This is a genomic window from Hymenobacter sp. J193 (assembly GCF_024700075.1).
Classification (GTDB): Bacteria; Bacteroidota; Bacteroidia; order Cytophagales; family Hymenobacteraceae; genus Hymenobacter.
In genome coordinates this window covers 1,032,760-1,090,430 of record NZ_JAJONE010000001.1, presented here as the reverse complement: position 1 = coordinate 1,090,430, position 57,671 = coordinate 1,032,760, and the positions used below count along the sequence as shown (strand labels likewise).

Below are 57,671 nucleotides of genomic sequence, written 5' to 3'. Positions count from 1 at the left end.
TCAGCGTCGAAATGCAGGTCAGGCGTGGCGTAGTGGGCGTTTTCGCTGAGGCTGATGCGCTGCCAGTACGCCGCCGACACCAGCTTTTCCCAGGTCGTATCGGCGGGTTTGCCGGCGGCCAGCACCTGCTCGTTTTCAATTTGCAGGCCCTCGTAGTTCATCTTCAGCTCGGTGGCCGCGAGGCGTAGCAGCCGCTCCCGCAAAGCCAGACAGGCCAGCTGAGTGGCTTTGCCGTTGAGGTCGGCGGTGGCCGAGGCGGCACTGGGGGAAGTGTTGGCCACGCGGGTGGTGTTGGTGCTTTCCACCTTCACCCGGCTCATCGAAATGCCCAGGGTTTGGGCGGCCACCTGGGCAATCTTGATGTTGACGCCCTGGCCCATTTCCACCGCGCCGGTGCTCACGCCCACCGAGCCATCGGTGTAGATGTGCACCAAAGCCCGGGCCTGGTTCATGGCGGTTTTGGTAAAGGAAATGCCGAAGCAGATAGGCATCAGGGCCAGCCCTTTCTTCTGCAGCTTGTGCGCGGCATTGAATTCAGCCACTTCCCGACGCCGGACGGGCAGGTCGTACAGCTCCGCCGCGGTGTTCCAGGCCTGCTCGGCGTGGCAGCCTTCGGTGGGCTGGCGGTAGGGAAACAGGTCGCCCTCGCGCAACAGGTTGCGCTGCTGAATGTCGGCCGGCGTCACGCCCAGCTTTTCGGCCGCGCAGGCTATAGCCGACTCTATCACGAACATGCCCTGTGGGCCGCCAAAGCCCCGAAAAGCCGTGTTGGGCGGCAGGTTGGTGCGGCAGCTGTAGGCCGTGGCCGTCACGTTGGGGATGAAGTAGGCATTGGTGGCGTGAAACAGCGTCCGCTCCAGCACGGCCGGCGAGAGGTCGGCGGCGGCCCCGGCATTCTGGTAGAACGTCACCTCGTAGGCCACAATCTTGAGGTCCGCATCCAGCCCGATTTTGAAGTCGGAGGAGTAGGGGTGGCGCTTGCCGGTCATGCGCATATCGGCCATGCGGTCGAGCACCAGCTTCACCGGGCGGCGCACCACGAAAGCGCCCAGCGCGGCCAGGGCGCCCCAGGTGGTGGCCTGGTCTTCCTTGCCGCCAAAACCACCGCCAAGGCGCGTCACGTCCACTTCCACCTGGTGCATGCCCACGCCCAGCACCCGCGCCGTGTGGCGCTGCACGGCCGTAGGCCCCTGGGTGGAGGAAACGATGCGCACCCCGCCCATTTCGGTGGGGAAGGCATAGGCGCCCTGGGTTTCGATGTACAGATGCTCCTGCCCGCCCGATTCGGCCACGCCCTCAAACACGTGCGCGCACCCCGCCCAGGCTTCCTCCACCGCCCCGATGCGGAAGGTGCGGGGCGGCACAATCAGCTCGCCCTGGGCGGCGGCTTCCCGTGGATCCACGATGATGGGCAGCGGGCTGACTTCTACCCGCACGTGGCGCAGGGCCGCGTGGGCCGCGTGCTCCGAGTCGGCCAGCACCAGGGCCACCGGCTGCCCGCGGAAATGGACATGGCCCTCGGCCAGCAGGGGCTCGTCGGGCACGATGCCGCCAATCTGGTTTTCACCGGGAATGTCCTCGGCCGTGAGGACGCGCACCACGCCCGGTAGCTGCAGGGCCGCCGTGGCATCGATGCTCAGCAGCTTGCCGTGCGCCACCGGCGACTCCACCACAGCCGCGTACAGGGTGCCGTGCTGCACCGGAATATCATCGAGGTACTGAGACTCGCCGCGCACGTGGCGGGCCGGATCGAGGTGGTTCATAAGGTGAGATGGTGAAATAGTGAAATAGTGAGATGGTGAAGTGGTGAGTCTGACGTTGAGCTGGCGCTGTTTGCGCAGATGGCGCGTTTTGAATATCAACTCACCATTTCACTATTTCACCATCTCACCAAAGTGAGCCGTGAGCAGCTGGTGCAGCAAAAGCCGCTTGTAGTGCTCGGTGCCGCGCACATCCGAAATCGGGCTGATTTCCTGCTGGGCCAGGGTGAGGGCGTGCTGCACCGTTTCGGCGGCAACCGGCTGGCCCACCAGCCACGCCGAGGTGCGGCGCAGCAGCAGGGGAATCGGCCCCACGCCCCCGGCCGCAAGGCGGGCTGCCTGAATTACGCCAGAGTCGATGCGCAGCCACGCAGCCGAGTTCACGCTGGCAATATCCAGGTGGGTGCGCTTGGATACTTTCTCGAAGTTGAAAAGGTCGTTTGGTTGCGGAGCCGGAAAGCGGATTTCCGTTACCTGCTCATCGGCGGTTTTTGCCAGCTTCTTATAATCCAGGTACAGCTCCGCAAGCGGCAGCGTGCGGCGCTGACCGACGGCACTTTCCAGCTCGACTTCCGCGCCCAGGGCCAGAAACAAAATGGTCAGGTCGCCAATGGGAGAGGCGTTGATGAAGTTGCCGGCCACGGTGCCCATCTGCCGGATGGGCGTGCTGCTCACCAGCTTCAGAAACCGGGGCAGCTCGGGCAGCACCGCCAGCATCACCTCCGATTCCAGAAGCTGCTGCGCCGTAGTGGCTGCTCCCAGGATGATCGTGTCGCCTTCCCGCCGGATGCCGCGCAGGCTATGTTGGTCGTAGACCAGTTCTACCGGTACGGCGCGTACCTGCTCGGGGCGCTGTACCAGCAAGTCGGTGCCGCCGCCCAGAATCTGAGCACGGGCCGCGGCTTCCGCATCGATACCTGGGCCGGGCTGGAGGGTACCGGAAGCCTCTGCTCCCCCGTGGCCGCGCTGCGCAGGGCCGTGAGCTTGGCGGGCATATCAGCAAAATAGCGCGGCACAAAACCTTCCTCGGCCAGCCAGGAGAGCGGGGAAGAAGCTGGGCGCTGCTCTAACTGCTGCTGCAAGTGCTGGGTGGCCCGCTCCAGGCTTTTGTAGCCCGTGCAGCGGCAGATGTTGCCGTCGATGGAGGCCATAGCGGTTTCCGGGGTGCTGGGCTTGGGACTAAGCGCGTGGCCGGTGAGCGACATCACGAAGCCTACCGTGCAGAAACCACACTGAGAGCCGCCTTCCTGCACAATGGCCTGCTGCACCGGCGTGAGCTTCCCCCGCGCCGCGTTAATACCTTCCACCGTGACCACATGTTTGCCCTGCGCGTTGCCCAGGGGCGTGAGGCAGGACGTCATCGACTGATACTGCACCGTGGTGCCATCCGGGGCCAGCTCGCCTACCAGCACGGTGCAGGCGCCACAGTCGCCCTCACGGCAACCGATTTTGGTGCCCGTCAGGTGCTGGTGGTAGCGCACGAAGTCGAGCAGGGCGCTGCCGGCTGGCTGGTCGGTACGGATGAGCTGGTTGTTGAGGTAAAACGGTAGCATAGCAAAGCAAAAAGGCCGGGAACGAAAGGGAAAGTTACGGCTTTCCGGGCAGCGTCCGAAACGCCTACCAGCGGCCGGGAAAAAGAATAAGCCGGCCCCACAGACGGCCGGCCAGCAGCAATGCCAAAATTATATTAGGCTGTTCGGCTATATAAGCTAAAAATCAGGGAATAACCTTACGTATATCAGTTACCTTAAACCCCCTGATTTTCTGCTTTTCCCGCTGCCTATGAAACCCGCAACCGTTACCCTGCTGGCCCTTGCTCTTGGTTTAAGCGGCTGCTTTGCCGCCCGCGAAGCCCGAATTGAGTCCGACTACAGCTACAGCGGCAACTTTCGCCGTTACCGCACCTACGACTTCGTGACGGGCAATGATCTGGCTACTGATACCAGCGCCCTGGGCGAAGTGCTGCGCGACGCCATTCGCACCCGGCTTCGCTCCCAGGGCTACAAGCCGGCCAAGAACCGCCCGGACCTGCTCGTGAGCTTTCGGATCTACGATGGCGACCTGCGCTTTCGGGGGTTTGCGCAGGAAGAGCTGACGGCGTGGCTGGCCTCGGGGCAGGCCGAAACCGATGAAACGCCCAAGGACTCGCGCAAAGGCTACCAGCCGCAACGGCTGCTGCTGCGGGAGGGCACTCTGCTGGTCACGCTCATTGACTATCGCACCAACCGGGCCGTGTGGAATGGCTATGCCTCAGGCGTATCGGTGCCGCAGGGCGTGCGGGGCGAGGTCGTGGTGCGCCGCAACGTCCGGTCCATCTTCGACCAGTACCGCGTCTTCACCGAAGGCTACCTCGACGCCAATAGATAACCCACCCGCAGCTGCCTGCCGGGGGTGGGTTATCCACTCAGGTCAAAAAGGCTACCGGCCGGAGCCCGTTGGAATACGAAACTGCACGCCCAGCGAGGGAATAATGGTGACGCCCTTGAGTTTGGTGCTGGTGTTGTTCAGGAGCTGGTACGTGCCGTAGTTCTGGTAGTACAGCGCCAGAGCCGGCAGAATATACGCGTAGCGGAAGCCAAACTTGCCGTTGACGAAGGCCCCGAACGAAGCAAAGTTGTTTTTAGCCGTCAGCCCGCTGACTTTATCGTTAGTGCCCGGCAGATATACTTTAGTGGGCTCGAAGCCATACTTGATAAACGTGTGGTTGTATACCACCCCGTAGGATACGGCCCCGATTTCCTCTTCTCTTCCCAGGGAAGTACTGAAGATGAGCGGCACCATCAGGTCGCGGCGGGTAGCGCGGAAGTTGAGCAGGTCCGACACGTTGTCGAGAAATGGGATGCTGGGCAGCTTGGCCCGCTGGGTGGCAAACTGCAGCCCGATGCTGCCGTAGGTTTCGCCGGCCTGGCCCTGCGGGTTTTCTGGGGTACCGGTAGAGCCCAGAAACTGGTACATGGCATCGAAGGCGTGGGCCCCAAAGGCATACTTATAGCCGACATCCACCCGGGGCAGGGCGCCGTAACGCACGTACAGCGCGGTGCTGGGCTGCAGCGGGTCGAGGACGTAGGCAATGGCCGCCGTCTGAATGCGGGTGAAGCGCTGGCTGTAGTTGACGGTATCCTTCCCGGCGGCGGCGGCAACCTCGTCTTTCACGGCTCCGGTCAGCTCGCCCAGCGTGCGGGTACCAATGTTGAACACCATGTCGCCACCTACTTTAAACTGGCCATGGGGCGTGACTTTGCCCGAGTTGGTGACGGCGCGCGGGGCCGTGCAGGCCGAAGCAAACAGCAAAGCAGCAGCCGGCAACAGCAGGCGGAGGGAGAAAGCAGGCATAAGGCAAAGAATAAGGTACGGGGCAAAGGTCAGGGTTTTTGGGCCGGTGCCAAAACCAGGCCGGAACCCGACCGTAGCGGCCCCTCCCCGGATTTTGGCTATTTTGGCCCGATATGCATTGTCTCCCGATTTCCCGCGTTGGGCTGCCGCTGGCCCTGAGCATCCTGCTGGCGGCCACCGGCTGCGCCACCCGGCCGGTGGCCACCACCGCTGTTACGCCCGTCGCCAGCGCCCCCAATAAGTTTGCCGACGCCACGCTGCGCCAGATTGCCACGGCCCAGGATGAGCGCAATACCACGGCCTTGCTGCCTTACCTGAGCCGCCCCGAGCCCCGGTACCGCCGCGAGGCTGCCCTGGCCTTTGCCTCGGTGCAGGACCGCGCGGCCGTGGCTGCCCTCACGCGCCTGCTTGCCTCCGATGCCGAGGCCGACGTACGCCGCGCCGCCGCGTTTGCCCTGGGTCAGACAGCCGACACCGCCGCCGCTACCCAACAGGCGCTGCTAACCCAGCTCACCGCTGAGCCCGACCGGGCCGTGCGCCGCTACGTGCTGGAAGCTATGGGCCGCTGCGCCACCCGCGCCTCCCTGGCCGATCTGGTACGGCTGCCCGCCGCGCTGGCCACCGACACCAGTGCCCAGGTAGGGCAGGCCTGGGGCCTGTACCGCGCCGCCCTGCGCGGTATCACCTCCGAAGCGGCGGTGGCGCGGGCAGTGCAGTTGTTGCCACTGCCGGTGCCCTACCGCGCCCGGCTGGCGGCGGCCAGCACCTTGTCGCGCATCCGCAACCTCAACCTGACGCCCTACACGCCCCAGCTTACCCGCGCCGCTCAAACCGACCCGGACTACGCCGTGCGGGCTGCCTGTGCCGTAGCCCTGGGCAAATCGGCCGACGCTGCCGTGCCCGCCACGCTGGCCGGCCTCGCCCGCCGCGACACTGATTACCGGGTGCGCCTGAGTGCCATCCGGGCCATGAGTGCGGGGATGTACGCGCCGGTAAAGGAAGCTGCCTGGGCTGCTCTCACCGATGCCAATGCGCAGGTTGCCCTCACGGCCGCCGAGTTTTTCCTCAACCATGCCAGCAAGGAGCCCGGGGAGCTGTTTCTGACGAAAGCCAACAAGCTCACGGAATGGCGCGCCCGGGCTACGCTGTTGGGGGCCGCGCTCAAAAACGGCGGCCCGGCCCGCGACACCATCCGGCAGGCCATTATGCAGCGCTACGCCACGGCAACGAGCCCCTACGAAAAGGGCTACCTGCTGAAGGCTTTGAGCGAAGACCCTAAGGCCTATAAATGGGTGGAAGAGGCCACGTTTGCGTCCAACCAGCCGGTCGTAATCGGGACGTACGGTATGGAAGCGTTGGTGGCAATGCGGCAGCAAAAGGACTTCCCGAGCGCCCAGCACGCCGCCTTTGCGCGCACCCTGCAACGCGGGGTGAGTAGCGGCGACCTGGCCATCATGGGTACGGCCGCTGAAGCCATCCGGGACCCGAAGCTGGGCTTACGTTCCCAGTTTCCGTCCGTGGAGTTTCTGACCCAGGCCCGCAGCCGCCTCACCCTGCCCCGCGACCTGGAAGCCTGGCAGTCGTTACAGCTGACCATTGACTATCTGCAAAACAAGCCCGCCACGCCTCAGCCCGTAGCCGCTGCCGCCACGCACCCTATCAACTGGGACGTGGTGCAGCGTATTCCAATTGGGCAGAAAGCTATTGTGCATACCGGGCGCGGCCCCATCACCTTCACGCTGCTGGTGGAGCAGGCACCCGGCTCGGTGGCCAGCTTTGTGGAGCTGGTGCGGCAGGGCTTCTACGAAAAGAAAAACTTTCACCGCGTGGTGCCCAACTTCGTGGCCCAGGGTGGCTGCCCGCGCGGCGACGGGTGGGGCAGCTCCGACTACAACCTGCGCTCCGAGTTTGCCGATCTGCGCTACGTGGAAGGCGCAGTAGGTCTGGCCTCGGCCGGCAAGGATACGGAAAGCTGCCAGTGGTTTATCACCCACGCGCCTACGCCCCACTTGGATGGGCGCTATACCATCTTCGCGCAGGTAGAGCAGGGGATGGACGTGCTGAGCCAGCTGGAAATCGGGGACCGGATAGACCGGATTGAATTACTGCCTTAACGAGCTTTACAGATGCTTTTTCGTCAACGGCCCGCGTGGCTCCTATTTCTGTGGCTGACGTTTGCCGGTGCCTCGCCCGTGCTGGCGCAGTCGGCTCCTGCTGTGCCAGCCGATACAGCCCATAAGTACGAAGCCCCGGCTCCGGTCCGGCCGCGCTGGTACCAGCACAAGCTGGTCAAGGCCACCGCCATTCCGGTGCTGCTTATCGGCTACGGGGCGTCCACCATCAACGGCAATGGCCTGTATAGCAGTTACGATGCCCGGCGCGACATCCAGCGCGCTTTCCCCAATTTTCACACCAAGGCCGATGACTACCTGATTCTGGCGCCTTACGCGGAACTGGCCATAGCCACATTGGCCGGTGTAGAGTCGCGCAACGACCGGCTGAACATAGCGCTGGTGATTGTAAAGTCGGAACTGATATTTGCGGGGGCCGTGATGGCACTGAAGTACACCACCGGCGTGCAGCGCCCTGATGGCTCCAACCGCCAGTCGTTTCCATCGGGCCACACGGCGCAGGCCTTTCTGGCGGCCAGTATCGTGCACACCGAGTTTCGCGACAAAAGCCAGTGGTATGGGGTAGGAGCCTATACTATTGCCACAAGCGTAGCCGCCTTACGGATGCTCAACAACCGCCATTGGCAAAGCGACGTGGTGGCCGGGGCTGGCCTGGGCATTCTGTCGGCGCACCTAGGCTACCTTACCCACCGCAACCGCTGGGGGCGCCAGCCCAACTTGGGCAAGCGTATCGGCCACGTTTCGGCCTCGCCCTGGCAATACCAGGATGCTACGGGGGTGCGGCTGGTAGTGCAGCTTCGATAAGATACTTGGTGGCTCGTTTCTAGTTGTTCATTGTTAGGTCTTTTGTGCTAGAAACCTGACAATGAACAACTAGAACCGAACCACTAAAAACGAATAATTACTCTTCGTCGCGGCCGTGAACCTGGGCGGGCGGAGAGGTAGCTTCTACGGCGGTAAAGGCTTCCAGAATGCGGTAGGTGTGCGACGAGCCTTTGGGCACAACCCAGGAGTTGCCGGGCTCCAGCAGTACCATCTGACCTTCAATGTGCAGCTCCGCGCGGCCCTTAATCACGTAGCCCACGGTTTCGTAGGGACGGGCGCTGGGCTCTTTGGCGTCGGCAGGCTGCTCGTTTTCCCAGAGGCGCATAGCCACGTGAATTCCCGAAGCCAGGTACTTTTCGCCCTCAGCCCCGCGCGGCGAGTGTTTCGAATCAATCTTGGTGATGGTGGTATCAGCCATGGCAGAAGCAAGTAAAAAAGAGAAATCAATAAACCTCTGAGGGCTAACGCAGGCCGCCGTCCCGCGGTTGTGCCCCGGGAGCCGGGTTTGGTTTCGGAGAAACCTTCGGATGGGGTGCTGGTTGATGTCAAATGGCTGCGTATGTTTAGCCTTTCGCATCTTCGGTTCTGCTTGTGTCATCTTCTTCGCCCGTTGCCGCCTTCGTCCATACCCTCACGCATGCGCATCAGCACGCCACCGCGCCACTACCGGGAGCTGCCTGGTACCGGCTGAGCGAGCAGCTGCTGGGGCTGCTGTTTCCGGACCGGGCGGAGCGGCCTTTCGTAACGGAAGACGCCGTAGCGGCCACGCTGCTCCAACTGGAGGCCGACATGCGGGTGCTGCTGGTTGCCCTGCCGCTGCCCGCTACCCCGGCCGAAATTGCGGCTCAGTTCTTTGCCGGGCTGCCGCTGCTGCGCGAACAGCTGCTGGCCGATGCCGCCGCCATTGCCGCCGCCGACCCCGCCGCGCATGGACTTCCCGAGGTGATTCGCACGTATCCGGGTTTTTATGCCATTGCGCTGCACCGCCTGGCCCACGCCCTATACCAGCTCCGGGTGCCGCAGCTGCCGCGTATCATCAGTGAGTACGCACATGCCCGCACCGGCATCGATATTCACCCCGGTGCCCGCATCGGCGCATCGTTCTGCATCGACCACGGCACGGGCATCGTCATTGGCGAAACGGCCGTGATTGGGGCGCATGTAAAGGTGTTTCAGGGCGTCACGCTCGGGGCACTCAGCGTGGGCAAGCATCTGCAGGGCATCAAGCGGCACCCCACCATCGAGGATTACGCGGTGATTTACGCCGGGGCCACTATTTTAGGCGGCAGCACGGTGGTGGGCAGCCACAGCATCATTGGCGGCAACGTCTGGCTGACGGAAAGTGTGCCTTCGCACTCCCGCGTCTACCACCGCGCCCAGATTCACGTCACCCGCAACGAAGACCCCAACGCCGACCTCACTTTTTCAATTTAAATGGTTCGATGGCTGAATGGTTGATGGGCTGACTTTCTGATGAGGCAGTCAGCCATTTAGCTATTCAACCCGAAAATCGTTCAATCATACCACAACTCAACGAGCCCGCGCATGAAAGCCAACTCCATTCTCGACACCATCGGCAATACGCCGCTGCTCCGCCTCAACCGCCTGTTTGCGCACCGCCCCGATGTGGAAGTGTGGGTGAAGCTGGAGCGCGCCAACCCCGGCGGCAGCATCAAAGACCGGATTGCCCTGAGCATGATTGAGCAGGCCGAGCGCGACGGTATCCTCACACCCGACTCGCTAATTGTGGAACCTACCTCCGGCAACACTGGTGTGGGACTGGCAATGGTGGCTGCGGTAAAAGGCTACAAGATTACGCTGGTGATGCCCGAGAGCATGAGCATTGAGCGCCGCCGCCTGATGGCCGCCTACGGTGCCAACCTGGAACTGACGCCCCGCGAGAAAGGCATGAAGGGCGCCATCGAGAAAGCCCATGAAATCGTGCGCGACACGCCCGGCGCTTGGCTCCCTATGCAGTTCGAAAACCCCGCCAACCTCAAGGTGCACGCCGAAACCACGGCCCAGGAAATCCTGCGTGATGCCCCCGAGGGCTTCGACTTTCACATTACCGGCGTGGGTACCGGCGGCCACATCACTGCTGTAACGGAGGTACTCAAACCCCATTTCCCCGGTATGCAGACGTTTGCCGTGGAGCCCGAGCTTTCACCCGTCATTAGCGGCGGCGCCCCCGGCCCGCACCCGATTCAGGGTATCGGCGCGGGCTTCATTCCGGCCAACCTGCACACCGAAGTCCTCGACGGCACTATCCAGATCAGCCAGCAGGAAGCCTTTGATATGACGCGCCGGGCCGCCCGTGAGGAAGGTATGTTTGTGGGTGTTTCCTCCGGCGCTTCCTTGGCGGCCGTGGCCAAAAAGTTGCCCGATATGCCCCAGGGCAGCCGCGTGCTCACCTTCTGCTACGATACCGGGGAGCGGTATCTGTCAGTCGACGGCTTGTTTGTATAGCTGTCAGGCCTCTTCCAGTAGACGTTTTTATCAACAGGACACCCCGTTGCAGCTGCTCAGGCGGCCGCAACGGGGTGTCCTGTTGCTGTATAAAAGCTCCTTAAGCCGAAAGCCACAGCACGGCCCCCGCCAGCAAAGCCGGCACCGTTTGCACCCACAGGATGCGGCGACTAGCTGTAGCGGCTCCGTACAGGCCGGCCACCATCACGCAACCCAGAAAAAAGAAGGCTACGTTGCGCTGCCAGTGCAGATCGGTAATAATCAACGCCCAGATGAGTCCGGCTGCCAGGAAACCATTGTAGAGTCCCTGGTTGGCCGCCATAGCTTTGGTAGGAGGGAAGAGGCTTGCGGGCACCGAGCGGAAGACCTTCGGCCCGCGCGTTGTCCAGGCAAACATTTCCAGCCACACAATGTAGAGGTGGATCAGGATGACCAGGCCCATGAGGGCGTACGCCACGTAGCGGAGTTCCATAAGGCTGCCAGCAAAAAGTGCGGGGCTAATGTAGGCTAAATGGTTGACCGCAGGCAACGGAAAACAAAAAAGCCTGACAGTGAGGTCAGGCTTTTTTCGGGGTGTGGAGAATATCGGAGTCGAACCGATGACCTCTTGCATGCCATGCAAGCGCTCTAGCCAGCTGAGCTAATCCCCCGGATAAGTCCATTCGCCGGTTGCGTTTGGTGGGACAAAAGTACAGCCGAAAACGGAATCTGCAAGCCGTACACGTATTTTTTTAAAAAAAGAAGGCGGGAAATATTTCCCGCCTTCTTTCAGAAGAACTAAACCGTTGGCTTAGTTGAAGCTATAGCGTACGCCGAACTGACCCTGCCAGCGCGAGGCAAAGGCACTAACATCGTATGCTTTGCCCGTGATAGGTGAAAAAGCATTTGGGAAAGAGAAGGTAGGACGCCCTGAAGCATCTACGTTCTCCACCTTAAGTAGCTCATACGCGTTGTTGTTCACGAAGTACTGACGGCCCCACTCTTTGCTGAGCAGGTTACCTGCATTGATGATATCCAGCGAAAGCTCGAGCGAGTTCTTCTTACCACCAGCCAGGAAATTGAAATTTTGGGCAATTCGTAGATCAAACTGGTGAGTCCAAGGCGTGCGAGCACCGTTGCGCTCGGCATATTCTCCGCGGTGGCTGTTCAGGTAATCGTCCTGGGTAATGAAGTAGTCCAGGTCGGCCCAGATTTGGGCTGGGGTACGCGTGTCACTAGTGCCCGCGCCGGGTACTAAGGAAATTTCGCTGGCGTTGCGGGGAATATAAAACAGGTCGTTAGAGAATGCGCCGTCGTTGTTCAAATCCCGTCCCAACTGTCCGTAGAGGTAGGTGAAGGGGCGACCCGATTGACCTTCGTATACCACTGAAATAGTGGTGGAAAGTTTTTCGGCGGCGTATTTGAAAGTGTAACCACCCGTAGCCAGTACACGATGGCGCAAATCAAACGTCGAGTAGGAGAGCGTTGGGTCGTTAGGATCAGCGTAGATCTGGTTGAATTCCCAGTTGGAAAGGGCCGTGCTGCTAGTGCCGCTGTTAATATCCCGTGATTCGCCGTACGTGTAGGCTACGGAAGTATTCAAGCCGCTGGTAAATACTTTCTGCAGCTGACCAGTTACGTTGTAACGGTACCCTTTGCTCGTGTTATCCAGCAGGAGCACGTTAGTGAAATTCGGGTTCACCCGACGGTCTGTGCTGGAATATACCGGCCGGCTGTCAGCGCCAGTCAGGCGGCTTACCGGGGCCTTCAGGTTGATATCCTTGTAGTAGATATCATTCAGGGTCTTGGAGTAGATACCTTCCAGCGTGAAGGTAACGTCACCAGGCAGCTTGAAATCAGCAGCCAGGTTGGAGCGCCATACTTGCGGAATCTTGAAATCGTTGCCGATGGTGTTGATTTCCGTAGTCTTCACAGCACCACTGGCATACGTAGTGCTCAGCTTGGTATAGTCGGTTTCGAATGCCAGAGGAGCAGTTGCGCTGCTGCGTAAGTCAATCGTGCCTAATGTGAGGCCGTTGTTGATGAAGTCGTTGGAAATCCATACGAACGGCACGCGACCCGTGAAGATGCCCGATCCACCGCGCAGCTGAACTTTGCCATCGTTGTTGACATCCCAGTTGAAGCCCAAGCGAGGAGCCCACAGCAATTGGCCATTAGGGGTGTTGTCAGTGCGGAAGTCTGAGCCGAAGGTAGTTTCCACAAGCGCATTGTTGCCGGGCTTGTCCGCAAATACGGGCACATCCAGACGCACGCCAGCAGTAAGGCGCAGATTATCCAACACGTTAAATTCGTCCTGTGCGTAGAAACCCAGTTGGGCAGCGGTAAACTCGGCCGCTGGCAAGGGGTTGTTCGGATCAAGCGAATAAGTAGCGCGTACGCGGCTAGGGGCTCCGCTCAGGTAGTTCTTGATCGAACCAAAGTCAAAGCGGCCACTCAGGTTGTTGATAAACAGGTTACGAAATTTGAATATTTCGTTGTGCGTACCCAAGGTGAAGGTGTGCTTTCCGACGGTGCGCGTGAGGTTGTCGGTCAGTTCGTAGATGTCCTGATCCAACTCATTGGCTACCGAGCTACGCTCACTGCCCACAAATAGGGTCCGGCCTCTGTCGCTGATCTGAGCCTGCGGAAAAATCCGGCCAGCTACATCACGGTTGTCGCGAATACGGCCGTAGCTCAGAATCAGGTTGTTGCCGAAGCTGCCAAACTTGCTATTAAGTTCAAGTACAGTGCTGTTGGTCGTACTGTTGAACCCATAAGCGTTGCTGCCCAACCGGATATTGTTGGAGCTGCGGGACAGGTTATCATCGAAAGCCTGCACAAAGTTATGACGCAGGGTCAGCTGGTTGGTAGGATTGATGTTCCAGTCCAGACGAGCAAAAATTTTGTCGCTATTGGTTTCGCGGGTGAAAGCGCCGTAGCTGCCAATATCGTATCCGTTGTAGTTTTCTCTAACCCGCATAGCCAGGGTATCCAGCTCTGTCACCCGGAAAAGGGATTCTGAGGTGCCAGGTACAAACGCTAGAGGCTCGCGCCGACGAGAAATTTCGCCATTGGCAAAGAAGAACAGCTTATCCTTAATGATGGGGCCACCTACACGAACACCAGTCTGGTAGTTGGTGAAGTCTGCCGCCTTTGTGCGAGGCTCCGTCACACTCTTGCCTGTCGTATTCTCATCCCGGTAAAAACCGTAGATCGAAGCAGATAAATCGTTGGTACCGGAACGAGTAACGGCATTAATGCCACCGCCCGTAAAATTGCCCAGCTTCACGTCGTAGGGCGCTACGTTTACCTGAATCTGGTCAATTGCGTCCAGGGAAATCGGCTGAGTACCAGCTTGGCCACCAGGAGTACCGCTGTTGGACAACCCGAATACGTCGTTGTTAACTGCGCCGTCAATGGTGATGTTATTGAAGCGGTTGTTAGTGCCACCAATTGAGTTGCCGGAAGCTTGAGGCGTTAAGCGCGTGAAGTCTTGCAGGGAACGGTTGAGGGTAGGTAGCCGCTGAATCTGCTCACGCTGTACGCTCGTTGCCGCGCCCGTACGGCCGGAATTAATTACCAGATCCTGCTGGCCCGTCACCGTTACGCCGGCCAGCTGCTGGGTCTGCTCGCTCAGGTTGATGTCCAGGCGCTGGTTTTGGCCCAGCGTCAGGAACAGGCCTTCCCGGGCCGCTTCCTGATAGCCGATGAAGGTTACCCGCACCGTGTAAGGACCACCCACACGCATGTTCTGGATGTTGAAGCGGCCTTCCGAGTTGGTAGGAGCCACGTACTGGGTGTTGGTAGGAGTGTGCACGGCAATAACCGTAGCACCCGGCAAACCAGCGCCAGCCTTGTCGGTAATCGTACCGTTCATGGCTGCGGTGGTTGTACCCTGGCTCCATCCCACGTGCGCCGACAGCAGCGTCAGCAGCAGTAGAAAGAGGTGGCGTAAACCTAAATTTTTCATACAGGGGAAAATTGGTGGAAGAAAAGGGTACTCTGAAAACGGGGGCAAAAGTACGGTGAAGTACTTGGTGGAGAGTTATTAAATCATTACCATTAAGGCGAGATTAATGCCGTCTCCAATTTGGCTGCAAAGGTACGGGGCAGAATTAGATTTTCGGGCGTACCGCCTTAATAAAACGACTCAGGTAATAGTCGGATTCCAAGCTGTTTTCGATTACGCCGAGCGAGGAAGAGGAGTGAATGAACTGCACACTCTCAGCCGAGGCTTCCGTTACCAAACCCACGTGGGTAATCGTGCCGCTGCCAGGGGAAGCTCCAAAAAATACTAAATCTCCGGCGCGCAGATCCTGGGGCCGCACAGGGTCGCCCCATAGGGCCTGTTCGTTTGAAGATCGGGGAATTTGTACCTCAATAGCCCCAAAGGAGACAAAGAGCAGTCCGGAGCAGTCCATTCCCAGGCGCGTGGTGCCACCATACTTATAGGGAGTGCCCTGGTAGGAGCGGGCTGCTTCAATAACCGTGGCCATATTGCGGCTGACGGTGGCCGGGGAGCTGGGGCGCTTCACCACTACCTTGCTACGGGTGGTGGGGGGTGCGGGTAACGGTTTTAGCTTTGCGGCTGCGCTCGGCAGCCTTCAGGCGGGCCATTTCGCGGGCGGAGTGGTAGCGCCCGTCGCGGTAGTTTACTTTGCGCGTGGTGTTGCAGCTGGCCAGCAGAACTAAAAAAATACACACTAGAATCGACTGCCAGCGTAGGCTGTAGGCCGAAACCTGTACTTTAGCAGAGTGGTGCCGCATCGGCACAAAGATACGCGACTTCATTCGTAACCAGAAAATGTCTGAGTTTTCTTCTATCACTCCCACCTTGCTCGTGGCCTTCGAGCAGGTAGTTGGCGAAGCCCACGTACTCACCGCGCTGCGCACGGAAGCCTCCGCCTACGCCGATTATGGCCGCGACCATACGGAGGACTTCCACTTCGAGCCCGCAGTGGTGCTCCGGCCCGAAAACGCCGAGCAGATCAGTGAAATTGTGCGCCTGTGCCACGAGCACCGCATTCCCGTCACGCCCCGCGGCGCTGGTACGGGCCTGAGCGGTGGTGCCCTGCCGATTCATAACGGAGTGGTATTGAGCACGGAGCGGCTAAACCGCATCATCGAAATAGATGAGCGCAACCTGCAGGCCACCGTAGAGCCGGGCGTTATCACGCAGGTGTTTCAGGATGCCGTGCGGGAGCGGGGCCTGATGTATCCACCCGACCCCGCCAGCAAGGGCAGCTGCTTTCTGGGCGGCAACCTGAGCGAAAGCAGCGGCGGCCCTAAAGCCGTGAAATATGGTGTCACGAAGGACTATGTGCTAAACATGCAGGTGGTGCTGCCCACCGGCGACATCATCTGGACCGGGGCCAACACGCTTAAGAATGCTACTGGCTATAACCTTACTCAGCTGATGATTGGCTCGGAGGGTACGCTGGGCATTATCACGCGCATCGTATTCCGGCTGATTCCGCACCCTCAGCAGGATATTACCCTGCTGGTGCCCTTCCGGCAGGAAGCTCAGGCAGCCGAAGCCGTATCCGAAATCTTCCGGGCGGGCATTGTGCCCTCGGGGATGGAGTTCATGGAGCGCGAAGCCATTGTCTGGTCGGCTGGCTACCTCAACATCGACCTGAATTTGCCCGAAGACATCCGGGCCCACTTGCTGATCGAGCTTGACGGCAACGACCTCGACCGCCTGTATCAGGAAGCCGAGCATGTGTATGGGGTGCTGGAGAAGTACGACATCGGCGAAATCCTGCTGGCCGACACGGCTGGGCAAAAGGAAGAGCTCTGGAAAATTCGCCGCAACATTGGCAATGCGGTGCGTTACAACTCGGTGTATAAAGAAGAAGATACCGTGGTGCCCCGCGCCGAGCTGCCCACGCTGCTGGCCGGCGTAAAGGAAATCGGGCGCCGCTACGGCTTCAACTCCGTGTGCTACGGCCACGCCGGCGACGGTAACCTGCACATCAACATCATCCGCGGCGAGCTGGACGACGACATGTGGAACCACGGCCTGCGGGAACCCATCCGGGAAATCTTTCGGCTGTGCGTAAAGCTGGGTGGCACCATCTCGGGGGAGCACGGCATTGGGCTGGTGCAGCGCCCCTACATCGGCATTGCCATCGGGGATGTGCAGCTGGATTTGATGCGCGGCATTAAGCGGGTGTTCGACCCGCACGGCATCATGAACCCCGGCAAAATCTTTTAAGTGAGCGGCTTGCGTATGCTGGCTCCGCAACTGATAGAATTTCCCCGGCTGGGCAGCCCCGATATCGGCTACATTTCCGTGGCGGAAGAAGGGAAGGTGCTGCCGTTTGTGCCCCGGCGCGTTTTCTGGACGTATCATACGCCCGAGGAAATCGTGCGGGGCCGGCACGCGCATTACAAGTCAGAGCACGTGCTGGTGGCCGTAGCCGGGCGCATTGTGGTGGTTACTGAGCAGGCTGATGGGCAGCTGCAGAGTTTCCGCCTCGATAGTCCGCACCTGGGGCTGTACATCCCGCCCAGCAGCTGGCACTCCATGCACTATGCTGAGTCCGCCATACAGCTCACGTTTGCCTCCGAGCTCTATCAGGAAGAAGACTACATCCGGGACTATGCCACCTTCCGGGCCGTATGGCAGCCAAGCAAGCTATAAGGCGAAACACAAAAGCCCGTACGTCTTTAACGTAACGGGCTTTTGTGCACATGTGGAAACTGCTAGGCAGCAGTCGGAGCCTATTGCTGGGTTTTCAGCAGGTCTTCGCCCCCATACGGCGCGCCCGCGTTGATATCACCCCGCAAACCACCGGCCGATGCTCCTCCTAAGTTTTCGAACGGTGCTTTGGCTATTCCCGGCGCGCCAGCTTCATTAGGCTCGGGTGCGGGGGCAGTTGCTGAGGCCGGCTGGTCGATTCCCGCGGCGGTATTGGCTGATTGGCCTGTCGGGCCTGCCAACTCCTCCACCTTTTCTACGTACTGGCGGCGGGCATCATCTTGGCTCACACCTTTAAATTTGCTCCAGGCGTCCCACTGAGCCTGCGAGAGGCCTTGCGGGCCATTAGGGTTGTCGGGCGTATCGTCGCCTACTTCATCCCGTTTGGTGTCGTGGTCACCTTCGGTAGCCTGCTTATAAAGACCGTAGAGCTCATGCATATGCGGGGCGGCTTTATCGCCGGGCAGGCTGTCCACGCGCGATACGGCGGCTTCAAATTGTTGCTGAAGGTCGAGTTGCTGCTGCAAATTCATGGCGCTGGAAAATCAAGGGTGAGGAGAATATCTTCACACTTTACTTAGCTGGCCAGGCTTTTGTTACGGCCCGGTCAGGTACATTTTCTGCTTCAAGTCCCAATAGTTCGTACTTTTGCCCGCCAATTATGTGTGGAATCTCCGGAGTATTCGCTTTCACTGAGGCCGGCCGTAGCGCACTGGCTTCCCTGCGTGCCTCAACCGACGCTATCAGCAGCCGTGGCCCCGACTCCCAGGGTCATTTCGTGTTTGAGCAGTGCGGTTTAGGCTTTCGTCGCCTCGCCATCCTGGACCTGACGGCCGACGGCAACCAGCCGATGACCGATGAGTCGGGCCGCTATACCATCGTCTTCAATGGCGAGATCTTCAACTTTCGTGAGCTGCGCCAGAAGCTGGTAAAGCGCGGGCACCGCTTTCATTCCCAGACGGATACGGAGGTTGTGCTGCAGCTTTATATCTCCGAAGGGCGCAACTTCCTGAAGAAGCTCAACGGGTTCTTCGACTTTGCCATTTACGACAAGGAGGAAGACTCCCTGTTCCTGGCCCGCGACCGAATGGGGGAGAAGCCGCTGCTGATCTACCGCGACGAAGATAAGCTGCTGTTTGCCTCGGAAATGAAGTCGTTGCTAGCACTGGGTATCCCGCGCAAGCTCGACTACGTGGCCCTCAGCCACTATCTGCAGCTCAACTATATTCCGGGGCCAGCTACCATCTTTAAAGGAGTGAAAAAGCTTTTGCCGGGCCACTACATGTACATCCAGGGTGGCAAGGTGGTGCGTAAGCGCTGGTACAAGATTCCGTACGACCCCAAGAAGGCCGAGAAAAATAAGCTCTCCTACGAGCAGCAGCAGGCCAAGCTGGTGGAACTGCTCGACGACGCCACCGCGCGTCGCCTGGTGGCCGACGTACCGCTGGGTGCGTTTCTGAGCGGTGGTATTGATTCTTCGGTGATTGTGGCCCTGGCTTCCCGCCACACCCAGCACCTGAACACGTTCAGCATCGGCTACCGCGACGAGCCGTTCTTCGACGAAACCAAGTATGCCAAGCTGGTTGCGGACCGCTACAAAACCAACCACACGGTTTTCTCGCTCACCAACCAGGATTTGTACGACCACATCTTCGATGTGCTCAACTACATCGATGAGCCCTTCGCCGATTCCTCGGCCCTGGCCGTGTACATCTTGAGCAAGCGCACCCGCGAGAAAGTAACCGTAGCCCTGTCCGGCGACGGCGCCGACGAGCTGTTTGCGGGCTACAACAAGCACATGGGCGAGTTTCAGGTGCGCCAGGGCGGCTTCAAGGCCGAAGCCGTGACGGGCCTGAACCTGCTGTGGGACGTGCTGCCCAAGTCGCGCAACTCTTTCTTTGGCAACAAGATCCGGCAGTTCCAGCGCTTTTCGCGCGGCATGCTCAGCGGCCCCAAAGACCGGTACTGGGACTGGGCCTCCTTTGCTTCGGCCAAGGATGCGCGCAGCCTGTTGAGTGCCGCTTCCCGCCGCAAAATAGGCAAGAAAGCGGCTGAAAAGCGTCGTAAAGACCTGTTGGAAGGCTTGCACGCCGAAGGTGACCTGAACGAGGTGCTGCTGACCGACACCACGATGGTGCTGCCCTACGATATGCTGACCAAGGTAGACCTGATGAGCATGGCCAACTCCCTGGAGGTCCGTCCGCCCTTCCTGGACCCCAACGTGGTGCGCTTTGCCTTCTCCCTGCCCGTAGCAAGCAAAATTGATGCGGACATGAAGAAGAAAATCGTGCAGGATGCCTTCCGGCCCATGCTGCCCGAAGAACTCTACAAGCGCCCCAAGCATGGTTTTGAAGTACCTTTGCTGAAATGGTTCCGCGGGGAGCTGCGCCCGCTGATTGAAGACGACCTGCTGTCAGACGCTTTCGTAGAAGCGCAGGGTGTGTTCGACGTGGACGCTATCCGCGCCCTGAAAACCCAGCTTTTCTCCCGCAGCCCCGGGGATGTGCATGCCCGGATCTGGGCGCTCATCGTGTTCCAGTGGTGGTGGAAGAAGTGGATGATGCCCTCATCAACGAAATAAGTTAACGCATAAGTCGATTGTTCGACCGTTCAGGCCAAATATGAAAATAGCAGTAGTAGGCACCGGGTACGTAGGATTGGTTACGGGCACATGCTTTGCCGAAGTCGGCATTGACGTTACCTGTATCGATATCGACCAAAAGAAAATCGACAACCTGCGCAATGGCATTCTGCCGATTTATGAGCCGGGTCTGGAAGAAATGGTGAGCCGCAACGTAGAGGCGGGCCGCCTGCATTTCTCTACCAACCTGGGCGAGGCCATCAAAGACTGCGACGTAGCATTTATAGCCGTAGGCACCCCGCCCGGCGAAGATGGCTCGGCCGACCTGAAATACGTGCTGGCCGTAGCCCGCGGAATAGGGGAGAACATGAACAGCTACGGCGTTATCGTCACCAAAAGCACGGTACCGGTAGGCACTGCGGCCAAAGTGCGCCGCGAGCTGGAGCAGGCCCTGGAAAAGCGGGGCGTGCAGATTGACTTCGACGTGGCTTCCAACCCTGAGTTCCTGAAAGAAGGTGCTGCTATTGATGACTTCCTGAAGCCGGACCGCATTGTAGTGGGTGTTGCTTCGGCCCGCGCCGAGGAGGTGATGCGCAAGCTATACAAGCCTTTCCTGCTCAACGGTCACCCCATCATCTTCATGGATATTCCGTCGGCGGAGATGACGAAATACGCGGCCAACTCTATGCTGGCTACCAAGATTTCGTTTATGAACGACATTGCCAACCTCTGCGAAATCATGGGGGCTGATGTGAACATGGTGCGCAAAGGCATTGGCTCCGACGCCCGCATCGGCACCAAGTTCATTTACCCGGGCATTGGCTACGGCGGCTCCTGCTTTCCGAAGGACGTAAAAGCCCTCATCAAAACAGCGGCTGAAAACGGCTACCAAATGCAGGTACTGCAGGCCGTGGAAAGCGTGAATGATGCCCAGAAGGAAGTGCTATTCAATAAAGTAAAAAAGCACTTTGGCGGAAACCTGAAAGGCAAAAAACTGGCTTTGTGGGGGCTGTCGTTCAAGCCCAAAACCGACGATATGCGGGAGGCGCCTTCTCTGGTCATTATCGAGAAGCTGTTGGCAGAAGGCTGCACCGTTTCGGCCTACGACCCCGTGGCTATGCCCGAAGCCCGGCACACGCTGCACGACACAATCACCTACGCCAAAGACCAGTACGACGCCGTCATTGACGCCGATGCACTGCTGGTGGTGACGGAGTGGCCCGAGTTCCGTGCGCCCAACTTCGAGGTAGTGGCCCGGCTCATGAAAGACAAAGTGGTGTTCGACGGCCGCAATATCTACGAGGCCGCTGAAATGGAGCAGGCCGGCTTTGCCTACCACTGCATTGGTATTCGTACGCATCATCAGGAACCCGCATAAGTTCGGCGTGGGCTGCCAGCACTGACTGGCAGCCGCAGGCTTCAATTAACTTTTCCAGCTAATGGCTAACAGCGCTGACAAAAAACGCATTCTGATTACTGGGGGAGCCGGTTTTCTCGGCTCTCACCTCTGCGACCGGTTTCTGGCCGAGGGCTACCACGTTATTGCCATGGATAACCTGATTACGGGTAATCTGGCTAACATCGAGCATCTGTTCGGCAAGGAAAGCTTTGAGTTTCATCATCACGATGTGTCGAAGTTTGTGTTCGTGCCGGGCAAGCTCGACTACATTCTGCACTTTGCCTCCCCGGCTTCCCCCATCGATTACCTGAAAATCCCCATTCAGACGCTGAAGGTGGGCTCGTTGGGTACTCACAATCTGCTGGGCCTTGCCCGGGTGAAGGGTGCACGCGTCCTCATTGCCAGCACCTCCGAAGTATACGGCGACCCCGAAGTTCATCCGCAGGTAGAAGAGTACTACGGCAACGTAAACCCGGTAGGACCACGCGGCTGCTACGATGAAGCCAAGCGTTTTCAGGAGGCCATTACCATGGCTTACCACAACCACCACGGGCTGGAAACGCGCATCATTCGCATCTTCAACACCTACGGCCCGCGCATGCGCCTCGACGACGGCCGTGTACTGCCGGCTTTCCTGAGCCAGGCGCTGCGGGGTGAGGCCCTGACGGTATTCGGCGACGGCTCGCAGACGCGCTCCTTCTGCTACGTCGACGACCTCGTAGAGGGGATTTGCCGACTGCTGCTGAGCGACTACCACCTGCCGGTGAACATCGGTAATCCGTCAGAAATTACCATCAAGGAGTTCGGGGAAGAAATTGCCCGCCTGACTGGCGTGGAGTTCAAGCCGGATTATCGCCCCCTGCCCACCAACGACCCGTTGAAGCGTCGGCCGGACATTACGAAGGCCAAGGAAATTCTGGGCTGGGAGCCGAAGGTAGACCGAGCCGAAGGCCTCCGCCGGACGCTGGAGTACTTTAAAAGAGCATGTAATTGTTGTCGTAAAACAACGGTTATCTGCTCCGAAATAAAGTCTTCTGGGGCTTATAACATAGAGTGTGGCTTGCTAAACTTTCGTTTAGCAAGCTCTTTAGTGCCTTGACCTTTCTCAAATGAATACTGGAATTGTAAACCGTAGTATCGAGAGCATCCTATACTACCTTAGCCACTCTCAGAAGCGGGAAGCCGTCGGCATGTTTCTGCTTTTGCTGCTTGCTTCCTTTCTGGATGTAATTGGTTTAGCGGCCTTGGTACCCGTTATGATGGTAGCGGGTGAACCAGGCGGAATTCAGAAAAAATGAAATCATATTCAGTATTTATAATTTCTTGGGTATTGAGTCGGAGAAGGTTTTTCTTGTTCTGTTAATTGTTGGTATTTTTATTTTTTTCTGGCAAAAAATGCTTTTTCCACCTGGGTGAGTTATTTGCAAACCCGCTTTACTGCCAGAGTTGGTCTTTCCGTTGTGAAAAGCCAGATGTATAAATATTTGCATTTCCCTTTCTGGCATTTCACTGATGTTGGCTCTGCGGCGTTGGTAAACAGTACAATTACTGTTCCCACTTACTATGTTATAGGTATTGTTCGCCAGATATTTATCCTCCTGTCAGAAATTTGCATTGTTGTAGTTATTGTAGTTGGTATTTTTATTTACAAACCGCTTCTGCTTGTTATTCTTGGGTTGGTATTGTTTCCCGCTACGTTTCTTGCCTACCGGGCATTGCGCGTAAAGTCGCAAAGAATCGGAAGCAAGCTCAATGTGCTTCGCCCGGCTACAATGGGCATCGTGAACGAGTTGTTTTCCGGCTATGTGGAATTGAAGCTCGCCAACAAGCAAAAACATTTCAGTGATTCGGCAGTAGAAAAGCAGCAGAATATTCAGGTGCTTGAAGCAGAGGCGTATTTGTACACGCTGCTACCCCTGAAGCTAATTGAGATGGTTGCTATATTAGGAGTTATTACCATATTTCTATATGCCATCCTAATCGCGCCGGATTCAACTAGCCTTATCTCTCTTGTAGGGCTTTTCGCAGCAGCGGCTTACCGGCTTATGCCCTCCGTGAACCGAATTCTTACGGCTATGCTGCAATTAAAAACCAGCCAGTACACTATTGAGGCATTAGAGAAGTTCCGCGGTGATGAATATGTTGAGGCCCCGCACCCCCAGCAGCTGCCATTACGGTTTGAACAGTCCTTAGCATTTAAGAATGTAAACTTCAGCTTCCCTGGTGCTGCCCGGCCAACGCTTCAGGGTATAAATATTGATATAAGGAAAGGAGAAAAGATTGGGTTCATAGGTAGCTCCGGATCAGGGAAAACTACGTTGATGAATATTCTGTTGCGTTTTTATACGGAGCAGGGCGGACATATTGCCGTTGATGGTGAGCGATTAACAAGCCAACATTTGCAGGCATGGCATAAAATCATCGGCTACGTGAAGCAGGATACCTTTTTAATGGAAGCTTCTATAAAGGATAATATTACTTTGGGTGAAACCGATGTAGATGAGGCGCGCTTGCAATATGCTATTGAACAAGCTTCCCTACAAAACTTTATAAAAGGTCTGCCTGAGGGTGTTGATACCTATATAGGCGAAAGGGGTTCCAAATTGTCTGGTGGGCAAAGGCAGCGTATCGGTATAGCTCGCGCTATGTATAAAAAGACTGAGATACTAGTACTTGACGAAGCCACGAGCGCTCTTGATAATGAAACCGAACGGGAAGTTAATGAGGCTATCAATAAACTTTCGCAAACGGATATCACTATATTAATAATTGCCCACCGCATTACCACCTTACGTGAATGTGACCGAATATATGAACTGAATGAAGGTAAAATCATTGCCGAACATCAGTACGAATCTCTTATTCGTCGGATTGTATAATGCAAGATTCTGTAGTATAAACAGTTAATTTAAAATTCAAATGCAATGCGCATAGCTTTCATTTCCTTAATGGCAAACGCACCGTGGGGTGGAAGCGAAGTGTTGTGGAGCAATACTGCTGCCTATGCTTTGGATCAGGGGCATGAGGTATTTTTTTCTGCCTATGAGTGGCCCTCACCGCATACAAATATCAACAAGCTTATCCAAAAGGGTGCAGTGTCCTATTTCAGGCCTCATTCTACGTTGAAAACAAGACTGATCAATAAGCTATATAAAGCTGCTAAAGTTTCTTCTCCTGAAGTTGCCGCTATTAAAAAATTCAAACCCGATGTTATACTCTTTAACCAGGGGGGCGCTTATACGTTGAGGTATTGGCCGGAGCTACTTGCCTTCGCCAAAGAAAATGCCATTCCTTACCATCTTATTTGTCATTCATACAATGAGGCGGTAACATTTGCTGAGAAGCAACAAAAATTTATCGTCAGCATATTCGAAGGAGCAGTTAAGGTATTTACAGTATCGCTTCAACAGAAGGCAATAATTGAAAGACAGCTAGCTCATAGCATCACCAACAATATTCAGGTCGCAAACCTGCTCAATCTACCGGCAGAATATCCTATATCATTTCCTGCAGCAACACTAGATGTCCCGCAACTGGCCTGCATCGGGAGCCTGACGATTCTTGCTAAGGGGCAGGATATTCTATTTGAGGCATTAAGCTCCGAAAAATGGAAAGGCCGTCCCTGGCAGCTCAACTTATTTGGGACCGGGCCAGATCTAGATTACCTGAAACGATTAGCCTTATTTTATGGAATTGATGATAAAGTAAGATTTCGGGGGCACGTAGCGAATATGGCAGCTATATGGGCAGAATGCCATCTGTTAATTGTTCCTTCACGAATTGACTCCGGGCCAATGGTTGTGGCCGAAGCCATGATTTGCGGGAGGCCTGTAGTATCTACACGAGTAGGTATTGTTCCAGAATGGATTACTCCTGGTGACACTGGTTACATTGCGGAAGGCACAACTTCTCACGCTCTGGATCAGATATTGGAGGTTGCATGGAATGATAGATACAATTGGCAGAAAATCGGCCAGCAGGCGTCAATTTTTGGCGCAGATAAAATGACAGCTAGTCCGATAGAGCTATTCCTAGATCAGCTATTAACTACTGAAAAGCTGTAAAAACCTTTCTCCTCGAAATTAAAAATGGCCAAATGGTAACTTTTGTTGGACTAGCTCATAGTCGTGAAATCGAGTATCAAAGGATAGTTATGTCTATGCTGAGTCTGTATGCATGGACTGAAAATGCATCAGATAAAATAAGTTTTATCTTATATACTGATAACGAGAAATATTTTGAGCCTTATTTCAAGGGTATACAGATAATCTTTGTGAACCTGACACCTGAAGTATTAGCCGATTGGAAAGGCAAGGATAACTTCATGTTTCGTGTCAAAGTTAAGGCTATTCAGGATGCTACTATAAGAACTCCTAACAACGATATTCTATTTCTGGATTCTGATACCTTTTTGTATACTGATAGCGAGCCGCTGTTGGCTATGTACGGGCAGGATAAAACCATCCTGTATGCCAGGGAGTATTCATTTAATGAAGCCGTATCGAAAGGTGGAAGAAACAGTTCCTTGTTTCTTCCAGTTATAAAAAACAATAAAATCAGAATTAAAGACCTTGATTTTGAATTCTCTGGAAATAACTATTCCTGGAACACAGGAGTTATTGGTTTCAGTCATAAAAATTTAAATTTAATAGATTTCTCTCTGGAGCTTACTGATTATTTGTATGAACGAGTAAAAGTGTTTGTAATAGAGCAGTATTCGTTTTCGTTGATATTTCAGACTAAAACCAATATACAGGCTTCCGATAAATATGTGTATCACTACTATTCGCGGAAGAAACCTGTAGACGAATATGTATTGAAGTTTGTTTCTGAAGTTATCCATGTGAATGATTTGAATAACAAAAAGACATTTGTAAGAAAGTTTACTGCGGATTTGTTTGAAAAAATTAAAACGAACCCTCAATGGCAAGATAGGCCTGTTCTGATGGATAAAATAAAGCTGCTTATCGAAAGAAAAGGTGATATAAGAATCCTAAAACATGTTTTGTCTATTATTAAAAATAAAATACTGATGAGATACTAAAGAGGTGCTGCTGCCTTTACCAAATAAGCATAAACTGCACCTGACAAAATTTTCTATGAGCCCTTCTGCAAAACCCAGAGTTTTGTTCATCTCCTACGATGGCATGACGGATCCTTTGGGTCAGTCACAGGTGCTGCCCTATTTGGTTGGCTTATCGGCAAGAGGGTATGAAATTACTTTGCTTTCGACCGAGAAAAGGGAACGGTATACCCAGCATGCCAAGACCATACAGGACATTACAAGCCAGGCGGGCATTCGTTGGGAAACTATATTCTTTACCAGCAAACCGCCGGTCTTGGCTAAGTTGTACGACCGATATCAGCTAAGAGCAAAGGCGGTAGCGTTGCATAAACAGCACCGGTTTGATATGACGCACTGCCGTAGCTATGTGAGTGCGGAAGTAGGCTTATATCTGAAGCAGAAATTTGGTGTTAAACTCCTGTTTGATATGCGCGGCTTCTGGGTGGATGAGCGTGTAGAAGGGGGAATGTGGAATCTGAAGAATCCCATATACCGTCAGGCATACCGGAATTATAAACAAAAGGAAGCCGCGTTTATAGCCGCGTCCGACGGCATTATCAGCTTAACGGAAAACGGTAAAAATGAGATGCTGACCTGGCCTAGCTACAGCCAGGCGCCCATTTCCGTTATTCCGTGTAGCGCTGATTTCTCCGTATTCCCATTGGTAACCAAACAGGCCCGCCAAGATTCGCGTAGGGCTTTGGGGCTGCAGCCAGAAGGCTTGGTGATAAGCTATTTGGGCTCAATTGGCGCGTGGTATTTGCTGGATGAAATGCTGCAGCAGTTTGCGGCTATCAAGCAGCAGTATCCGGCGGCCAAAATGCTGTTCGTTACGCAGGAGCCCTTGGCCGAAATACTGACGGCCGCAGGAAAAGTACCCGGGCTAAAGGCCGACGACTTTCTGGTGCGGCCGGCTACCCGCAAAGAGGTTCCCGGTCTGATTGCCGCTTCGGATGTGAACCTGTTCTTTATCAAGCAGAGCTATTCCAAAAAAGCCAGCTCCCCAACCAAACTGGGCGAAATCCTGGCCATGGGCCTGCCGGTTATCTGCAACGATGGGGTAGGAGACGTAGCAGGCATCATTGAGCGTACCGAAGGCGGCATTGCGCTTTCTGACCTTGACAAAGCAGGGTTCGACAAGGCGGCCCTGGCCATTCCTACTCTGCTGGCCAAGGATGGCGGTTTAATCCGGGAAAAGGCTCAGGAGTACTATGATCTGGATAATGCCATTGCCAGCTATTATGCTATGTATCAGCAGCTGTTGCAGAAGTAATACGGTGTAGCAATGAAGGACTGGGGAAGAGCTGTGTAAGCTGCCTCACCTATTAGGGAAGACCGAGGCACCCCGGTGCTACGACCCCGGGCCTGCTATGAGCCGACATTGCCGTATCTTTGGGGTCTACAACGCAGCCATTTCGCCGTTCATCCATGCGGATTCTTTTTATTGTGCCTTATCCATTGGGTAAAGCACCTTCCCAACGTTTTCGGTTCGAACAGTACTTTAGCTATTTAACCGCCGCCGGCCATACCTGGCATTTGGCTCCCTTCCTGTCCGATTATACCTGGTCAATTCTGTATAAGCCGGGACATGTAGTCAGCAAAGTAGCGGGTATTCTGGCGGGTTTATTTCGCCGTTTGCTGCTGCTGTTTACGGTGTCCTCCTACGATTTTGTGTTTATTCACCGGGAAGCCGCACCTATCGGTCCGCCGGTTTTTGAGTGGATCATCGCTAAGGTTCTTCAAAAGAAGATCATATACGACTTTGACGATGCTATCTGGATGAAAGATCCGGCCGGGGAACAAACCTTCATCAGCCGCCTTAAGTGGCAGCAGAAGGTTGGGCAGATATGCCGGTGGGCGTACAAGGTCAGCTGTGGCAACGCCTACCTGCGCGACTACGCATTGCAGTTCAACGCGCACTCTTTCATAAATCCCACTACGCTGGATACGGAGAACCTACACAACCGGATCCGTGACCAGTATCTGCCGGGACGGCCTATTATCGGTTGGACGGGCACGCACACTACCCTCCGGCACCTGGATTTGATCTGGCCGGTGCTGGAGCGCCTGGAGCAGGAAGGCTACGACTTTGAGTTTCGGGTGATTTCCAACCAAGGCCCTGAGTATGCTGGCCTCCGGAATTTTCGCTTTACGCCCTGGAACAAGGAAACAGAAATTGCCGACCTAAGTCAGTTCAACCTAGGGCTTATGCCGCTGGTGGACGACCCCTGGGCCAGGGGAAAGTGTGCGTTTAAGGCACTGCAGTATATGTCGCTGGGAATGCCCGCACTGGTTTCTCCGGTTGGGATGAACACGGAAGTGGTGCAGGATGGCCAGAATGGCTTTGTGTGCGACACGCCGGAGCAATGGTACAACGCTTTGCGTGAGCTGCTGGCCAGCCAGGACCTGCGCGCTACGCAGGGAACCGCCGCGCGCCGCACCATTGTAGAGCGCTACTCCGTGGTATCGAACAAGGAGAACTTTTTGAGGCTGTTTAGCTAGCCAATGACGGGTATGACAGAGCAAGTACCGCAACGAAGCCAGGAGAAAGGGCGTTTTGTTATCTCTCTCGATTTCGAGATTAACTGGGGCGTGCGGGATCAGCAAACGCTGGCGCAGTACGGGCAGAACTTGTTGGGGGTGCGCCAAGCTATTCCGGCTATGCTGGCGCTGTTTGAAGAATACAGCCTGCGCGTAACGTGGGCCACAGTAGGCCTGCTGTTTTTTCGAACCAAGCAGGAAATGCTGAGTCATCTACCTGCCGTTCGCCCGCAGTATGTGGATACCAACCTGTCGCCATACCTGGTGATGGACCAGGTAGGCCCCGACGAAGCAACGGATCCGTATCATTTCGGGTACTCCCTGATTGAGAAGATTCGGAGCACTCCGGGCCAGGAAATGGCAACGCACACCTTCTGCCACTACTATTGCCTGGAGCGCGGCCAAACAGCTGAGTCTTTCCGGGCCGACCTGGAAGCCGCCGTACAGACGGCGCGCGAGCAGGGAATAACGTTGCGAAGCCTGGTATTTCCCCGTAATCAGTATAATGCCGAGTACATCTCGGTTTGCGAAGAGCTCGGCATCACCAGCTACCGGGGCAACGAAAGCTCCTGGATTTATAAAGAGCGCAACGAAGAGCAGCAAAGCCTCTACAAGCGGGGCGCCCGCTTGCTCGACGCTTATCTGGACCTTTCCGGCTCCAACTGCCACTCGCTAACGGATATTGCCCGGCAGTTTCCGTACAATATTCCCGCCAGCCGGTTCCTGCGGCCCTGGTCGGGGCGTTTGCAGGCGTTGGAAGGCTTGCGTCTGCGCCGTATTCTGCAGGGCATGGAGTATGCAGCTCGCCACGGACAGGTTTTTCATCTGTGGTGGCACCCGCATAACTTTGGTGCAAACATTCCGCAGAATATGGCGGTATTGCGGCGTATCGCGGAGCATTACCGCAATCTGCAGCGCACCTACGGCATGGTTAGTCAGTCGATGGGGGATTTGGCAACCGAGCTGCAGCAGAACACTTCCAGTACTTCCGTTGTATGATGTCCACCAAGAAAATTGTAATCCTGGCGGGCCCAGGTGAATCAACCGACATATTGTTTCACGCGCTGGATGCGGAATTCGGCGTGCACCGCATTATTGTGGAAACGCCCGTCAGCCAACAGCAGCTTCTGAAGCGGCGGACGGAGAAGCTGGGCTATGCGAAGGTGGCCGGCCAGATTCTATTTAAACTTCTGATAGCCGGCCCGCTGGCCAGAAAATCGGGCAAGCGCCTGCAGGCTATCAAGCAGCAGGCTAACCTCAACGACCAGCCCTTGCCCGAAGACCGGGTTATCCGGGTGCCGTCGGTAAATTCGCCGGAGTGTATTGCACAGCTGCAAGCCCTGCAGCCCGATGTGGTAGTCGTGAATGGCACGCGTATCATCGCCAAAAAGGTGCTTACCAGCGTGCCTTGTAAGTTTCTGAACACCCACGCCGGTATCACCCCACTCTACCGCGGCGTACACGGTGGCTACTGGGCACTGGCCAACAACGATGCCGCGCACTGCGGGGTATCCGTGCACTTGGTAGATGCGGGTATTGATACCGGGGGCATTATCGCACAGGCGCTGATCAGCCCCACGCCCGAAGACAACTTTGTAACGTACCCGCTGCTGCAGCTGGCTGCCGGCCTGCCGCTGCTTAAGCAGGCCGTCCGTGACGTGCTCCGGGGCGAAGTGAAGCTGCAGCCGGCTCCAGCCGGCGTTTCGCGGCTCTGGTCCCACCCAACGCTGGCCGAGTACCTGGCCAACCGCCGCGCCGGTACGCGCTAGCATGGCTTGTGACTAAGTAATTGGCCGGGAGGCGCGCTCCACTGCCGCTCCTATCCAGCTGCTAACGCATAGCCATGCGGCGGACTACCCGCGGCTTGGCCTCCGGCTTGTCTTCCAGACTAATATTGCGCATGATGTACAGGCCCGCTACATAGAAGGGGATAAGCGGAATCTTGTAGCGTACGAGCGTGCCGAAATTGTTGGAGATAATACCCACGGCAGCGCCAAAAACCAGGGCGAATACAAAACACAGCACCAGCACGGGGGTACGCGCAATAGTAGTAAAGAAGCGCACGATACCCACATTAAGCAGGATGCGCAGGGTAAACAGCAGAAAAAAGGCTGATTCCAGCGCCGATAGTAGCATAATAGCGTTGCGTACTTCCCACAGAAACGGACGAAATAATGATACCACTACTGCCTTAGGCGCTAGTTTTACCATGCCGCCAATGGTGCCATCCTGCTCTCCTAAGGTGTACACAGAGCCCTCTTTTTGAATAGAGCGCCGATAAAGATAATCGGCCGTAATTTTACTTTTCTCCCCGATCTTATCGATATCATACTGTGAGTCGCCGGCCGTGAGGTTCTTCATGGCAAATAAAGCTACTCCGGCCCCAATAGCTAATAGGAACGGCTTGGCAATCATGCGAAGCGTCTTATTTTTAATTCGCTGGCTGTTTTCATTGAATACCCAGAGCAACGCTGGCGGTAAAAACGAAAGCAGGATATACACTTTTGTAGTATATACCAGATAAGCAGAAAGCCCTCCAATAATAAAGGACTTAAGGATGCGCTTTTTCTGAATAGCCCCCTGGTAAAAGCCATAGAATACCCATCCTAATGCCCCCAGGCAGATAGAGTCCTTCATAAGGCCGGAGCCCCAGAAAAATACGGACGGAATAAAGAAAACAGCAATGGCTAACTGCTTGTATACCTGCGGCCGTATTTTAGCAAACGTGATAAACATTGCCCACATACCGCTGAAGCTGAGGCAGGCAAACAGCAGACTTACAACCGTATACGTGTTGAAGCAGAATAAGCCAAGTACCGTTGCTATCCGGATAACAACCAGCTCTTCTGAGCCAGGCTTCCACCAGATCATTCGGGAAGTATACTTGGTAAACTCCGGTAGCCGCTCCCCATTACTCGTTAATAATTTTAGCCCCAGCGTAAAAGAGTCACCAAAGGCTTCATACATAATAGTGGAATGGCGGAAATAGTTAAATGTATCTCCTCCATGATAATAGAACTGATAAATTAATCCCAGAGCAATTGCCCCCACTAATTTTACAGTTAGGGCCGGAATAAAATAGTTACGAGTATAAATGTTAGTTACCTGTGGCCGGATGGCAAAGGCGAATAGATAGATCAGCAATAAAAAGATAGGCGTTAACAGCAGGTCTTTGGTATACATAGGCCGCGCCCTATTTCTTGTTCTTTTTCAAATACGTCACCGCCTCGCGGTACTGCTCCGTTTTGTGGCTTGCTCTTTCCTGCACTGTTTTATAGTACCGAATTGCTGTTTTCGAATCCTTAGCCTTATCCGCCATCCGCGCCAGATTCACGTTGGAGTAGATATAAAAGCCCCCCTCAATGTCGCCGGTCGTCTCGGCAAAGACGATGCAGCGCTGGAAATAATCCTGCGCTTTCTGCATGTCCTTGTACTTGGTTTGCATCAGCCAGCCTAGGAAGTAAGTGGCGTAGCGGCCGCTAATAGCCTCGTAGCCCGGCATACCGCGGTTAAGCTTATCCAGAATATCCTTGCTTTGTCGCTCCAGCTCCACAAACTCGCCTTCGTGAAAGCACAGTAGCGCGAAGAACCGCTGAAAATAGGCGTTGTCGGGGTAGGTTTTGGCCAGGTAGCGCGCTACCGGCAGGGCCGCCGCTGAGTTGTCTTCCTCATTGGTGAGAATGCGCATGAGGAAGGTTTTCGCCTCCGCCCCCGTGTAGAAGCCATTGTCGGCCACGTTGCGCAGCTGCTGAAGACCCAGCTTGCGGTTGCCCTTCGGGAAGAATAGCAGCACAGGCCGCAGCAGCGGGTAGTTTTCCGAAATCCAGACGGCATAGTAGTTGAACAGGGCCTGTCCGAACAGGAATTCCGGGCTCAGGCCGTTGGCTTCCTGGCTTTTCTCGAGGTAATCGAGGGAGCGTTTGCTGCTGACGGTGGCTTTGCGCCAGTTTTTACGCTCGGCGTTCAGGCGGGCATCAAACCCGTAAGCGGCCGAAAGAAAAAAGCAGGCTTCATAGTTTTTGTCGTCCTGCTCATACAGCTTCTCGCCTTTTACCACGGCCGTGTCCATGTAAGCAAAAAACGTTTTGTCGTATTGCTTGGTCTGGATATTAGTCGGCACAATCTTCCACCAGGTGCTCAAGCCCAGCAGGAAGTAGGGCATGGGGTGGTTGGGGTAGCGCCGCCGCAAAGACCGGAATTGCTTTTCGGCTTTGTCGAACTTGAAGTTGTAGAGATTATCGACCGCGCCGCCCAGTTCCAGCTGGATATCCTTGTCGAGCAGCAGCCAACCCTTCGTGTCCACGGCGCCGGGGGCTACGTCCACGTTCTCCAGCTGAATGTTGCGGATCGGGTCGGTTTTGCGCGTGGTATCGGGCTGCTGGGCCTGCGCCAGGGCCGGACCGCTGAGCAGAAGAAGCACCAGAAAAAAGCGCAAAAGATTCACCATAAAGCAGCGGGAATAAGCCTGAGCCTCGATAGGAGAACTGCCGGACCAAACTAAGCTAGAAAGACGAAAGTAGGACAATTATGCTAGATTTGGACAGCTAAGGCAAAGACATGCAGTTACTTCATACGTTGTGCCGGCTTGCGGCACCGGCCGGCAACGAAGCCAGCTTATCCCATTTCGTGCAAAGGTACGTTGCCGAGCAGAAAGCGTCCTGGCGCGTACAGCCCAGGGTACTAGTTGGAGCAGAGTTTCAGGATTGCATTTTGCTGGTATTTGGTACGCCCCGGACGGCCGTTTTTGCGCATCTTGATTCCATTGGGTTCACCGTTCGATACGGCCGGCAGCTGGTGCGCATTGGTGGCCCCGCTGTGCAAACCGGTTACCGCCTGGTGGGGGAGGATGCTCAAGGTGCTATTGATTGTACGCTAACGGTTGATGAACAAACCGGGGCGTTAGGCTATGAGTTCAACCGGGAGATAGAGCGCGGTACGGAGCTTACCTTCCATTGCGACTTCCGCGAAACTGAAACCACCGTACAAAGCTGCTACCTCGACAACCGCCTTGGTGTCTGGAATGCGCTGCGCCTGTGCGAAACCCTGGAAAATGGGATTATAGCCTTTTCCTGTTGGGAGGAGCACGGCGGTGGCTCGGCGGCTTACCTGGCAAAATATATTTACGAGCACTACGGCGTCCGGCAGGCCCTTATCTCCGACATCACCTGGGTAACAGAAGGCGTACAGGCGGGCCAGGGCGTAGTCATCTCCCTGCGCGACTCCCTGATTCCGCGCCGCGCCTACGTCGACCGGATCCGGCTTCTGGCCCGGGAGTCTGGCGTGGCGCATCAGCTGGAAGTGGAAGGCAGCGGCGGCTCCGATGCCAAGGAGTTGCAGCACGGCGCCCAGCCCTGGGACTGGTGCTTTGTGGGGGCTCCTGAGGACCACGTGCATACGCCCGACGAGCTGGTCCATAAAGCCGACATCGGTAGTATGCTGCGGCTGTATCAGGTACTGATGCAGGAACTGTAGACCGGCCGGATGCGCCAGAAACTTGGCTTTTGCGGAATAACCTCTATTTTACAGCCCGTTACGCCTTTCCTCTCTTTCCCACCACAACCTTCTTCACCGCTTTCTATGACCCCATTTCTTTACGTAGTACCTGCGCTGGGTGTGCTTGCCCTCCTGTACACGTGGTTGCGCTCTGGCTGGGTGAGCCGCCAGGATGCCGGCGACGAGCGAATGCGCACTATTGCCGGCTACATTGCCGATGGGGCCATAGCCTTCCTGCGGGCCGAGTATAAAGTCCTGGCGTTGTTTGTGTTGATTGCCAGCGCCTTTCTGTTCTACTTGGGCAGCACCGGCGAAAAGTCCAGTCCCATTATCGTCATTGCCTTCATAATCGGGGCGGTTTTCTCGGCGCTGGCGGGCTATATCGGGATGAAGATTGCCACCAAAGCCAACGTACGCACGGCGCAAGCGGCTCGTACTTCCCTGAGCCAGGCGCTGAACGTGTCGTTTTCGGGGGGCTCCGTGATGGGCATGGGCGTGGCCGGGCTGGCGGTGCTGGGCCTGGGCTCTTTGTTTATTGCGTTCTACCAGATGTTCGTGCTCAACCACGGCGGCGGTGCCAATGGCATTGAGATGGAGCGGGCCTTGGAAGTACTAACCGGCTTTTCTCTGGGCGCCGAAAGCATTGCCCTGTTTGCCCGCGTGGGTGGCGGCATCTACACCAAAGCGGCCGATGTGGGCGCTGACCTCGTGGGGAAAGTGGAAGCCGGCATTCCGGAAGATGACCCCCGCAACCCCGCTACTATTGCCGACAACGTGGGCGACAACGTGGGTGACGTGGCCGGCATGGGTGCCGACCTGTTCGGCTCCTACGTGGCTACCATTCTGGCCACCATGGTACTGGGCCGCGAGGTAGTAGCTACCGGCGACCAGTTCAATGGCCTTTCGCCCATCCTGCTGCCCATGGCCATTGCCGGGCTGGGCATCGTGGCCTCGCTCATTGGCATTCTACTGGTGCGCGTAAAGGAAGGCGGCAACGTGCAGGGCGCTTTGAATACCGGTAACTACATATCCGTAGCAGTATCGGCGGTGGCCTCCTACGGTCTTATCAAGTGGATGATTCCCTCCGGCTCTTTGCTGATTCGGGGAGTTACGTTCACGGCTATGGACATTTTCTATGCCGTGGTCGTTGGGCTGATTGTAGGCATCCTGATGAGTGTCATCACCGAGTACTACACGGCTATGGGCAAGCGGCCCGTGCTCAGCATTGTGCGGCAAAGCAGCACCGGCCACGCCACAACCGTTATTGGCGGCCTGGCTATCGGCATGGAATCCACGGTGCTGCCGATTATCGTACTGGCCGCGGGTATCATTCTCAGCTATGAGTTTGCGGGCCTCTACGGCGTGGCCATTGCTGCCGCCGGTATGATGGCCACCACGGCCATGCAGCTGGCCATTGACGCCTTTGGTCCTATTGCCGACAACGCCGGCGGCATTGCCGAAATGAGCGAACTGCCCAAGGAAGTACGTGAGCGGACTGATATTCTGGACGCCGTGGGCAACACCACCGCCGCTACCGGCAAAGGCTTCGCCATTGCCTCGGCCGCGCTTACCTCGCTGGCCTTGTTTGCCGCCTTCATGGGCACGGCCAATATCACCTCCATCGACATCAGCAATGCCCGCGTGCTGGGTGGCCTGTTCGTGGGCGCCATGATTCCGTTTATCTTCTCCGCGCTGGCTATTTCGGCCGTGGGCCGGGCGGCTATGGCTATGGTGCAGGAAGTGCGCCGCCAGTTCCGCGAAATTCCGGGTATTATGGAAGGTACCGGCCGACCGGAGTACGAGAAGTGCGTAGCTATTTCCACTCAGGCTGCTATTCGCGAAATGATGCTGCCGGGCGCCATTGCCATCATCGTTCCGGTTATCGTGGGCTTCACCTTCGGACCCGAAGTGCTGGGCGGTACGCTGGCCGGCGTAACGGTATCGGGCGTGCTGATGGCCATGTTCCAGAGCAACGCCGGCGGTGCCTGGGACAACGCCAAGAAGTCGTTTGAGAAAGGCGTAATGATTGATGGGGTGATGCAGTACAAAGGCTCCGATGCCCATAAAGCCTCCGTAACCGGCGACACCGTGGGTGACCCGTTCAAGGATACCTCGGGCCCGAGCATGAACATCCTCATCAAGCTCATGAGCATCGTGTCCTTGGTTATTGCCCCGCATATTGCCGCTCCCAACGCTACGCCCCTGCGCGGTGTTGCCATGCCCCAGCCCATCGAAAAAACCGTGGAGAGCCTGCGCCCCAAAGTGCGCTATGCCGACCTCGCCCCCGATGCCGCCCGCTTCATCCTGACGATGATTACTGAAGGCCGGTAGGGTTGAATTGGGCAATGTGCGAATGTGGAAAATGTGCTTCGCTTCGCTAATGTGCTGATCTGTTAATGACCAAACGCCGTTCTGGCGAGCCACGCGACGCCGTGCGGCCTGAGCCCCGTGCCAAGCCCTGAAATGTGAAAGCCCCTGGTGTGCAGACATCAGGGGCTTTCTGCTAAAAAGGAGCTTGGCCCGACCAGGACGGATGGGGTGGCGCGACTCGTCATGAAACAGCCTCCACATTTACATCTTCAATCACATTTCCCACATTAGCATATTAGCGAAGCACATTCAACCAGATAAGCTACCTTTGGCCTCGCTTTCGCCCCGCTACCAACCCCCGCGCCGAATGACGCCACCCACCATTACGCTGCACGACAAACAATTCGCTCCTTATTTGTCGGCCGCGCAGCTCCAGGCTTGCGTTGGCGAACTGGCCGCCCGCCTCAATCAGGACTATGCCGGCAAGCAGCCACTGTTTGTCGCCGTGCTCAATGGCTCTTTCATGTTTGCGGCCGATTTGCTCAAGCAGCTGCATATTCCCTGCGAAATCACCTTTATCCGGGTGGCCTCCTACGTGGGCACCGGCAGTACCGGCAAGGTGCAGGAGGTGATGGGCCTGTATGAAAGCCTGACGGACCGCCACGTGGTGCTGCTGGAAGACATTGTAGATACCGGCCACACCATGCGCATGCTGCTCGATACGCTGGGGGCGCAAAACCCGGCTTCCCTGGAAGTCGCCACGCTGTTCCTGAAGCCAGAGTGTTTGCAGCATGAGCTGGACCTGCGCTACATCGGCCGGGAAATTCCCAACGACTTCATCGTGGGCTACGGCCTCGACTACGACGGCCTGGGCCGCAATTACCCCGATGTGTACACCGTCGTGTAGCGTTGGGTTCTGACAAAAGTCCATTGAACTGCGTACACCGGCCTTTGCCCGCGAAGTAGTATCTTTCCTCTCCGCCCACGTTTACCTTCCCGCGAAACCACTCGCTCTATGTTGAATATCGTGCTCTTCGGCCCCCCGGCGCCGGCAAAGGAACGCAAAGCCAGAAACTCATTGCCCGCTACAACCTGGTGCACCTCTCTACCGGCGACCTGCTGCGCGCCCAGATTGCGCAAGGCACGGAGCTGGGTCTGCGCGCCAAAAAGCTCATGGATGAAGGACTGTTGGTGCCCGATGAGGTGGTAATCGGCATGATTGACTTGGCCCTGAAAGCCAACAAGCAGGCGGCTGGCTTTATTTTCGATGGTTTCCCGCGCACGGTGCCCCAGGCCGAAAGCCTCGATGCCCTGCTGGCCCAGCATGATACGAACGTATCGTGCATGGTAGCCCTGGAAGTAGCCGAGGAAGAGCTGGTGACGCGCCTGCTGGAGCGCGGCAAAACCTCCGGCCGCCCCGACGACCAGAACGAGGAGAAAATCCGCAAGCGCGTGACGGTGTACAACACCGAAACGGCCCAGGTAGCCGGCTACTACGCCCAGCAGCAAAAATTTCACGCCCTCAACGGCATTGGCGCCATCGACGACATCTTCGCGCAGATCTGCGGCCTCATCGACCAGCACCAGCCAGCCGCCCCGGCCAGCAGCCACCAGGCTACCGACGAAGTAAAAGCGTAACTTTGCCGCTGTAAACAGCGCATTTGTCTGTCATCCTGAGCGCAGCGAAGGATCTGAGTAAAGCAAGCCCGCACCGTGGCCGTGTTTTCAGATCCTTCGCTGCGCTCAGGATGACAGCTGTTTTTTAAATAACCCCGATTAAGGAAGAAGAAGGAAGAGCAATCCAATTCTTAATTCCTAATTCCTAATTCAACCGAAGTGGCTTCCAACAACTTCATCGACTACGTTAAAATCAACTGCCGCTCGGGCAAAGGCGGGGCGGGCTCGCACCACTTTTTCCGGGCCAAGGGCCTGCCCAACGGTGGCCCCGACGGTGGCGACGGGGGCCGGGGCGGCCACATCATTCTGGAAGGCAGCTCCCAGCTCTGGACGCTGCTGCATCTGCAGTACCAGAAGCACCTCATTGCCAAGCCCGGCGAAAACGGCGGCGAAAACCTGCGTACCGGCGCCCAGGGTGACGATATCATCATTCAGGTGCCGCTGGGTACCGTAGCCCGCGACGCCGAAACTGGGGAAAAGAAGCTCGAAATCACCGAAGACGGGCAGCGCCTCGTCCTCACGCCCGGCGGTCGCGGTGGCCTCGGCAACGACCACTTCAAGTCGGCCACCAACCAGGCGCCCAGCTACGCCCAGCCCGGTGAGCCGGGTATTGACGAGTGGGTGATTCTGGAGCTGAAGCTGCTGGCCGACGTGGGCCTCGTGGGTTTCCCTAACGCCGGCAAAAGCACGCTGCTTTCCGTAGTGTCGGCCGCCAAGCCCAAAATTGCTGACTACGCTTTTACCACCCTCACGCCCAACCTGGGCGTGGTAGCTTACCGCGACTACAAGTCCTTCGTGATGGCCGATATTCCCGGCATCATCGAGGGCGCGGCTGAAGGGCGGGGGCTGGGCCACCGCTTCCTGCGCCACATCGAGCGCAACTCCATTCTGCTGTTCATGATCAGCTGCGACTCGCCCGATATCAACGCGGAATATCAGGTGCTGCTGAGCGAATTGCAGCAGTTTAACCCAGAGCTGCTGGACAAGCAGCGCCTGCTGGCCATTACCAAAGCCGACATGCTGGACGAGGAGCTGGAAGCCGAAATCCGCACCACACTACCCACCGATCTGCCGACCATCTTCATTTCCAGCCTCACGAATAAGAATATTCAGCAGCTAAAGGACCTGATCTGGCAGACGCTACATAGCTAAGGTTATTGCTTCTCGTATTGCAGAGCTTCACCTGTATCTGGGTCACCAATACCAAAATGCAGCTTGTAGGGCGCCTGTTGTCCAATCAACATGATTGGCATAGAAGATTTGCTTTGAATCAAACGACCGTCAGCTGATTTAACCTGATCAACAAAAAGATTTACTGCCCACCAGTCTTGATGTTTTCCCAATGACCAATGGCCTTGCACTTGTTCAAAGCCACCAGCAACTGAGAATGGCGACCATATGGCGGCAATATCTTTGATTAGAAAGCTACCGTCACTGTGCAATTCTAGGCGTGATGGTCTGACATTTTTATATGCACCATCTAAGAACGAATAAGTTCTTGAGGTTGGTTTATAAACACCTGCAATTGATTGAGTAGGCTTGCTTCTAGCATACTCGAATGCCCACGGGTCAGTCTGGCAACCGCTCATAAAGCAAAATGCAAGGCACATTATTGGGTTCAGGCGAAACATCATGCGGTAAAACTACTGTTCTGTGCCAAACTGGCAGCCCTAACCCCTTTGGCAAACTCCTTGCGCCCGCAGGGTGCCCAACGGCGAATCCCGTGAAAAACCCCTTCCGACGATATTTTTCGAAAATGGCTGACGAACAAAACCTGCCGCAAGACGACAACCTGACCGGCAACGCCGACCACGTAGCTGGCGAAATGACCGAGGAAACCACCGGCCCCGGCGAAGCTGCGGCTTCGGAGGGCGCCCCCCACGCTGCCGGCTCCAAAACCGACGCTGAGTTGGCCGACCTGAAAGATAAATACCTGCGCCTGGCCGCCGAGTTTGAAAACTACAAGCGTCGCACCACCAAGGAGCGCGCCGACCTGTTCAAAACTGCCAACCAGGAGCTGATGGTGGCTTTGCTGCCCGTGCTCGACGACTTTGACCGGGCGCGCCACCACACCAAAGAAACCGACGACGCTGGCGCCGTGCGCGAAAGCGTGGACATCATCTACAACAAGCTTCAGAAAACGTTAAGCCAGAAAGGCTTGGTGACGATGGAAGCCAAGGGTAGTGATTTTGACCCCGAGTTGCACGAAGCCATTACTCAGATTCCGGCTCCCTCGGAAGACCTGAAAGGCAAAATCGTGGATGAGGTGGAGAAAGGCTACTCCCTCGGCGACCGGGTAATCCGCCACGCCAAGGTGGTGCTAGGGCAGTAAGATAATACGACAGAACCTTGTCATGCTGAGCTTGCCGAAGCATCTCTACTGCTTCGTTGCAAAATGAATTTTACCAAACTGCAGAGATGCTTCGGCAAGCTCAGCATGACCGACAGTGACTTAAGAACATGGCAACGAAGCGAGATTTTTACGAAATACTGGGCGTAGCCAAAAACGCTTCGGGCGACGAGATAAAGAAGGCCTACCGCAAGGTGGCCATCAAGTATCACCCCGATAAAAACCCCGACGACCCTACCGCCGAAGACAAGTTCAAGGAGGCGGCCGAGGCATACGAGGTACTCAGCGACGAGCAGAAGCGCGCCCGCTACGACCGGTACGGCCATCAGGGCATGGGCGGCAACGGGGGCGGCCCCAACATGGAGGACATCTTCTCCCAGTTCGGCGACATTTTCGGGGGCGGCGGCTTCGAGGGCTTCTTCGGGGGCGGCCGTGGTCAGGGCGGCCGGCGCGTGCGCAAAGGCTCCAACCTGCGCATCAAGCTCAAGCTGGACCTGGAAGAGGTAGCCAACGGCGTGGAGAAGAAAATCAAGGTGAAGCGCTACGTAGCCTGCAACACCTGCTCCGGCACCGGCGCCAAAAACGGCACCGACCTCAAAACCTGCCAGACCTGTCAGGGGCAAGGGCAGGTGAAGCGCGTGGTACAAACCATGCTGGGCCAGATGGTAAGTGCTTCTACCTGTCCCACCTGCGAGGGCGAAGGCAAAGTAGTAACCAGCAAGTGCGACGTGTGCCACGGCGAAGGCCGCCAGCTGCACGAGGAAGTTATTCCCATCAACATTCCGGCGGGCGTGGCCGAGGGCATGCAGCTGAGCATGAACGGCAAAGGCAACTTCCCGGAGCGCGGCGGCGTACCCGGCGACCTGCTCATTCAGATTGAGGAGGAGCCGCACGAAACGCTCAAGCGCGACGGCAACAACATCATGTTCGAGCAGTACATTTCGTTCGTGGATGCGGCCCTAGGCGCCAATCTGGAGGTGCCCACCATCGAAGGCAAGGTGAAGATAAAGGTGGAGCCGGGCACCCAGCCGGGCAAAATTCTGCGCCTGCGCGGTAAGGGCATCAAAGACCTGAACGGCTACGGCCGCGGCGACCAGCTGATCCACCTCAGCGTGTGGACGCCCAAGAACGTAACCAACGAGGAGCGGGAGCTACTCGAAAAGCTGCGCGACGCCCGCAACTTCACGCCTAACCCTGGCAAAAACGAAAAGGGCTTCTTTGAGCGTGTGAAGGAGTATTTCCAGTAGACGAGAACCACGGATTCCGGCGGATTTTTCGGATTACGCGGATTTTGTGGACGATTATTCTTAAGCCCGCCTTTCCTGATAGGGGAGGGCGGGCTTTTTCGTGTGCCGGAACTATCAGAAAGTACGGTGCGGGACTTGTCCCCGCCCGTCGTTGAATGATGACCTCTATTGGTCAACGATGGGCGGGGACAAGCCCCGCACCCTACTCGGTAACGGGTATACTACTACAGTAACCGTCATGCTTCATCTGGCGTCCGCACAGCCGAAGCATCTGTACTGCTTCGGTGTACCAGCATCCAGAGTGGTTTCGTGAGTATTGCACATTTTTCTAATCAGGCTCCCTCTCTACCGATAGGGGAGGGCAGGCCTATTCGTGCGTGTGGGTTTGGAGCTTATTCGGGAGAAATTCTAGAATAAGCTCCAAACTTGTACCCTATTCAGAAATTTCTCCGGAATAAGCTCTAAGTATTGATAAAGAACAGCGGCTGAGAAATATTTTTCCGGCGGTCTGTAATGCCGCCGCCAAAGCCCCGATATATGCAGCAAACTTACCTACCGTATGTCTGCTGCCCCGGCGCCGGAATTTCTCAAGCTGCTCAACGAGTACCAGCCCCTGCTGCAGCGGGTAGCGCGCCTGTACTGCCCCGATGCCGACGACCGCCAGGACCTCTACCAGGAAATGGTGCTGCAGTTGTGGCGGGCCTGGCCGCGCTATGAGGTCCGCGCCGACACCAAAGTAAGTACCTGGCTCTACCGCGTAGCCCTGAACGTGGCCATTACCGATCTGCGCCGCCGCACCCGCGCGCCGGTGCCAGACCGCCTCGGTGCGGCGGCCCCGCCGGACCTGCCGGCCCCGCCGCCCGATGGGCCCGATGCCGACGACCTGGCCCAGCTCTACCGCGCCATCGGGCAGCTTTCCAACGTGGAGCGGGCCTTCGTGCTGCTCTACCTGGAAGAGCGCACCTATGAGGAAATGGCCGACATCCTCGGCATCACCCAGAACAATGTGCGCGTGAAAATGCACCGCGTGCAGGATAAGCTCCGCCACCTCCTGACTCAACTTGCCTGATGGAACTCGACGACCTCCGCCGCCGCTGGCAGCAGCCCGCCGCCGCTTCCGAACCAACCCTGACTCACCAAAAACTCGAAGCCATGCTTGCCTCCCAACCCGATACGCCCCTGAGTGAGATGACGCGCCATGCGCGCCGCGAACAGCGCCTGGTGCTGATGGTCATCATCTTCAACGTGGCCAATTTTACGAACCTGAGCCGCCGGCACTTCCAGGGCAACACGCTGGTGCTGCTGGATGTGGTAGTGGCCCTGATGATTCTCTTTATATCGTGGTATGCCTACCGGCAGCGCAAAATTATCCGGCAGCTACAGGTGGGTGACGGTAGCACCTACGGCCACATCCGGCAGTCGATCCGGCAGCTGCGGACGCTGATGCGGAACAAGGGATACGGTGGTATGGCGTTCCTGACGACAATAGTGCTGACGGTGGTGTACAGCCAGCAGGCGGTTATTCTGGCAAACCTGCGGGCGGGCACCATCGACTGGGTTCCGACGCTGGCATTGGCCCTGGCATTGGTAGCCCTGATTGTTGGACTTCTCTACCACGAGCGTTGGCAGCAGCAGCAGCGCTACGGCCGGTACCTCGACCAGCTGGAAGCTACGCTGCGCGAGCTGGAAACCGTGGAACGATGAGCAGTGCGGGCCTGCGGTTCAGGGTTGTTTTCGGCCCGTTCAACCCCGCCGCAATACCGTTTGGTTGGAATTTCTACCCGGTCTGCGCCCGTATCCTGTAATATTACACCACAACCCTCACCTCTTTTGCCTTTCTGCGCTGTGAAACCAATTCTACAAGTTCAGGACGTACGCAAGCAGTACGCCAACCACACGGCCCTCGACGGTGTGAGCCTGGAAGTGCCCGAAGGCTCCATCTTCGGGCTGCTGGGCCCCAACGGAGCCGGCAAAACTTCCCTGATTCGCATCATCACCCAGATTACCGGCCCCGACGGCGGCCAGATTCTGTTTCGCGGGGAGCCGCTAAATCCTTCGCACGTCGGCCAGATTGGCTACCTGCCCGAGGAGCGCGGCCTCTACAAGAAGATGAAAGTGGGTGAGCAGCTGCTCTACCTGGCCCAGCTTAAGGGCTTGTCGAAGGCCGATGCTACCACCAAAATCAAGCGGTGGCTGGAGCGTTTCGACATCAAGACCTGGGCCGATAAGAACGTGGAGGACCTCAGCAAGGGCATGCAGCAGAAGATACAGTTTATTGCTACCGTGCTGCACGACCCGGCGCTGCTCATTCTCGACGAACCTTTCTCCGGCTTCGACCCCATCAACGCCAACCTGCTCAAGGACGAAATCCTGCGCCTGCGTAGCGAGGGCACCAGCATCATTTTCTCCACGCACCGCATGGAGTCGGTAGAAGAAATGTGCGACCATATTGCCCTCATCAACCGCTCCCAGAAAGTACTGGACGGCCGCGTGAGCGACGTGCGCAACGCCTACCGCAGCCAGACTTACGAGGTGGAAGGAACCGGCAAGCTGCTGCTCATCCACCCCGACTTTGAAGTAATAGAGCAGAAGGAGCGCGAAAATGGCCACTTCTACGCCCGCATCCGCATTGTGCACGGCAAGCCCAACGACCTGTTGCGCTACCTCATCGGGGCGGGGCAGGTGGAGGTGCAGGCCTTCCGGGAGCAGATTCCAAGTATCAACGAAATATTTATTCGGCGCGTGCGCGAAACCCACCCCGACTACGTGCCCGAAACCGACTCGATGCCCGCCTAATGCTGCCCCAACGTCTTTCCTCTCTCAACCGACCTCAACTCCTGAGCTATGTCTAAAATCTGGCTGATTGCCCAGCGCGAATACCTGACCCGCGTGCGCAAAAAGAGCTTCATCATCATGTCGTTACTGGGGCCGCTGCTTACTATGGCTTTGTTTGCCGTGCCGGTGCTCATTGCCACGATGTCGGATAACGGCAAGGTGGTAGCCGTAGCCGATGCCGGGGGGCTGTTCACGGATAAACTGCCCGAGGCCAAGGACGATATCAGCTTCACCCGCGTATCGGCCGACCTGCCTACTGCCAAGGCAGAGTTTAAAAAAGCCAAGTACGATGCGCTGCTGTACGTGCCTAAGCTGGATGTTGCCAATCCAACCGGCTTCCAGGTTTTTTCCCGCAAGGGCCTGGGTATTTCTCTGGAAAACGACATTAACCGCGCCGTGAATACGGCTATTGAAAACCAGCGCCTGCGGGCCGCCGGCATCGACCGCGCCGTGCTGGACAAGCTGAAGGTGGATGTGGACCTGCAGACCGTAAGCCTGAGCGACGAAGGTGAAAAAAGCTCCAGCACGGGCATCAGCACCGCTATTGCTTACGCGGCCGGCTTCCTGATTTACATCTTCATCTTCATCTACGGCGTGCAGATTATGCGCGGGGTGATGGAGGAGAAAACCAACCGTATCGTGGAGGTGGTTATTTCCTCGGTGAAGCCTTTCCAGCTGATGATGGGCAAGGTGCTGGGCATTGCCGGCGTGGGCTTCACCCAACTGGCCCTGTGGGTTGTGCTGTCGTATGGTATAGGTGCCGTAGCAATTGGCTCTGTAAGTCCTGAGAAGGTAGCGCAGGAGCGCGTAAACCGTACCACCGCCGTGGTTCGCCCCCAGACAGAAGCCGATAAGAAGGCCGCCAAAGACGATAATTTCATGGCTAAGCTAATTCAGTCCGGCAAAGATGCCAACCTGAATATCGCGCTGATTGCCGCCTGCTTCCTGTTTTACTTCCTCGGCGGCTACTTGTTCTATGGTGCCCTGTTCGGGGCCATCGGCTCGGCCGTGGACAGCGAAACCGACACCCAGCAGTTTATGATGCCCGTGACCATGCCGCTGGTGCTCACCTTCGTGGTGTCGCAGGCCGTGCTGACCACCAACCCCAACGGCCAGGTAGCCGTCTGGATGTCGATGATTCCGTTTACCTCGCCCATTGCCATGATGATGCGCCTGCCATTTGGGGGCGTGCCGATGTGGCAGCTGGCCGTATCCATGCTGCTGCTTATTGCCGGTTTCCTGGGTACTATCTGGTTGGCCGGGCGCATCTACCGAGTGGGCATCCTCATGTACGGCAAGAAAGTAACCTACGGCGAGCTGTCGAAGTGGCTGTTCTATAAAGGCTAATGTGCGACCTGATTCCGGTAAAAAGCCCCGTAGCCCGCAGCTGCTGGGCTTTTTGCTGACGCCGGGTTGCTTTCCTTGCACATACTTCGCTTGTACAGCTGTTTCAGCAAAAACAGCTGTACAACGTTTTGCCGCTGCTTGTACATGCGTTTTCAGTTTCCGGAAAATAATAGATGTACAACTGCGGAAGCTTAGGTGTGAAGCTATGGAGCAAGCCGGGCGAAAATCTGGTTGATGTAGAGACGCGACACTTCGCGTCTCGTCGTTGCTAATGTTGTTTAGCCGGCGCGGCTACGGCCGTTCAACGACGAGACGCGAAGTGTCGCGTCTCTACATCGTTCACACAAACTCCTGCGTGAGGCGTATCAACGGGTTCTGTACACGTATTTTCCGGTTTTCAAAAATACGTGTACACCCGGGCGGCGGCAACTGTACACGTATTTTTGAAAACCGGAAAATACGTGTACACCCAAGTGCCCGTTCAGGCTGAGCCGGAACGCGTATCTTGCCCCACCCACAAGGTAAACTGCTATGTTCAAAAACCTACCCCGATTAGGGTTGTGGCTGGCGCTGCTGCCGCTGGCCGCCTGCCAGGATAAGCTGGACGAGTTGGAAGACGCCACCCGCTTTACGGTGGCCCTACGCGTAAAAGGCGAAAACCTGTCCGGCCTAGGCGCCGAAATGCACTACGTATCTACCCGCAGTACCCTCACTAACCCCCAGGCCGGCCCCAGCGGCCACTACACCTACGCCGCTGCGGCCGATACCACCTACCAGCTGGGCGAGTTTGGCGTGTACGACGACGTGCTGGCCACCATTGCGCTGCGAACCGCCACCTGCGATGCCGCCACGCACCCCCGCCCGGGCAGCTACCTGAAGCTGGATATGCTGGTGAACGGGGTGGTGTACGATACCGAAACATTGAGCAGTACGTCTGGGGCGCAGGTCACCTGCTCGCCCTACTGGGGCATCGGTGTAGGCCCCAGCGCCGATGGTGACAGTGATTGGGATGATTAAGCACGCTTCCTTTGGGCACCTGCTAAGGGTACTGATGCTGTTGCTACTGCTGGCACCCGGCGCGTCGGCACAAGACCGGCCGGCCTACCACCTGTTCACGGCCGAGGGCAAGTCCGTAAGCTTCGACAAGATGCTGCGGGAGCTGGCCGGCGCCGAAGCTGGTCCTGTTCGGGGAGCAGCACAACGACCCGCTGGCGCACTGGCTGGAGCTGCAGGTAGCCAAAGAGCTGGCGCAGCGCAAGAGCGGGCAGTTTGTATTGGGCCTCGAAATGTTTGAGCGCGACGTGCAGCCGCTGGTGCAGCAGTACAACACCCGCGAGCTAACCGACCAGGCCTTCGAGGAGCAAAGCCGCCCCTGGCCCAACTACGCCACCGACTACAAACCCCTGCTCCATCTGGCCCGCCAGCAGAAGTTTGCGGTGGTGGGCACCAATGCGCCCCGCCGCTACGCCTCCCAGGTGGCCAAAGGCGGTCTGAAAGCGCTGGAAAGCCTGCCCGCCGAAGAAAAAGCCTGGTTGGCCCCACTGCCTGTTACGGTTGATTTCGCGCTGCCCGGCTACGCCAACATGGCCAAGATGTTTGGCGGCGATGCCGCCCATGCCGCTGGCGTGCAGAACATAATCCAGGCTCAGGCCCTGAAAGATGCTACCATGGCTTACTTCATCCGCCAAAGCCGCCAGCCCGGCCAACTTCTGCTCCACCTCAACGGCAGCTACCACTCCGACAACCACGACGGTATTGTGTGGTACCTGCGCCAGGCTGAGCCTGCCCTCCGCATCCGCACCATCAGCACCGTGTCGCAGGAGCAGCTCCAGAAGCTGGACAAGGAAAATCTACAGAAAGCAGATTTCGTGCTGGTGGTCCCGGCTGACATGACGAAGACGTATTAAAGCCACTTACTATATGATAGGACAATCTATTTCCGAGCAATTGGGCTTGTTATGCATAAAGCTGAATTTATTCTTCAACGCCGTTGGGCTTTTGACTCTATGCCTGCTGTTTTGCTTACAGCTTGTGAATCCATTTATGTACTATGTACTTGTAGGTAGTTATGTCTGTGTGACCTTATTTATACTATCAATTCTATTGACTCCGAAAGGGACGTTCGTTGGGCCACGGAATGTTAATAATCGGCACTATTTACAGTAGTTGCATTTCAATCAAGCGTTTCTGTTTATAGCCATGCCATTGGTTGGTTTAATAGTAATGCAGCTACGCCGAATCTGGTAGATGCTAAAGTGAAAAAGCCCAATACCTTAATGGCATCGGGCTTTCCGGAAACTATACAAAAACCCAAAAGAAGTGCTTACGCCGAGAAGGATGAGCCGCAGGTGCTTGTAGCCTGAGGGTTGTTGAAGACGAAGCCGCGGGCATTCAGGCCATCCTGGAAGTCGACTTCTATGCCCATTACGTACATAGCGTGCTTCTTATCCATCACCAGCCTAACCCCGTCCAGGTCGAAAGTTTCGTCCTGTTCCTTGGGCTTGTCGAAGCCCAGCAGGTAGCTTAGGCCCACGCGTCAAATGCCATTATCCCGGTCTGGCTTGAAACTATATCTTTGTGTTAACCTTCATCTAATCATTACAGACATATGCTTAAACTTTTACTTGGGTTATGGTTCTTCCTGCTTGCTATTATCGCACAAGCGCAGGTGCCTTCTTTTACATTACAGCATAGCATAGGTGTACCCCTCAATTTTCCGCAAGATGTTGCGGTGGATGGAGAAGATAATATCTACGTTCTAGAGTTCGGGCAGATAATCAAGTTGAGTCCGACAGGCCAATATTTGCGCACTATAAAAACGCAGAATAAGACAAACACGCGAGGAGCGACTTCCTTCGGAGTAGATAAATACGGTAATGTATATATATCCAGCAGTGAAGCAGCTGTCGATAGTATATACAAGTTTAGCTCAGAAGGTAAATTAATAACGCAATACAGCGCAGACCCAGACTCCAAGAGGTATAGAGAGGTAAACTTGTTGACGGTAGATGAGTCAGGCAATGCCTATTTAGTTGATGGTAATAATCTGTTCCAGAAAGTATCGAGCACAGGTAAGTTGATATATCAGCACCAGCTGACTAAATACCCCCAACACATAGTGGCTGGTACTGTAGATAAGGAAGGTGTTTTTTACGCTGTATGCGAGGACTTTTCCGTTTTTACACTGGATTCTCAGGGTCAGGTTAAGACCAGTTTCGAGTTTCAGAACGAGATTCAGGATGATATTCAACACGTGCTGATAGATGGGCACGGGATGCTTTATGTATCGACTCTTCGCTACTCCCGAATTGAGAAATTTGACCAGCAGGGCAACCACGTTGGTTTTCTGGATCAGGGTAATCTGCATGAGACAAAGCCGGCTATGGCGCTGGATTCTCAGGGAAATTTCATTGTCACATCTCCATCGCATGGAGGTGGAAGCAAAATTCTCAAGCTTAGCTCGGAAGGTGCCGTGCTGGATGAGTGGGGGCATACCTCGTCGTACGGTGATGTAGCGGTAGATGAGCAGGGTAATTTTTACTGTTATAATTACACTTTCACGAGCGGCCACTTACTGAAATACTCATCAAAGGGAGAAAAACTTGCGGAAATAGGCGCTGACCAACAACAGCAAAATATCTTATCTATCTGCCTGGATGTTTTAGGTAACTTATACACCCTGTCTGACTATAACGCCAACAGTTCAGGAAGCAACTACTTGATTCGCAAATTTGATTCGCAGGGAAAGTTTGTCAAGGATTATACGCCGCCAGTTATTGGGCATAATCTATACACGGACTTGGCGGTAGATGCTCAAGGAAACCTATACTTGACCGATTATTATGGGGGCTGTGTACGGAAGCTTAACAAGCAAGGTGTGCTGGTAGCTTCCATTGGCACGTGGGGTAAAGGAAAAGGGCAGGTGTGGATTCCGGAAGCTGTGACAGTAGATCTGGGCGGAAACGTGTACGTGGCGGATTATGACGGTCGGCGAGTGCAGAAGTTTTCGCCAGGCGGTAATCTGCTACGAGCCTATGGACCAGAAACAATTCCAGAAGATTCCTCTCCTACTCAGAATTGTGAAGTAGGGCTGGGTGTAGATGCAATTGGAAATCTATATGTAAACGGCAACCGCGGAGAAGTAGGCATGAGGGTGTATAGGCCGGGGAGCAAAGACGCTACGCTAATCAGTATGGGCACTGACCGCTTAGCGGTGAATACACGCGGAACATTTCTGGTTGCTATTACACGCGGTTCTAATATTATCGACGTGTATGGCAACACTAATACGACTTATCTTTCCAATACTATAATTGGTCTAGTATATCAGGATAAAAATAGTAACTGTCAACAGGATACTGGCGAGCTACCTCTGCCTAACATAGTAGTTAAAGCTGGTCCGTATTATGGCGTGTCGGACCAGAATGGCCGTTACATCGTAGCCGTAGATACTGGCCGTTATATAGTGCAGCAAATTACCCCCCAAGCAGAAATTGGGCGGGAAATCCGGCCAACCTGTACCGTTGCCCAAGCAGTTGTTCTCAACCAATACTTACAAACCGCCACGGGGCCTTCATTTGGCAATAAGGTCACAGACTCACCTTCGCTGTCAGTACAGATTACTGCAAATCGCCGCCGTCGGTGCTTTCGCAACGTGACTACGGTATCGTATAGCAATCAGGGCTATGCCGCTTCAGCTGCGGCCTATGTGACGGTAGCTTTGCCACCGCAAGTGGTCTTTATCTCTGCCGGCTTACCTTATGAGCAAAACGCGGCCGGGCAATATGTGTTTTCTGTTGGAAAGCTAGCGCCTGGTCAGCAGGGAAGTATTATTATACAGGATTCGGTGGTGTGTGGCGATGAAAGCCTGCGCGGACTCACCGTTTGTACCAAAGCGTGGATAACGCCTCCTAATACGTACCCGACATCATCTGGCAGCGGAGCAGCCTCACTGACAGTAAAAGGTTTAGCGCTGCCAGACCAGCAAACCCGCTTTGTGGTACGCAACGTCGGTAAAGCAGCTACACAGGATAGCTTGGCACTACGCGTATTTGCTGATACCGATCTGGCGTTGCGGCACCATATTTCTTTGGCGGCCGGAGATAGTGTGGTATTGCGCGTGCCTGCTACTACAGCTGTAGTGCGGGTAGAAGCCGATCAGCCACCTGGCCACCCTGGTTCAGCAATTGCCAGCGCCACGCTGGAAATACCCGCACTACGGACTGTAGGCCGTGCTAGCGCTGCACTAGCCGCTTTCCCTCCTGATAACAACAGTGCCGAGGTAAAAGAAGATTGTCAGGCTATTGTAGATTCCTTTGATCCGAACGACAAGCTGGTGATACCCGCCGGAATTTCTGAACAGCACTATACACCTCGTAATGCTTCGCTTCGCTACCGCATTCGCTTTCAGAATACTGGCACTGATGTGGCATATCAGGTAAAAGTAATTGATACGTTAGCCACGGATCTTGATATCAGTACCTTGCAACTGGAAGGCGCGTCTCACCCATATCGTTACGAGCTTCAGGGTAAAGGGCAGCCGACGCTAAGCTTCACCTTCGATGATATTCAACTTCCTGATAGCGCACATCATCCTGCGGCCAGCCAAGGGTTCGTTCAGTTTTCTATTCGTCCTAAAGCAGATTTAGCTGATAAAACGCTTATCGAAAATGAGGCTGATATATTTTTCGATTATAATTCCCCAGTACGCACTAACCTCACAAGTAACCGCATTTATGATGTGCCAGCTACCGTTACGGCTCAAAGTCAAGTAGCTTACACCGAGATTTTAGCCACGCCGCAACTCCTGGCTATTAGTCCCTTTGCTGGCCGCGCTGGCTCTATTGTAACCTTAACCGGGCACCGCTTTGCGGCTACCACGGCCGGCAATCAGGTGAAATTTAATGGTAATCGGGCTACAGTAGTAAGTGCTGACGCTAACAAGGTGCAAGTGCGCGTGCCATTTGGAGCTACTTCCGGCTCCATTCAGTTACAAACCCCCGACGGGCATACTCAAAGTTTAGAAGCATTTACAGTATATCAGCAACCTACACTTGCTACCGTCACGCCAGCGGAAGCGGTACCAGGTAGTACGGTGCTACTTACTGGAACACATTTCTCCGAAAAGGCTGAGCAGGATACAGTACTATTTAATGGGATACCTGCCACTATTATGAGCGCCAGCACCAGCTCCTTACAAGTGCAGGTACCTTATGGGGCAAAATCAGGGAAAGTAGTAGTGAAAACACTGGGAGGAGAAATAGAAAGTAAAAGCGCTTTTAACGTTTGGTACCCACCAACACTTTCTGTCGACTCCTTTTACAAAGGAAAAGCTGGAAGCATAATTACTCTAACAGGAACTAACTTCTCGGAAAATTCAACCCGAAACACAGTAACGCTTGGAGGAGTTATGGCAGAAGTTAAAATGGCTACACCTACAGCTTTGCGTGTTCAGGTACCAGCCAATGGCCAGTCGGGCAACGTGTGGATTAAAACTCCGGGCGGCCAAGTTACGGCAGATAATGACTTCGTCTTTCTGCCAGCCCCTAGGCCTATAAGTTTCCAACCAACAGAAGGTATTGTTGGTACAGAAGTAACCCTTAGTGGCTTTAACTACAGCATAGATGAGAAACTAGATACGCTGCTGTTAAACAATGAAGCTATACCGGTGCTGCAAGCCAGCGCGAACAGCCTGAAATTCAGGATTCCCCGGGGGGCGAGTACGGGTAATTTCACTGTGGCAGGTGTGGGAGGAAGAAGTATAGTTTCTCAACCCTTCAAGGTTACCGCACTGTCCAATCAGGAAGCGGTAGTGCTTTATCCAAATCCATCCCGCGGAGTTGTGACGGTCGACTGGTCCAAAGCGAATTTCGATATACAATCTGTGCGAGTGTATTCGGCGGTAGGTAGCCTGATTGCTTCTGTACAGATCAATTCGCTTAGTACAGACCACACAACGTTTACGTGGGATGACTACAAGCCTGGTCTGTATTTAGTCATTATTCAATCAGATAACGCACAAATTGTAAAGCGTGTACTGTTGCAATAAAGCAATGCAACGGCATAAGTAAGAAGCCCCGGCAACCAAAGTTGCCGGGGCTTCTTACTTATGCAAAACTCAAGAGAAGTGCTTACGCGGAGAAGGACGAGCCGCAGCCGCAGGTGCTTTTAGCCTGGGGGTTGTTGAAGATGAAGCCGCGGGCATTCAAGCCATCCTGGAAGTCAACTTCCATGCCCATTACGTACATGGCGTGCTTCTTATCCATCACGAGCCGCACCCCGTCCAGGTCGAAGGTCTCGTCCTGTTCCTTGGGTTTGTCGAAGCCCAACAGGTAGCTCAGGCCCGAGCAGCCGCCGCCCTGCACGCCCACGCGCAGGCCATATTCGGCCGGGACGTTCTTCTCGCGGAGAATATTTTTCACCTCTTCCAGCGCCCGGGGCGTGAGGTTGATGGGAGCAAGTTTCGTGGCGGTTGCCATAGGAGTGTCAGCGTTAGGAAAGTAGGCGGCAAAGATACGAAGCCGGAAGCTGCCGCGCCAGAACCCGGTTTTCAGCATTAACACGCAGCCGGCCCCGGCGGTTCACCGTATATCTTTGCCGGGCACTCTACTCCCGATTTTTCACAATTTCCTGCTACTTCTCCTCGGATGGATACCTCCGCGTACGTTTTTGATCTGCTGAAAATTATTTTGCCGGCCGTTATTGTGGGCGGCGCTATCATCTGGCTAGTGCAGCAGCATCTGGAAAAAGAGCAGCAGCGCCGCCTCATCGAAATGCGCCTCGAAACCAGCAAAACCACGCTGCCCCTGCGCCTGCAGGCTTATGAGCGGGTGACGTTGCTGCTGGAGCGCATCACGCCCAACAACATTCTGGTGCGCCTGAGCAGTGCCGGCCAGACTGCTGCCGACTACCACCGCCTGCTGCAGCAGGAAATTCGCTCGGAGTTTGAGCACAACCTCAGCCAGCAGCTCTACATGAGCCCCGAAGTCTGGAACCTTGTGAAGCAGGCCAAGGAAAACGTGCTGACGATGGTAAACCGCGCCTACCACGCCCTGCCCACGCCCCAGCAGGCCCGCGGCACCGAGCTAGCCAAGCGCATCCTCGAAAATATGATGGTGGATGAAAACGACCCCACGGCCCAAGCCCTGCTAGCCGTAAAGCGCGAAGCCGCCAGCCTGTTTTAAAATGTGCTAATGTGAGAGAATGTGCTGATGTGGTTGAATGTGCTGATGTGCTAGTGCATGAGCAACGTGTCATTGCGAGCAAAGCGAAGCAATCCGTCCTGCGCAACGCGTGAAGCCCTGAAATGTGAAAAGCCCTGACGCCAGCACGGACGTCAGGGGCTTTCTGGTAAAAGAACGTTGGTTACATTTCAGAGGACGGATTGCTTCGCGCTGCTCGCAATGACACGTTGTTCATTATTAGTACATCATTAGCACATCAGCACATTCAACCGCATTAACACATTCACACATTGGCCATTACTGAGTCGATGGCGCGCTGGTAGCAGGCTTCGTAGATGGGCACAATCTTGCTGGTGGCAAACAACTCGGCGTGGGCGCGGGCGGCGGCTTTAAAGCGGGGCAGGTTCTCGTCGGCCAGCACGTAGAGGGCATTTTGCACCATATCGGCCACGTCGCCCACGTTGCTGACCATGCCCGTGAGGCCATGCTCGTTCAGCTCGGGAATACCGCCCGCGTTGGTGCTGATGACAGGTACCTCGCACGACATGGCCTCCAGCGCCGCCAGCCCGAAGCTTTCCTTCTCGGAAGGCATCAGAAACAGATCCGACACACTCAGGACTTCCTCCACGGCTTCAAGCTTACCCAGAAAACGCACGTCGTGGCTGGAAAGGCCCAGGTCGCGGCAGAGCTTTTCGATGCGGGGCCGGTCGGGTCCGTCGCCCACCAGCAGCAGCTTGGCCGGCACCTGCTTGCGCACCCCGTCGAAAATGCGTACCACGTCTTCCACGCGCTTCACCGAGCGGAAGTTGGAGGTGTGAATCAGCAGCTTCTCGCCGTCGGGGGCAATGGCGGCGCGGAAGTGGCTTTTGTCCTGTTTGCGGAAACGCTCCAGGTTGATGAAGTTTGGAATTACCTCGATGTCCTTCTCAATGGCGAAGTACTCGTAGGTTTCCTTGCGCAGATCCGCCGAAACCGCCGTTACCCCGTCGCTCTGGTTGATGCTGAAGGTAACCACCGGCTCGTAGCTGGCATCCTTGCCCACCAGGGTAATATCGGTGCCGTGCAGCGTAGTGATGACCGGCACGCGGATGCCTTTGGAAAGCAGAATCTGCTTGGCCATAAACGCGGCGGAGGCGTGCGGAATGGCGTAGTGCACGTGCAGTACATCCAGCTTTTCGTTCTGCACAATGTCCACCATTTTAGAGGCCAGTGCCAACTCGTAGGGCGGAAACTGAAACAGCGGATACGCCGGCACGAACACCTCGTGGTAGAACAGGTTCTCGTTGAAGAAGTCGAGCCGTACGGGCTGGCTGTAGGTGATGAAGTGCACGCGGTGGCCTTTCAGGGCCAGGGCTTTGCCTAATTCGGTGGCTACTACGCCGGAGCCGCCGAAGGTGGGGTAGCAGACAATGCCAATGTTCATGGAGCGTAATGGTTAGCAGGCGTCTTCACTTAAACAAAAACGCGGCGAGAAAAGGGAGGGACAAGCACTAGTGGTAGCAGGAGCTACAAAAAATCGGCGGCAAGTCGTTTTGAAAAACGCCTTACCGCCGATGCGGAATCATTGAAACGGAAATGCCGGACAACAGATCATGTTTTCTGTAAGGACTTGTAAATGACGTCGTGGATGCGCGTGCGGATGTTGAGCTGGCGCAGCTTGTTGTTGCCGGCATCGGGGTACACCCGGTTGGAAAGAAAGATATACACGATTTTGTTTTCGGGGTCCATCCACACGCAGGTGCCTGTGAAGCCGGTGTGGCCAAAGGTGCTGGCGGGGGAGAGGTTGCTGGTGGGGCCTTCGGGCTTGCTCGGGTCGCCGTGGTCCCAGCCGAGGCCGCGGCGGTTGCCGGCTTCCGTGGAGCGGGCAAACTCGGCTACTACCGGGCTCTGGAAGTAGCGCTGCCCGCCGTAGCGGCCATTCTGCAGGTTCATCTGCATGAGAATAGCCAAGTCGTTGGCATTCGAGAACAAGCCCGCGTGGCCACTCACGCCCCCAATCATAGCCGCGGCCTGATCGTGCACGGTACCCTGCACCAGCGTATGGCGGTAGTAGGTGTCGTTTTCGGTGGGCGCAATGCAGGATTTAGGGAATTTATCCAGCGGGTGGTAGGTCATCGTAGCCAGACCAAGTGGGCCATAGAAATTTTCCTGTAGGAACTTCTCTATTGGCTGCCCCAGCAGCTTTTCGCTCAGGCGCTTGAGCACGATAAAGCTCAGGTCGCTGTACTCGGCGGGGTACTTGCCTTTCACTTTCGGCAAGAGGCCCGAGCGCACCGTCCACACCCACATGGAGTCCTCCGCCGACTTGGTGCTGTAGGTACCCGGCACTACCTCCCGCGGAAACGCGTCGGTGCGGGTGCTGGCGTAGAAAGTAGGCTTGAGGCCGGTTTTCGTGACAGTACGCTCCCAGAACGGAATACCTGGCTTGAGGCCGGCCTGGTGCAGCAGCACGTCGCGCACCACCATGTCCTTTTTGTTGGATGTCTTCAGCTCGGGCAGGTAGTCCGACAGCTTGGCGTCGAGGTTCAGCTTGCCCTGATCTTTCAGGTACATGATGGCCTGGAGCGTGCCGGCCACCTTTGTCACCGAGGCAATGTCGTAGAGGGTGGAGCTGGTCACGGCGTTAGCCTTGTCGTAGGTGGTGTAGCCGAAGCTTTTCTCGTACACCACCACGCCGTCTTTGGCCACCAGCACCTGGCCGCCAGGCGAGGCCGCGTAGGCCACCGTTTCGAGGGCAATATTGTCGATCTGGGCCAAAATTTTCGAGTCCATACCCACACTCTCGGGCGTGCCGTAGCGCAGGCGGCGGAAGTCGGGCGTAGGCAGGCCGGTACCAGCTTTCAGCGCTTCCGAAACCGTAACGGGCAGCTGGCCTTTAGCCGGCAGAGCCCCAAATAGAATCTGCGGAACAACCAGTTGCGAAGCTGCATTGTCTTCGTAGCCGCACACCAGCGTACGAGCGTTTTCCAGGTATTTCAGCGCGTAGGCATTGCCTAAGGCCACCACCACCACTTTCTGGCGCGGATTGGCCTGCAGGCGCTGGATAAAGCGTAAAGCGCCCTCACCCAGGCCGTAGTTGTGGCTGGGCGTGTTGTTCATGTTATGCAAACTTACCACCACCGTATTGTAAGGCGCCAGGCGGCTTACCAGCCTATCGAAGGTGGAGTCGGGGGCGTAGCGGTTGGGTACGGCGTAGGTGGCGCAGGGAAGGTAGTTGCCCATCGTCTGGCCCAGCACGTTGCCGGCCGGGGAGCCAATGGCAATGGAAGCCATGCGCAACGTGTCGAGGCGGTGGAAGGGCAGCAGGTCGTCCTGGTTTTTGACCACGGTAATGGCGTGCTCGTAGATACCCTGCTGCACAGCCCGGCTGACCGGCCGGTTCAGGTTTTCCACCAAATGCGGCACGTCGATGGGCTGATAGCGGTTGAGGCCGGCCCAGTACTTG

48 protein-coding genes, 1 tRNA gene and 1 pseudogene (2 of these 50 only partly in view) are annotated in these 57,671 nt (G+C 55.9%); 32 read left to right on the top strand and 18 right to left on the bottom strand.

From position 1 onward, the window contains the following. The 3 genes from LRS06_RS04680 to LRS06_RS04670 all read right to left on the bottom strand — a co-directional run. Positions 1-1,763: the 5' portion of a xanthine dehydrogenase molybdopterin binding subunit gene (locus LRS06_RS04680; protein WP_257870418.1), read on the bottom strand. 568 nt of this gene lie to the left of the window's left edge; 1,763 of the gene's 2,331 nt are visible here — the first part of the coding sequence; it begins with the start codon at positions 1,761-1,763; its stop codon lies beyond the left edge, outside the window. Between the two features lie 111 nt (positions 1,764-1,874). Then, positions 1,875-2,624: an FAD binding domain-containing protein gene (locus LRS06_RS04675; protein WP_257870417.1), complete on the bottom strand. Its 750-nt coding sequence runs from the start codon at positions 2,622-2,624 to the stop codon at positions 1,875-1,877. Beyond that, a complete protein-coding gene (locus LRS06_RS04670; RefSeq protein ID WP_257870416.1) occupies positions 2,582-3,313 on the bottom strand; it encodes a 2Fe-2S iron-sulfur cluster-binding protein in 732 nt (243 codons plus the stop codon). The genes LRS06_RS04675 and LRS06_RS04670 overlap by 43 nt, the downstream gene beginning before the upstream one ends. Before the next feature lie 229 nt (positions 3,314-3,542). Here LRS06_RS04670 and LRS06_RS04665 point away from each other — a divergent pair, with 229 nt between their 5' ends. After that, the gene (locus tag LRS06_RS04665) at positions 3,543-4,127 is read left to right on the top strand and encodes a DUF4136 domain-containing protein (protein WP_257870415.1); all 585 of its coding nucleotides are present in this window, start codon (positions 3,543-3,545) and stop codon (positions 4,125-4,127) included. Positions 4,128-4,178: 51 nt separating this feature from the next. Here the strand turns inward: LRS06_RS04665 and LRS06_RS04660 are convergent, their stop codons facing one another. After that, positions 4,179-5,093: a hypothetical protein gene (locus tag LRS06_RS04660; protein ID WP_257870414.1), complete on the bottom strand. Its 915-nt coding sequence runs from the start codon at positions 5,091-5,093 to the stop codon at positions 4,179-4,181. A 113-nt stretch (positions 5,094-5,206) separates the two neighbouring features. Here LRS06_RS04660 and LRS06_RS04655 point away from each other — a divergent pair, with 113 nt between their 5' ends. Together LRS06_RS04655 and LRS06_RS04650 are read left to right on the top strand one after the other, a co-directional pair. Continuing rightward, the gene (locus tag LRS06_RS04655) at positions 5,207-7,207 is read left to right on the top strand and encodes a peptidylprolyl isomerase (RefSeq protein WP_257870413.1); all 2,001 of its coding nucleotides are present in this window, start codon (positions 5,207-5,209) and stop codon (positions 7,205-7,207) included. A 12-nt stretch (positions 7,208-7,219) separates the two neighbouring features. Next, on the top strand, positions 7,220-8,029 hold the full coding sequence (locus LRS06_RS04650; protein WP_257870412.1) for a phosphatase PAP2 family protein: 810 nt from the start codon (positions 7,220-7,222) through the stop codon (positions 8,027-8,029). 97 nt (positions 8,030-8,126) lie between these two features. Here the strand turns inward: LRS06_RS04650 and LRS06_RS04645 are convergent, their stop codons facing one another. Next, on the bottom strand, positions 8,127-8,468 hold the full coding sequence (locus LRS06_RS04645; RefSeq protein WP_257870411.1) for a cupin domain-containing protein: 342 nt from the start codon (positions 8,466-8,468) through the stop codon (positions 8,127-8,129). Between the two features lie 173 nt (positions 8,469-8,641). Here LRS06_RS04645 and LRS06_RS04640 point away from each other — a divergent pair, with 173 nt between their 5' ends. Together LRS06_RS04640 and cysK are read left to right on the top strand one after the other, a co-directional pair. Further along, positions 8,642-9,484: a serine O-acetyltransferase gene (locus tag LRS06_RS04640; RefSeq protein WP_257870410.1), complete on the top strand. Its 843-nt coding sequence runs from the start codon at positions 8,642-8,644 to the stop codon at positions 9,482-9,484. Between the two features lie 111 nt (positions 9,485-9,595). Next, positions 9,596-10,516, top strand: a complete 921-nt coding sequence (gene cysK / locus LRS06_RS04635) for a cysteine synthase A (protein ID WP_257870409.1) — start codon at positions 9,596-9,598, stop codon at positions 10,514-10,516. A gap of 100 nt (positions 10,517-10,616) precedes the next feature. Here the strand turns inward: cysK and LRS06_RS04630 are convergent, their stop codons facing one another. The 5 genes from LRS06_RS04630 to LRS06_RS04610 all read right to left on the bottom strand — a co-directional run bounded on the left by LRS06_RS04630 (position 10,617) and on the right by LRS06_RS04610 (position 15,286). Then, positions 10,617-10,988, bottom strand: coding sequence for a DUF1304 domain-containing protein (locus LRS06_RS04630; protein WP_257870408.1), 372 nt, complete (start codon positions 10,986-10,988; stop codon positions 10,617-10,619). A 104-nt stretch (positions 10,989-11,092) separates the two neighbouring features. Next, positions 11,093-11,166, bottom strand: a tRNA-Ala gene (locus LRS06_RS04625). 140 nt (positions 11,167-11,306) lie between these two features. Continuing rightward, positions 11,307-14,465 carry a TonB-dependent receptor gene (locus tag LRS06_RS04620; RefSeq protein ID WP_257870407.1) on the bottom strand — a complete coding sequence of 1,053 codons (3,159 nt, stop codon included), beginning with the start codon at positions 14,463-14,465 and terminating at the stop codon, positions 11,307-11,309. Between the two features lie 145 nt (positions 14,466-14,610). After that, the gene (locus LRS06_RS04615; RefSeq protein ID WP_257870406.1) at positions 14,611-15,033 is read right to left on the bottom strand and encodes a C40 family peptidase; all 423 of its coding nucleotides are present in this window, start codon (positions 15,031-15,033) and stop codon (positions 14,611-14,613) included. 7 nt (positions 15,034-15,040) lie between these two features. Then, the gene (locus LRS06_RS04610; protein ID WP_257870405.1) at positions 15,041-15,286 is read right to left on the bottom strand and encodes a hypothetical protein; all 246 of its coding nucleotides are present in this window, start codon (positions 15,284-15,286) and stop codon (positions 15,041-15,043) included. Positions 15,287-15,299: 13 nt separating this feature from the next. Here LRS06_RS04610 and LRS06_RS04605 point away from each other — a divergent pair, with 13 nt between their 5' ends. Beyond that, positions 15,300-16,712, top strand: a complete 1,413-nt coding sequence (locus LRS06_RS04605) for an FAD-binding oxidoreductase (protein ID WP_257870404.1) — start codon at positions 15,300-15,302, stop codon at positions 16,710-16,712. Positions 16,713-16,727: 15 nt separating this feature from the next. After that, entirely contained in the window at positions 16,728-17,141 is a 414-nt protein-coding gene (locus tag LRS06_RS04600; RefSeq protein ID WP_257870403.1) for an FdtA/QdtA family cupin domain-containing protein, read from the top strand. Between the two features lie 80 nt (positions 17,142-17,221). Here the strand turns inward: LRS06_RS04600 and LRS06_RS04595 are convergent, their stop codons facing one another. Continuing rightward, positions 17,222-17,731 carry an acyl-CoA-binding protein gene (locus LRS06_RS04595; protein WP_257870402.1) on the bottom strand — a complete coding sequence of 170 codons (510 nt, stop codon included), beginning with the start codon at positions 17,729-17,731 and terminating at the stop codon, positions 17,222-17,224. A 128-nt stretch (positions 17,732-17,859) separates the two neighbouring features. Here LRS06_RS04595 and asnB point away from each other — a divergent pair, with 128 nt between their 5' ends. The 10 genes from asnB (at position 17,860) to LRS06_RS04545 (ending at position 30,553) form a co-directional block, all read left to right on the top strand. After that, positions 17,860-19,779 (top strand): asparagine synthase (glutamine-hydrolyzing), encoded by a 1,920-nt coding sequence (gene asnB, locus LRS06_RS04590; protein ID WP_257870401.1) that lies wholly within the window; start codon positions 17,860-17,862, stop codon positions 19,777-19,779. Positions 19,780-19,819: 40 nt separating this feature from the next. Beyond that, positions 19,820-21,157: a UDP-glucose/GDP-mannose dehydrogenase family protein gene (locus LRS06_RS04585; protein WP_257870400.1), complete on the top strand. Its 1,338-nt coding sequence runs from the start codon at positions 19,820-19,822 to the stop codon at positions 21,155-21,157. 61 nt (positions 21,158-21,218) lie between these two features. After that, positions 21,219-22,277, top strand: coding sequence for a UDP-glucuronic acid decarboxylase family protein (locus LRS06_RS04580; protein WP_257870399.1), 1,059 nt, complete (start codon positions 21,219-21,221; stop codon positions 22,275-22,277). Positions 22,278-22,599: 322 nt separating this feature from the next. Then, positions 22,600-24,057: an ABC transporter ATP-binding protein gene (locus LRS06_RS04575; RefSeq protein ID WP_257870398.1), complete on the top strand. Its 1,458-nt coding sequence runs from the start codon at positions 22,600-22,602 to the stop codon at positions 24,055-24,057. Between the two features lie 45 nt (positions 24,058-24,102). Continuing rightward, positions 24,103-25,242: a glycosyltransferase family 4 protein gene (locus LRS06_RS04570; RefSeq protein ID WP_257870397.1), complete on the top strand. Its 1,140-nt coding sequence runs from the start codon at positions 24,103-24,105 to the stop codon at positions 25,240-25,242. 32 nt (positions 25,243-25,274) lie between these two features. Then, positions 25,275-26,222 (top strand): hypothetical protein, encoded by a 948-nt coding sequence (locus LRS06_RS04565; RefSeq protein ID WP_257870396.1) that lies wholly within the window; start codon positions 25,275-25,277, stop codon positions 26,220-26,222. A 55-nt stretch (positions 26,223-26,277) separates the two neighbouring features. Then, on the top strand, positions 26,278-27,516 hold the full coding sequence (locus tag LRS06_RS04560; RefSeq protein WP_257870395.1) for a glycosyltransferase: 1,239 nt from the start codon (positions 26,278-26,280) through the stop codon (positions 27,514-27,516). Positions 27,517-27,779: 263 nt separating this feature from the next. After that, entirely contained in the window at positions 27,780-28,745 is a 966-nt protein-coding gene (locus LRS06_RS04555) for a glycosyltransferase family 4 protein (protein WP_257870394.1), read from the top strand. A 12-nt stretch (positions 28,746-28,757) separates the two neighbouring features. Continuing rightward, positions 28,758-29,783: a polysaccharide deacetylase family protein gene (locus tag LRS06_RS04550; RefSeq protein WP_257870393.1), complete on the top strand. Its 1,026-nt coding sequence runs from the start codon at positions 28,758-28,760 to the stop codon at positions 29,781-29,783. Then, entirely contained in the window at positions 29,780-30,553 is a 774-nt protein-coding gene (locus tag LRS06_RS04545; protein ID WP_257870392.1) for a formyl transferase, read from the top strand. The genes LRS06_RS04550 and LRS06_RS04545 overlap by 4 nt, the downstream gene beginning before the upstream one ends. A 61-nt stretch (positions 30,554-30,614) precedes the next feature. Here LRS06_RS04545 and LRS06_RS04540 read toward each other — a convergent pair whose 3' ends face one another. Further along, the gene (locus tag LRS06_RS04540; protein WP_257870391.1) at positions 30,615-31,967 is read right to left on the bottom strand and encodes a hypothetical protein; all 1,353 of its coding nucleotides are present in this window, start codon (positions 31,965-31,967) and stop codon (positions 30,615-30,617) included. Between the two features lie 10 nt (positions 31,968-31,977). Next, positions 31,978-33,231 carry a tol-pal system protein YbgF gene (locus LRS06_RS04535; RefSeq protein WP_257870390.1) on the bottom strand — a complete coding sequence of 418 codons (1,254 nt, stop codon included), beginning with the start codon at positions 33,229-33,231 and terminating at the stop codon, positions 31,978-31,980. A gap of 110 nt (positions 33,232-33,341) precedes the next feature. Between LRS06_RS04535 and LRS06_RS04530 the strand changes: the two genes are divergently transcribed. From LRS06_RS04530 to obgE, 5 genes and pseudogenes are all read left to right on the top strand, one after another. Beyond that, entirely contained in the window at positions 33,342-34,256 is a 915-nt protein-coding gene (locus tag LRS06_RS04530) for a M20/M25/M40 family metallo-hydrolase (RefSeq protein ID WP_257870389.1), read from the top strand. 105 nt (positions 34,257-34,361) lie between these two features. Further along, on the top strand, positions 34,362-36,608 hold the full coding sequence (locus tag LRS06_RS04525) for a sodium-translocating pyrophosphatase (RefSeq protein ID WP_257870388.1): 2,247 nt from the start codon (positions 34,362-34,364) through the stop codon (positions 36,606-36,608). 346 nt (positions 36,609-36,954) lie between these two features. Next, entirely contained in the window at positions 36,955-37,494 is a 540-nt protein-coding gene (gene hpt, locus LRS06_RS04520) for a hypoxanthine phosphoribosyltransferase (protein ID WP_257870387.1), read from the top strand. 108 nt (positions 37,495-37,602) lie between these two features. Further along, positions 37,603-38,225, top strand: a pseudogene (locus tag LRS06_RS04515) (adenylate kinase). 198 nt (positions 38,226-38,423) lie between these two features. After that, positions 38,424-39,416: a GTPase ObgE gene (obgE, locus tag LRS06_RS04510; RefSeq protein WP_257870386.1), complete on the top strand. Its 993-nt coding sequence runs from the start codon at positions 38,424-38,426 to the stop codon at positions 39,414-39,416. Positions 39,417-39,418: 2 nt separating this feature from the next. Here the strand turns inward: obgE and LRS06_RS04505 are convergent, their stop codons facing one another. Next, positions 39,419-39,898 (bottom strand): hypothetical protein, encoded by a 480-nt coding sequence (locus LRS06_RS04505; protein ID WP_257870385.1) that lies wholly within the window; start codon positions 39,896-39,898, stop codon positions 39,419-39,421. A gap of 122 nt (positions 39,899-40,020) precedes the next feature. On the opposite strand from LRS06_RS04505, the gene LRS06_RS04500 reads away from it, so the two are divergent. The 8 genes from LRS06_RS04500 (at position 40,021) to LRS06_RS04465 (ending at position 47,950) form a co-directional block, all read left to right on the top strand. Continuing rightward, positions 40,021-40,596, top strand: coding sequence for a nucleotide exchange factor GrpE (locus LRS06_RS04500; RefSeq protein WP_257870384.1), 576 nt, complete (start codon positions 40,021-40,023; stop codon positions 40,594-40,596). A gap of 128 nt (positions 40,597-40,724) precedes the next feature. Further along, the gene (gene dnaJ / locus LRS06_RS04495; RefSeq protein ID WP_257870383.1) at positions 40,725-41,861 is read left to right on the top strand and encodes a molecular chaperone DnaJ; all 1,137 of its coding nucleotides are present in this window, start codon (positions 40,725-40,727) and stop codon (positions 41,859-41,861) included. Positions 41,862-42,420: 559 nt separating this feature from the next. After that, on the top strand, positions 42,421-42,930 hold the full coding sequence (locus tag LRS06_RS04490; protein ID WP_257870382.1) for an RNA polymerase sigma factor: 510 nt from the start codon (positions 42,421-42,423) through the stop codon (positions 42,928-42,930). Beyond that, positions 42,930-43,565, top strand: coding sequence for a hypothetical protein (locus tag LRS06_RS04485; RefSeq protein WP_257870381.1), 636 nt, complete (start codon positions 42,930-42,932; stop codon positions 43,563-43,565). The genes LRS06_RS04490 and LRS06_RS04485 overlap by 1 nt, the downstream gene beginning before the upstream one ends. Positions 43,566-43,706: 141 nt before the next feature. After that, entirely contained in the window at positions 43,707-44,657 is a 951-nt protein-coding gene (locus tag LRS06_RS04480; RefSeq protein ID WP_257870380.1) for an ABC transporter ATP-binding protein, read from the top strand. 48 nt (positions 44,658-44,705) lie between these two features. Beyond that, positions 44,706-46,043 (top strand): ABC transporter permease, encoded by a 1,338-nt coding sequence (locus LRS06_RS04475; protein ID WP_257870379.1) that lies wholly within the window; start codon positions 44,706-44,708, stop codon positions 46,041-46,043. 531 nt (positions 46,044-46,574) lie between these two features. Then, positions 46,575-47,060 (top strand): hypothetical protein, encoded by a 486-nt coding sequence (locus LRS06_RS04470; RefSeq protein ID WP_257870378.1) that lies wholly within the window; start codon positions 46,575-46,577, stop codon positions 47,058-47,060. 158 nt (positions 47,061-47,218) lie between these two features. Beyond that, positions 47,219-47,950 carry a ChaN family lipoprotein gene (locus tag LRS06_RS04465; protein ID WP_308239924.1) on the top strand — a complete coding sequence of 244 codons (732 nt, stop codon included), beginning with the start codon at positions 47,219-47,221 and terminating at the stop codon, positions 47,948-47,950. Between the two features lie 416 nt (positions 47,951-48,366). Here LRS06_RS04465 and LRS06_RS04460 read toward each other — a convergent pair whose 3' ends face one another. Continuing rightward, positions 48,367-48,576, bottom strand: coding sequence for an iron-sulfur cluster assembly accessory protein (locus LRS06_RS04460; RefSeq protein ID WP_257870377.1), 210 nt, complete (start codon positions 48,574-48,576; stop codon positions 48,367-48,369). Positions 48,577-48,651: 75 nt separating this feature from the next. Here LRS06_RS04460 and LRS06_RS04455 point away from each other — a divergent pair, with 75 nt between their 5' ends. After that, positions 48,652-53,091: an IPT/TIG domain-containing protein gene (locus tag LRS06_RS04455; protein ID WP_257870376.1), complete on the top strand. Its 4,440-nt coding sequence runs from the start codon at positions 48,652-48,654 to the stop codon at positions 53,089-53,091. 82 nt (positions 53,092-53,173) lie between these two features. On the opposite strand, the gene LRS06_RS04450 is transcribed toward LRS06_RS04455, so the two are convergent. Beyond that, positions 53,174-53,521: an iron-sulfur cluster assembly accessory protein gene (locus tag LRS06_RS04450; RefSeq protein ID WP_196953314.1), complete on the bottom strand. Its 348-nt coding sequence runs from the start codon at positions 53,519-53,521 to the stop codon at positions 53,174-53,176. A gap of 168 nt (positions 53,522-53,689) precedes the next feature. On the opposite strand from LRS06_RS04450, the gene LRS06_RS04445 reads away from it, so the two are divergent. Further along, entirely contained in the window at positions 53,690-54,226 is a 537-nt protein-coding gene (locus tag LRS06_RS04445; RefSeq protein ID WP_257870375.1) for a hypothetical protein, read from the top strand. A gap of 283 nt (positions 54,227-54,509) precedes the next feature. On the opposite strand, the gene bshA is transcribed toward LRS06_RS04445, so the two are convergent. Then, positions 54,510-55,649 carry an N-acetyl-alpha-D-glucosaminyl L-malate synthase BshA gene (gene bshA, locus LRS06_RS04440; protein ID WP_257870374.1) on the bottom strand — a complete coding sequence of 380 codons (1,140 nt, stop codon included), beginning with the start codon at positions 55,647-55,649 and terminating at the stop codon, positions 54,510-54,512. 167 nt (positions 55,650-55,816) lie between these two features. Continuing rightward, positions 55,817-57,671: the 3' portion of a glycoside hydrolase family 3 N-terminal domain-containing protein gene (locus LRS06_RS04435; RefSeq protein ID WP_257870373.1), read on the bottom strand. The gene runs 1,100 nt beyond the window's last position; 1,855 of the gene's 2,955 nt are visible here — the last part of the coding sequence; its start codon lies beyond the right edge, outside the window; its stop codon occupies positions 55,817-55,819.

What these genes read in the sequence shown, in the direction of transcription:
- LRS06_RS04670 (WP_257870416.1), bottom strand. Translation starts at nt 3,313, where the DNA reads ATGCTACCGTTTTACCTCAACAACCAGCTCATCCGTACCGACCAGCCA.
- LRS06_RS04665 (WP_257870415.1), top strand. Translation starts at nt 3,543, where the DNA reads ATGAAACCCGCAACCGTTACCCTGCTGGCCCTTGCTCTTGGTTTAAGC.
- LRS06_RS04660 (WP_257870414.1), bottom strand. Translation starts at nt 5,093, where the DNA reads ATGCCTGCTTTCTCCCTCCGCCTGCTGTTGCCGGCTGCTGCTTTGCTG.
- LRS06_RS04655 (WP_257870413.1), top strand. Translation starts at nt 5,207, where the DNA reads ATGCATTGTCTCCCGATTTCCCGCGTTGGGCTGCCGCTGGCCCTGAGC.
- LRS06_RS04650 (WP_257870412.1), top strand. Translation starts at nt 7,220, where the DNA reads ATGCTTTTTCGTCAACGGCCCGCGTGGCTCCTATTTCTGTGGCTGACG.
- LRS06_RS04645 (WP_257870411.1), bottom strand. Translation starts at nt 8,468, where the DNA reads ATGGCTGATACCACCATCACCAAGATTGATTCGAAACACTCGCCGCGC.
- cysK (WP_257870409.1), top strand. Translation starts at nt 9,596, where the DNA reads ATGAAAGCCAACTCCATTCTCGACACCATCGGCAATACGCCGCTGCTC.
- LRS06_RS04630 (WP_257870408.1), bottom strand. Translation starts at nt 10,988, where the DNA reads ATGGAACTCCGCTACGTGGCGTACGCCCTCATGGGCCTGGTCATCCTG.
- LRS06_RS04620 (WP_257870407.1), bottom strand. Translation starts at nt 14,465, where the DNA reads ATGAAAAATTTAGGTTTACGCCACCTCTTTCTACTGCTGCTGACGCTG.
- LRS06_RS04610 (WP_257870405.1), bottom strand. Translation starts at nt 15,286, where the DNA reads ATGAAGTCGCGTATCTTTGTGCCGATGCGGCACCACTCTGCTAAAGTA.
- LRS06_RS04605 (WP_257870404.1), top strand. Translation starts at nt 15,300, where the DNA reads ATGTCTGAGTTTTCTTCTATCACTCCCACCTTGCTCGTGGCCTTCGAG.
- LRS06_RS04600 (WP_257870403.1), top strand. Translation starts at nt 16,728, where the DNA reads ATGCTGGCTCCGCAACTGATAGAATTTCCCCGGCTGGGCAGCCCCGAT.
- LRS06_RS04595 (WP_257870402.1), bottom strand. Translation starts at nt 17,731, where the DNA reads ATGAATTTGCAGCAGCAACTCGACCTTCAGCAACAATTTGAAGCCGCC.
- asnB (WP_257870401.1), top strand. Translation starts at nt 17,860, where the DNA reads ATGTGTGGAATCTCCGGAGTATTCGCTTTCACTGAGGCCGGCCGTAGC.
- LRS06_RS04585 (WP_257870400.1), top strand. Translation starts at nt 19,820, where the DNA reads ATGAAAATAGCAGTAGTAGGCACCGGGTACGTAGGATTGGTTACGGGC.
- LRS06_RS04580 (WP_257870399.1), top strand. Translation starts at nt 21,219, where the DNA reads ATGGCTAACAGCGCTGACAAAAAACGCATTCTGATTACTGGGGGAGCC.
- LRS06_RS04570 (WP_257870397.1), top strand. Translation starts at nt 24,103, where the DNA reads ATGCGCATAGCTTTCATTTCCTTAATGGCAAACGCACCGTGGGGTGGA.
- LRS06_RS04565 (WP_257870396.1), top strand. Translation starts at nt 25,275, where the DNA reads ATGGTAACTTTTGTTGGACTAGCTCATAGTCGTGAAATCGAGTATCAA.
- LRS06_RS04560 (WP_257870395.1), top strand. Translation starts at nt 26,278, where the DNA reads ATGAGCCCTTCTGCAAAACCCAGAGTTTTGTTCATCTCCTACGATGGC.
- LRS06_RS04550 (WP_257870393.1), top strand. Translation starts at nt 28,758, where the DNA reads ATGACAGAGCAAGTACCGCAACGAAGCCAGGAGAAAGGGCGTTTTGTT.
- LRS06_RS04545 (WP_257870392.1), top strand. Translation starts at nt 29,780, where the DNA reads ATGATGTCCACCAAGAAAATTGTAATCCTGGCGGGCCCAGGTGAATCA.
- LRS06_RS04540 (WP_257870391.1), bottom strand. Translation starts at nt 31,967, where the DNA reads ATGTATACCAAAGACCTGCTGTTAACGCCTATCTTTTTATTGCTGATC.
- LRS06_RS04535 (WP_257870390.1), bottom strand. Translation starts at nt 33,231, where the DNA reads ATGGTGAATCTTTTGCGCTTTTTTCTGGTGCTTCTTCTGCTCAGCGGT.
- LRS06_RS04530 (WP_257870389.1), top strand. Translation starts at nt 33,342, where the DNA reads ATGCAGTTACTTCATACGTTGTGCCGGCTTGCGGCACCGGCCGGCAAC.
- LRS06_RS04525 (WP_257870388.1), top strand. Translation starts at nt 34,362, where the DNA reads ATGACCCCATTTCTTTACGTAGTACCTGCGCTGGGTGTGCTTGCCCTC.
- hpt (WP_257870387.1), top strand. Translation starts at nt 36,955, where the DNA reads ATGACGCCACCCACCATTACGCTGCACGACAAACAATTCGCTCCTTAT.
- LRS06_RS04505 (WP_257870385.1), bottom strand. Translation starts at nt 39,898, where the DNA reads ATGATGTTTCGCCTGAACCCAATAATGTGCCTTGCATTTTGCTTTATG.
- LRS06_RS04500 (WP_257870384.1), top strand. Translation starts at nt 40,021, where the DNA reads ATGGCTGACGAACAAAACCTGCCGCAAGACGACAACCTGACCGGCAAC.
- dnaJ (WP_257870383.1), top strand. Translation starts at nt 40,725, where the DNA reads ATGGCAACGAAGCGAGATTTTTACGAAATACTGGGCGTAGCCAAAAAC.
- LRS06_RS04490 (WP_257870382.1), top strand. Translation starts at nt 42,421, where the DNA reads ATGTCTGCTGCCCCGGCGCCGGAATTTCTCAAGCTGCTCAACGAGTAC.
- LRS06_RS04485 (WP_257870381.1), top strand. Translation starts at nt 42,930, where the DNA reads ATGGAACTCGACGACCTCCGCCGCCGCTGGCAGCAGCCCGCCGCCGCT.
- LRS06_RS04475 (WP_257870379.1), top strand. Translation starts at nt 44,706, where the DNA reads ATGTCTAAAATCTGGCTGATTGCCCAGCGCGAATACCTGACCCGCGTG.
- LRS06_RS04470 (WP_257870378.1), top strand. Translation starts at nt 46,575, where the DNA reads ATGTTCAAAAACCTACCCCGATTAGGGTTGTGGCTGGCGCTGCTGCCG.
- LRS06_RS04455 (WP_257870376.1), top strand. Translation starts at nt 48,652, where the DNA reads ATGCTTAAACTTTTACTTGGGTTATGGTTCTTCCTGCTTGCTATTATC.
- LRS06_RS04450 (WP_196953314.1), bottom strand. Translation starts at nt 53,521, where the DNA reads ATGGCAACCGCCACGAAACTTGCTCCCATCAACCTCACGCCCCGGGCG.
- LRS06_RS04445 (WP_257870375.1), top strand. Translation starts at nt 53,690, where the DNA reads ATGGATACCTCCGCGTACGTTTTTGATCTGCTGAAAATTATTTTGCCG.
- bshA (WP_257870374.1), bottom strand. Translation starts at nt 55,649, where the DNA reads ATGAACATTGGCATTGTCTGCTACCCCACCTTCGGCGGCTCCGGCGTA.